Origin of the sequence: Rothia sp. 27098_8_161 (assembly GCF_041432905.1) — a bacterium.
GTDB lineage: Bacteria > Actinomycetota > Actinomycetes > Actinomycetales > Micrococcaceae > Rothia.
In genome coordinates, this window is sequence record NZ_JAPWAL010000004.1 from 57,672 (window position 1) to 115,342 (window position 57,671).

The following is a 57,671-nucleotide window of genomic DNA, read 5'->3' on the forward strand; positions in this document are numbered from 1 at the left end:
GCGCTGGCGAACCACGTGCTTGGTCAGGGCAGCAAATGCTACGGAGACCTCGTTGGAGCGCTCTTCGAATTCCTTGCCTTCGCCGGTGAGAGCTTCCATGAGCTCTTCCTGCAGCTCGGCGGCGGCTGCTTCGCGTTCCTGCTTGCCAGCGATGGAGTACACCTCTGCCAGGCGGTCTGCTGCGAATGCCTCAACTGCTGCGTCGACGTCCTCACCGTGGCCGCCGAAGAAGGGCAGTTCAAGGGCGGGCTTACCTGCGCGAGCCACCAGGTCAGCCTGTGCCTTGCACAGTGCTGCGATGAAGGGCTTAGCTGCTTCCAGACCCTCTGCCACGATCTCTTCGGTGGGGGCGGTCTGGCCGTCTTCCTTGATGAGCTTCCAGGAGTTGTCGGTTGCTTCCGCCTCAACCATCATGATTGCGACGTCTTCGGTACCGTCAGCCTTGGTGACGATACGGCCTGCAACAGCCATGTCGAAGACAGCGTTTTCCAGCTGGGAGTACTTGGGGAAGCAGACCCACTGACCGTCAATCAGTGCCATGCGCACGCCACCGATGGGGCCGTTGAACGGCGCACCGGACAGGGAGGTCGATGCGGATGCAGCGTTAATTGCGAAAGTGTTGTAGATTTCGTCCGGCTCATAGGTCAGGACAGTAACAACAACCTGCACCTCGTTGCGGATGCCCTTAGTGAAGGCGGGGCGCAGCGGGCGGTCAATCAGGCGTGCAGCCAGGATTGCTTCGGTGCTGGGGCGGCCTTCGCGGCGGAAGTACGATGCGGGGATCTTGCCGCCTGCATACATGCGCTCTTCCACGTCCACGGTCAGCGGGAAGAAGTCGAAGCCCTCACGGGGAGACTTGCCGATTGCGGTTGCGGAGAGCAGGGTGGTCTCGTCATCGATGGTGACGAGGACAGAACCAGCAGCCTGCTTTGCGAGGCGGCCAGTTTCAAAGCGCACGTGGCGCTTACCGTGAATGCCGTTGTCGATTTCGACTTCAGCAAACTTGATTTCGGGACCTTCCACGGTTCCTTCTTTCTTCTTGGCAGGCCGTACGGTGCACGAGTCGGCCTTCGATAGGAAACCACGGCACCTCTCCCCTACCTTTTCGTGTGCGCGACGCGTGTCAGCAAGGTTGTGGGGTGGTGTTGTTCCGTAATTCGCTACCGAGGACCGCGGCGTGTGTGCCGGCACGGCCTTCTGTTCTTTCTTTCAGGTGGGACAGCATCTTCTCACGATTACTCGCTGTGGATTCTAGCATTGGAATCTAACACTGAAATCTAGCGAGTAGAAGATGCGCCCCTCAACGCGGCAGTACGGACGCGCTGGCGCTACCCGCCTCCGTGATGGAGGGTTGGTAGTGCTGACAGCACGTCCGCACACACCGCCTCAAGGCGATTAATCACCACAAAAGCGTCAAGACGCTCCTGTTTTATCGGCGCAGACCCAGGCGCTCGATCAGCGAACGGTAACGCTCGATGTCGACGCTCTTCAGGTAGCCGAGCATGTTGCGGCGACGACCAACGAGGATCATCAGGCCACGACGGGAGTGGTGATCGTGCTTGTGGAACTTCAGGTGCTCGGTCAGGTCGGCGATACGACGAGACAGAACTGCAATCTGAACCTCGGGCGAACCGGTGTCGCCCTCGTGGGTTGCGTATTCCTTGATGATTGCCTGCTTGACAGCGGGATCCAGTGCCACTTTTAACTCCTAGAGTTAGTACCGCATACGTCCCGTACGGACGGTTGCCGCCGGGTGGTGGGCTTACGCCCTGTACTACACGTCGTCTACTGCGGACTGCAGACGCGTTCTTCCCATTCTACGCTACCGGGGCACTTTCGTGGAAGGGTGAGCAGAAGCCCGGCGGCAGGTAGCTCATCACACTACCAGTCGCCGGGCTTCACAGCCTGGTTCTCACGCAGGGTTCGTGTACCGGGCTTGACGTTGAGAATTCAGTGTTTATGCTTCTGCTCTTTGTGCTTCTCTTCTCTACGCTTCAGCGCGAGCGCGGACCACCACGAGGCGATAGTAGCCCAGCAGGAACAGGCACCAGATTGCGCCCATCACCAGCGCCAGCTGGGTATCGGCGAAGCAGCCGAAGAGCACCACGATAAAGATCATGAACGCCAACGTCAGGTAGCTCAGCCACAGAGGCTGGCGTACCGGCTGCACCTTGGTATCAGCACCACTGCGCTTGAACGCGATGTGCGCCAGCAAAATCATAACCCACACGAATACGGTCGCGAAGGTTGCCAGGGAGGCGACCACCTCGAACGCATTCTCGAAGAGCACGTTCACGATCACACCGACCGCCATGACCAGCACCATGATGATGGTGGTCATCCAGGGCGCACCATTTTTGGTGACCTTCGCGAAGGAGGCCGGTGCCAGGTTCTGCTTCGCCAAACCGTACATCATGCGGCCGGCACCGTACACGTCCGCGTTCAGCGCAGAGATTGCGGCGGTAATGATGACCACGTTCAGAATCGAAGCAGCAGCCGGAATACCCAGTCCCTCAAAGATCTGCACGAACGGCGAGTTTGCCTTCGTCACTGAGTACCAGGGGTACAGGGACATGATGACCGACAGGGTCAGAATGTAGAAGATGAGGATGCGGAACGGCACCGTGCGAATCGCCTTGGGAATTGAGGTGCCCGGGTCCTTCGCCTCACCGGCGGCAATACCGATGTTCTCAATACCGCCGAAAGCAAACATCACCACGGTAAAGCAGGCAAGGAAGCCGGTAAATCCGTTCGCGAAAAAGCCACCCTCAAGCGACCAGAGGTTCGTGACCGATGGTGCCACCGAATCATGCACCTGCACGCCGACGAAAAGTAGGGCGATACCGCCAACAATCATGGCGATAATGGCGGTGACTTTCACGAGGGTGAACCAGAATTCGGTCTCGCCGAATGCCTTGACCTTCGCCAGGTTAATGGCGAGCAGAATCAGCAGGACAGAGACAATCCAAATCCAGGAGGGGCTGTTCGGGAACCAGAACTTCATGTACACGGCAAAGGCGGTGACGTCCGCAATGGCGACCAGCGCCATTTCCAGGGCGTAGGTCCAGCCGGTCACGAAACCAGCCCAGCGTCCGAGGTATCGGGTGGCGTATTCGGAGAATGCTCCGGAGACCGGGTGCGCCAGGGCAAGTTCGCCCATTGCGCGCATCACCATGAACACTGCCGCGCCGCCAATAACGTAGGCAAGCAGCACGGAGGGGCCCGCCAGCTGAATGGCGGATGCCGAGCCGTAGAACAGGCCGGTGCCGATGGCGGAGCCGAGGGCGATGAACATGATATGGCGCAGGGAGAGTCCACGCGCTAACTGCGGGCTCTCGGGGGCTACTGCTCCCTGCTGTACCGGGGATGAGTCCGGAGTGGTATTCATCTTCTTCTTTTCCTTTACCTCGTGGGGTGTACCCGCTTATGGCGGGGAAACGTATCGGGCGGTGCTGAGCTTGCCTGTGCTATAGCAGTTCGCAGGTGGTCTAGCGCGGCACCGACTGGTTCACTCCCCATCGAGTGATGGGGCGTTGCCAGAAGGTGTTGTCTTCGCGCGTCGCCCCGACGCATCCGCTCCCAGCCTGCACGGCGGGAGGGAACGCAAAAGACGGCGGGAAGGCAACGTTGCCTTTCCGCCGTCTTTTTTGTCAAAGACTACTTCTGTCGCTTACGTCCAATGACGATAGAACACAGAGCGGTTACAGCAGTCACAGTGTAGACTGCAGGCCACGCGCCAAGCTTCTTGGCGAGCGGATGAGCGGCGCCGAACGCTCCGAGGTAGAGAGCGGTGAGGAAGGTGGCACGGCCTGCGCCAGCCTTACGCTTCCAATTCTTGTAAGCCACGGCACCACACAGTGCCAGGACAGCGCCACCGAGCGGGCGGACGCCAGTGCTAGATGCAACCTTGTAGCCACCGAGCAGACCGGTGACGGAGGCGAGAGTCGGGCAGAACTTCACGACGGACTCCTCTGTGAGATCGGATAGTTTCCACATTCATAGTACTCCACGACACACAGAATGTATATTCACCACGATTAATATTTCTGCATTTATCACGGATTGGGTGCATCAAAGAGCCGGGCAACAGAAAGACTGAGGTAAAAAAGACCGGGGCGCAAACCCATTAGGCTCACGCCCCGGCACTTCTCAATGCGAGCTCACATCCCGACGCATACTCTAAAAGATTTAGAGTTTTAGTTTCAGAGATTTAGCTTTAGAGAGCCAGATCCAGCGCCTCCAGCTGCGCTTCGGTCCACAGCTCAGCAGCCAGCTGCAGAGCGTAACGAGCCGAACGAGGAGCCACGACATCCACGGAGAGGTGGAAGTCCTGGTCAGCCTCCGGGCCGCACAGATCAGACACGCAACGCACACCGATAAACGGAATCTCGTAGTTGTGGCAGACCTGCGCAATAGCGGTGGTCTCCATGTCGGTGCTGATGGCACCCTCGAATGCTTCGCGGGTGTCTTTCACGTTGTGGGCGGTCACGAAGGAGTTACCCGCCAGCATCTGGCCGCGGCGTACCTCCCACGCGCTCTCAGACTGCTCACGCACCGGCTCCAGTGCGGCGAGCGCATGCTCCAGAGCATCCTGCCACTCGTCCGCCTGACCGTCGTAGCTTTCGGGCATGCCGGGAACCTGGCCGCGTGCGTAACCGAACGCAGTCGCGTCGGCATCAGTATAAGTGTAGTTCTCGCCAATCAGCACATCGCCCACGTTAATGCCGCGAGCCAAACCGCCGGCGGTACCTGCGCTAATGACGCCCAGGCAATTCGAGGAGTAGCTGATTGCCTCGGTGACGGCACTCGCCGCGTTCACCAGACCAATCTTGGAGCGAACCAGCAGCAGCGGAACCTGGTCCTCGCCCACCTGCAGGTAGCGCGGGTGGAATACCGCCGCGCCCTCGGTGAAGGAGGGCTGCAGCTCCTCGGTCATCTTCAGGAAAGGCGCGAGCTCCTCATCCATAGCCACCTGAATAATAATGGCGTTGGACATGCCGTCCATCAGCTCAAACATGCTGTTGAACGCCTCAGCCGGGTCGAAAGCATTCGGATCAAAGTCCACCGGGTTGAAGGCGGATGCGAAAGCGTCGGGAATCTGTGCACTCATTACGCCATCACCTGCGCCCACTCATCGCGTGCCGCGAGAAACTCTCGAGCCGCAACTTGCGCACCTTCGAGGGTGTGGTTGGCGCCCCAACCGCACTGCACCTCGTTCGCTGCCGGAACCTCGGTCGCATTGAGGATATCGTTGAGGGTTGCTTCCAGGATGGGGAAGAACTCCTCGGGCTCCAGGCCCAGGGTCAGCGCGTAGAAACCGGTCTGGCAACCCATCGGGGAGAAGTCAATCAGACGGTCGGTGTGGTTGCGCATATGTTCGGCACTCAGGTGCTCGATGGAGTGTACGGTGGGCATTTCCAGGTGCGCGGTGTTCGGCTGGGTGAAGCGGATATCGTACTTGATGAGGGTGTCGCCACCGGGCAGGACCTTGCGGTCTGCGATACGCACGTAGGGTGCTGCTACCGCGCGGTGGTCGAGGTTGAAGGATTCGACGTTCATTTTTTCCATGACTCTATCTTCTCTTAAAACCGGGGCGACTAAAACAGGGATACCTCGCGGGCGACACAGGACGTAAAGGCTGACAACGCAGGATGTTTCACGGGCGGCGCAGCAGGTCAGGCGCGGAAAGATACCCAGTCCGGTGCACAAAAGCCCCGGCGCCAGATCCAAAAATCTGCCGCCGGGGCTACAAGCTGTTATCGCAGGGGCATGAGCGCAGGACGCCGCTCATAGATGAGCAGTGGGGCTACTTTACTTCCGCCTGCACCGGGCACTCCGGCGGGCAGTAACTTCTAACGTCCTCAGCCAGCACCTCGCGGGTCTGCACCACATCATCATTAATCTGCTCAATCAGCGCCTCAACACCGGTGTACGCCACCATGGGGCGCAGACGCTTCACGAACTCAATCAGCACATGCTGACCGTACAGGTTGAAATCCTCCACGCGTTCCTCGGGGCGGTCAATCACGTGCGCCTCAACCTGGCGGTGCTCAATACCGTCAAAGGTCGGGTTTGTACCCACCGAAATAGCGGAGGGGTGACGGTTACCCGCCTCATCCACCAGCCAGCCGGCGTACACGCCATCGGCGGGAATCAATCCGCGCGCCTCAAACTCAAGGTTCGCAGTCGGGAAACCCAACTCGCGGCCGCGCGCCAGACCGTGCACGACCTCGCCAGCCATCATATGGTGCCGGCCCAACAGCTCGGTGGCAGCAGGCATATCGCCCTCCAGCAGTAGCTGACGAATGCGGGTCGAAGAGCAGCGGGTGTTCTCATCCACCATCAGATCCTCAACGACAACCACCTCAAAGCCGTACTTCTCGCCCAACTCACGCATGGTGTTCAGGTCGCCCGAGTTGTTGTTACCAAAGCGCACGTCGTCACCGATGACCACGAAACGCGCATTCAGCGCATCCACGAAGGTGGACTTCACGAACTCTTCGGGGGTCTGCGAAGCGAACTCCAAATTGTAGTTCAACAGCAGGTAGTCGTTCAGACCCAGCAGGCACATAAAGTAGCGGCGCGAGCCCTGGCCCATAATGTCGTGGTGGGTTACCTCGGGACGGTGCACCTGCATCGGGTGCGGGTCAAAAGAGACCGCGATAGAGCTCAAACCCTGCTCTTCAGCAAGGGAGACCACGCGCGAAATCACGCGGGCATGTCCACGGTGCACGCCGTCAAAATTGCCGATGGTCACGACCGAGGGGCCGTAGCCGGCGGGGACCTCGCTCAAAGCGGTGTAGAGGGTCACGGGCTCTCCTGAAAAAGATAAATGTACCTAACCATCCTAGACCACAGGCGGCAGGATGCAGAATTTAAAACGGGAATCAACAGGGAATGGAACGGCACCCCTCTCCCCTAGCGTGCCGGGTGCAGCGGCGTATCTGACAGGCAGCAGCAGAACCACACCTACAAGCCAAGCCCCGCCCGCAGAAAACCCAGCCCATAAGAAAAGCCCGGGCAGGCACCCCACCGTGCGGCAGGAACCTTCCCGGGCGTTACGACTACTTACGAGCCTGGCTACGAGAAGCCTTCAGCATCTCCTCGCGAATCTTATTGGACTTGTTGATCCAGCTATACCACACCAGCAGGCACGGAGGAATCACAAGCTCAGTCACCATCAGCACGATCAGCGACCAGTGCGGGGTACCAAAGAACACCCACGCCAGGATACGACCCACGCCGCCCAGGAAAACCACCAGGCAGGAGAACGCGAGCATGTTCACCCACTTGAACTTCAGGGCAATGAACACGAATGACAGGCCCACACCCACATAGGTTGCCGCGAAGAACACGTAGTTCGACTGCACCGAGGGGTTCGTAAAATCTGCAGGCGCATCCGGAATGACGCGGATACCACCCAGAACCTGCCATACACCGTACGCAATCATGAACAGACCGTACAGCGCCACCGCCGCACGAAACGCCGCACGATTCTGAGGTTTAGCCGCTTCCTCAATGCTCTTGGGGCGGACAAACGCCTCGCGGGTTGCCTTCTTCTCCGCCTTCTGCGACGCCTTATCGCCGGACGCCGGTGCGGCCACGCGAACACCCTCGGGTGCCTTCACCGCAGAAATAGGCTCAGCAGTCTTAGCACCGGCAACCTTCGCGGCACCGCTCTGAGCAGCAGCCCTGGATGCGGTAGCTTCAGCCTGTGCAAACTCTACGCGGGGTACCGGCGCAGTACGAGGCTCACTCGCCTTATTAGCGGAGCTCTGGTTCTCGCTCATTTTTTCTCCTTCAGCAGGGCCGGGCGGCACCCGCACGAGTAGTCATGTGTGTTCGGGGGTTGTATTACGTTAGCGTGTTGAATGAAAAAGGGCTCACGTTCAACAAGCGCTGAATCAATCAGGCTTGAGGAATCAGCTTTGGGTAGGTGCAAACACCGAACCCTCTTCGCCCATCATAATGCCTCAACGCCTAGTTGAAGGAACGATTCGCCTCAAAAACCAGTACCGGGGCAGCCTGAACCTTTCCGCGCTGTTTCTTATTCTCCAGGAGGGCAACCAGAGTGCCGTCCGGGGCAAAGCCCGCCACAATACCCTCAACGCTGGCATGCTGCACCGCACCAGACTCATCCGCACTCGCGTGCACGGAACGTTTCACCACGAAACCATCACCGCTGGGGCTAATACGGCGTCCGTAGGAAATATCGCTTGCCTCCGCAGCAGAGAGCTCACGCGCACCAAAGATGCGGCGTGCCGCCTCCTCCAGGGGAAGCAACGGCAAATCTTCCAGCGGTGCCTCCGACTCTTCACGGCGCTGCTTCAAGTGCGCCAAGTCGGCGGCGTCCTCAAGCACCACGGCACCCACACGGGTACGGCGAAGGGCCGTCAGGTGGCCACCGGTGCCCAGAATCTTGCCCAAATCACGCGCCAGGGCACGAATGTAGGTGCCCGAAGAGCACGAAACCGTCACATCGCAGTCAATCACGGGAACCGAGGTTGCCGTGTGCTCACCCTCATTCTCGGGGTCCTCAATCACGTACTCGGCAAAGCCGACAGTCACAGAATGCACCGTGAACTCACTAATCGTCACCGGACGCGCCGCCAATTCAACCTGTTCACCGCTACGCACACGCGCATACGAGCGAACACCGTTGATCTTGATAGCAGACACCGCAGAAGGAACCTGCAGAATGTCGCCACTCAGCCGCGCCACAGCCTCCAGGATGTGCGCACGCATCTGCTCAGTGTCCATACCGGTCAGCGCCTCAACAGCATCCGGATGTGCGGCAGTGTGCTCCCCCTCGGCGTCCTCAGTCAGCGTCTCAATGCCCAGGCGAATCGTCGCATCATAGGTTTTATCCTGACCAACCAGGTAAGTCAGCAACTTGGTCGCCTTATTAATGCCCAGAATCAGTACGCCGGTCGCGGCAGGATCCAGCGTACCGGCATGACCAACCCGCCGGGTGCCAGCAATACGACGCATCTGAGAGACTGCGTCGTGACTGCTCATCCCAGCGGGCTTGTCAATGACCATCAGGCCGGACGGGCCCTGAGGTTGATTCTTCGCCACTTAGGCGTCCTCACCCTCGGCAGGCTCATCCTTCTTGTAAGGGTCGGCCTCGCCAGCGTACTGCGCGCCCTCGGCTGCAGCAGCCAGGGCGGCGTCGCGCTCGCGAGTCTCACGCAGAAGCGCCTCGATGTGGAAGGCATTCTCAGGAACCTCGTCAGCGACGAAAGTCAGGGTGGGAGTCAGGCGGGCAGTAATGTTCTTGCCCACCTCGGAGCGCAGAATACCCTTAGCGGATTCCAACGCCTTCTTGGTGTTTTCGGCGTCCTCTTCGGAGCCGAACACGGTGTAGTAGAGGGTTGCGTGCTGCAGGTCGTTGGTCACGCGGGCATCGGTAATGGTCACAAAACCGAGGCGAGGATCCTTAACACGACGCTCCAGCGCCTTCGCCACAATTACCTTGATGCGGTCGGCAAGTCGTGCCGCGCGGGCTGCATCAGCCATGTGTTTCTCCTTGAAATGTCGTGGTGAAATGTTGTGGCGCTTCCGTGGGCACTCGAGGTGCTTTGGAAGCGTTCCAGGTAATACGGAAGCGCCCGCCCCGCCGGCGCCCGCCCCGCAAGCTCCAGTTTTAGAAGCCTGTGGGTACGGGAACACTAGCGGGCGACGGGCGCATCAGCATGTGAGTCTTAGACACGCGGCTTTTCGCGCATCTCCCAAGTCTCGATAATGTCGCCTTCCTTGATGTCGTTGAAGGAACCAAGGCCAATACCACACTCGAAACCTTCGCGAACCTCGGTAGCGTCGTCCTTGAAACGACGCAGCGACTCGATGGTGAGGTTGTCTGCCACTACGGAACCGTCGCGCACCAGACGTGCCTTGGCGTTGCGCTTGATGATGCCGTTCTTGACGATCGAACCTGCGATGTTGCCCCACTTGGAAGAGCGGAAGACCTCGCGGATCTCTGCGGAGCCGAGCTCCACTTCCTCGTACTCGGGCTTGAGCATACCCTTGACGGCCTGCTCAATTTCCTCAATCGCACGGTAGATGACCGAGTAGAACTTCATCTCGACGCCTTCGCGGTCGGCAAGTTCTGCAACGCGCTCTGCCGGGCGGACGTTGAAGCCGATGATGACCGCGTTGTCCACGGTAGCCAGGTTCACGTCGTTCTGGGTAATAGCACCCACACCGCGGTGGATGACGCGCAACTGAACCTCGTCGCCACCGGCATCGATCTTCATCAGGGACTCCTCCAGTGCTTCCACAGCACCGGAGACGTCACCCTTAATAATCAGGTTCAGGGTGTCCATCTTGCCCTCAGCCACAGCGGCGTCGAAGGACTCGAGGGTCACACGCTTACGACGCTTAGCCAGCTGAGCGTTACGATCAGCAGCCTCACGCTTCTCAGCGATCTGACGTGCGGTACGCTCTTCCTCGGTGGAGAGGAAGGTGTCGCCTGCACGAGGAACGGTGGACAGACCCAGCACCTGAACGGGGCGGGACGGGCCAGCTTCCTTCACAGCCTGACCGTTCTCATCGAACATTGCACGAACACGACCGTGAGCAACACCGGCAACGATAGCGTCACCGACGTGCAGGGTACCGGACTGAACCAAGACGGTGGAAACCGCACCGCGGCCCTTGTCCAGGTTTGCCTCAATAGCAACGCCGCGTGCTTCCTTGTTCGGGTTAGCGGTCAGTTCGAGCACGTCAGCGGTCAGGGTGACGGCCTCAAGCAGCTCGTCGATGTTGGTACCGTTGCGAGCAGAGACGTCCACGAACATGGTGTCGCCACCGTACTCTTCGGGGATCAGACCGTACTCGGTGAGCTGGCCACGAATCTTGTCCGGGGACGCACCTTCCTTATCGATCTTGTTCACTGCCACCACGATCGGTACGTTAGCTGCCTGGGCGTGGTTCAGTGCCTCAACGGTCTGAGGCATAACGCCGTCATCCGCTGCGACCACGAGGATTGCCACGTCGGTGACCTTCGCACCACGGGCACGCATAGCGGTGAACGCCTCGTGACCGGGGGTATCGATGAAGGTAATCGCGCGGTCTTCACCTTCGACGGTGGTGTGGACCTGGTATGCACCGATGTGCTGGGTAATGCCGCCGGCCTCACCCTCAATGACATTGGTGTTACGGATAGCGTCCAGCAGGCGGGTTTTACCGTGGTCAACGTGACCCATGACGGTAACGACCGGGGGACGAGCCTCCAGAACATCCTCGCCCTCAGCTTCTGCTTCGGCTTCAAGGTTGATGTCGAAGGACTCGAGCAGCTCACGCTCCTCATCCTCCGGGGAAACGATCTTAATCGAGTAGCCCAGTTCGGCACCCAGCAGCTCGAAGGTCTCCTCATCCAGGGACTGAGTCTGGGTAGCCATCTCACCCAGGTGGAAGAGAACCGTAATCAGCGATGCCGGGTTTGCGCCAATCTTCTCAGCGAAGTCCATGATGGACGCGCCTCGGCGTAGACGAATCTCGGTCGAGCCGTCGCCGCGAGGAACAACCACGCCACCGGGTGCCGGTACGTTCAGCTGCTCTTGCTCATGACGGCGAGCTGCCTTGGACTTGCGACCCTTACGCTTGGAGCCACCGCGACCGAATGCACCCTGTGCATTACCGCGACCGCCGGGGCCGGGACGACCCGGACCGCGGTTGAAGCCGCCGGAACCGCCACCGCGACGTGCGCCGCCGCCGTTACCGCCGCCGTTGTTGGAACCAGACGCGCCGCCACCAACGTTGGAAACCTTGGGCATCATCGAGGGGTTCGGGCGCGCGCCACCGCCGGACGGACGGGGTGCACCGGGACGTGCGCCAGCTGCCGGACGGGGGCCACCGTTACCGCCGGGACGTGCGCCACCTGCGGGGCGGGGACCACCGTTACCGCCGGGACGTGCGCCACCGTTGCCACCGGGACGACCGTTACGTGCCGGACGGGGACCGCCGGAACGCTGGGAGTCACCGCCGCCACGCTTCATACCCTGCTGGGATGCGAAGGGGTTGTTACCGGGGCGAGGACCGGGCTTGGGGCCGGGCTTAGGTGCGGCAGGCTTGGGTGCTGCCGGCTTCGGTGCAGCCTCGGGGCGTGCCATGCCCTGCTGGGATGCAAAGGGGTTGTTACCCGGGCGGGGACCGCCGGGCTTGGGTGCTGCTGCTGCCGGCTTTGCGGCGGGCTTAGCTGCGGGCCTGGGTGCCGGCTTAACAGCAGGCTTTGCCGCTGCGGGCTTAGGTGCCGGCTTAGCTGCCGACTCCGCGGGTGCTGCCTTTGCGGCAGGCTTAGCGGCTGCGGCAGGGAATTCCGCGCGCAGCTTCTTCAGAACCATGGGGTTCAGGGTGGAAGAGGAGCTCTTAACGAACTCGCCCATATCCTTGAGCTTGGCGATAACTTCCTTAGAAGGAACGCCTACCTCTTTAGCAAACTCGTGTACTCGAGGCTGAGCCAAATTTTCTCCATTCCCGGTCCGCACCGGGAATGGTGCGGACACTAATGTTTACGGGGTGCACGCCCGAAGGCGCGCCAATTCGTGAAATTGCCGGTGGGTGAGCACGAAAGGGCACTCATTTCGCGGCACTCATTAGATATCCATCAGTTTTCTGACTCGCTTTCAGATAAGAAGTCGTCAAACTCGTTGACTTATAGAGGGCATATACCCGAAAAGCATCTATGAGGGGGTCGAGCCCGCTATCACGGCTCGAATCTGCTCACAGCACGCCTGCATCTGGGCTGCAGGGACCGCTTTTTTGAAGGCGCGCGCCAGACCGTTCTTTTTCTGTAGAGCGGCTACGCACTTTTCGTTCGGATGAATCCAAGCGCCTCGTCCGGGCATAGTTCCCGCCACATCGGGCTGATAGGGCGGGGTGTCCGCCTGCTCTGTAGCAGACGTGACGGGTGTGCGGGCGATGCGTAGCAGCTTGCGCTGTTCATCGCGGGCACGGCATCCGATGCAGGTGCGGATCGGTCCTTCAAACGCTTCGGAGGTTGCGGTGAGGTCGTGATCGCCCATAGTCCTCTCCCCTCTCTAGCGTGTGTAGAACCGCGTTCGCGGTACATTCGTGATGGTCTATCCGGTGTGTGAGGGCACGTTAAAGCGCCCGGTTACACACCGGCACATCTTAATAGTGTATCCCGTTTTTAAGAATCATGGGCAAAACTGTGACGCAGGCGCAAAAACACCCGGCACCTTACTGCCCAATATCCTACGCCTGCATCAAAGGGATACACCCCTCACCGGGGCTAATACTTATTCAGCGTCCTGTGCGTACTCTGCTGCTTCTTCAGCCAGGCTACGAGCCACGCGTGCTGCCACCTCTTCCTCAGCACGAACCTGAGCGTACTTGGACTCGGAGAGAATATCGATACGCCAGCCAGTCAGCTTTGCTGCAAGACGTGCATTCTGACCCTCACGGCCGATAGCCAGGGACAGCTGATCATCCGGAACCACCGCACGAGCGGAGTACTCACGCGGGTTCTCGATAATGACCTCGGTGACCTTCGCCGGGGACAGTGCCGCAGCGATGAAGGTGGCCGGATCGGTCGAGTAGTCGACAATGTCAATCTTCTCATCGTTCAGCTCGGCAGCAACCGCACGCACGCGGGCACCCATATCGCCGATGCACGCACCCTTAGCGTTAATGGTCGGGTTCTTCGCGGACACAGCAATCTTAGAGCGGTGGCCAGCTTCACGTGCGATGGAGTTAATAGACACCAAGCCCTCAGAGATTTCGGGAACCTCGTGCTCGAACAGACGCAGAACCAGGTTCGGGTGCGAACGAGAAACCACAATCGAGGGACCCTTGGGGCCGCGGCGAGCCTCAACCAGGTAGGCGCGCAGGCGGGAGCCGTGCGGGTATTTCTCGCCCGGAACCTGCTCATTGCTAGGCAGAACAGCTTCAACGGTGCCCAGGTCAACCTGAACCATACGCGGGTTATTGCCCTGCTGAATCACGCCAGACACCAGGGTGCCCTCACGGTCCTTGAACTCGCCCAGAACAGATGCGTCCTCAGCGTCACGCAGACGCTGCGAAAGCACCTGACGGACGGTTGCGGCAGCGATACGGCCAAAGTTGTTCGGGGTATCGTCAAACTCGTCAATCTTCTGGTTGTCCTCATCAAGCTCAGGAGCCAGAATGACGAACTCACCGGTGGTGTGGTCGATGACGGCACGAGAGCCCTTAATAGCGCCAGGCTGCTTCATGTACGCAAGCAGCAGGGCGTTCTCAACCAGGGTGAAGAGCTCCTCCATGACGAGAGAGCGCTGCTTCGCCAATGCGCGCAGTGCGCCCAGGTCAATAGTTTTAATATCCTCCACGCTTTTCAGCCTTTCCCAGTTAGCACGGCGCCGGGACGCTGAATGCGCCCCGGCTCCCGAACGGTATCTACCTGGCACGGAGAACCCCGTGCCTGAAGCTTTAATAACTCTATTCTACCGGCTCAGCAGACGAATTGAAGTCAATCTCGACGTGAGCAGAAGCAATATTTTCCCACGGAAGCAAGCTCGGCTCGTGGTAGGACTCCTTTTGACCCTTCTTCGTGTTCTTCTTACGAGCCAGCACCGGACCCTCGTCTTGCACCTCGTGCAGACGCGCCAGGTACTCGGTGCCGTCGGGTGCGGTGACCGCAATCAGGCGGGTACGGGCACGTTCCCAGTGGCGACGCTCGGTCAGGGAGCGGGTAGCACCGGGCGAGGACACCTCCAGCTCGTAGGGGAAGAACTCATCGTTTTCATCCGCACGGTCCAGGGCGCTCGAAATCGCACCGGAAATCTCCGCCAGAGAATCCAGCGACAGCGAATCGGTACGCTCAGTGGTGTAGTCCACCGTAATCTTCACGGTACGGTTCGCCGCCGGGCCCGAAATCTTCAGGTCCTCCAGCACCAGCGAGAACTCGGAGATAACCGGAGCAATCGCCTCGGCAACCTCTTCCTCACGGATCGCACGGGTACCCACGCGAACCGGTGCCTCCACCACGGGCTCGCTCTCAGCGCGAGTACGGGAAGTGTTCACACCATTCGCTACGCGGGATGCGGCACGGCGAGCGCGCGCATTCGGGGCGCTCTTCTTAGAGCCAGAACGCTTCGGCTTATACGCCACGGCTACTCCCCCTTGACCTCAGCGATGACCTCAGCCACCGCATTCTCGACGGACACCTCGCGAGCCTCACCGCTGCGGCGGTCCTTGAGCTCCAGCACGCCGTCCTTGAAGCCGCGACCAATCACCAGGATGGTGGGCACACCCAGCAGCTCGGCGTCGCCGAACTTCACTCCGGGGCTGGTCTTCGGACGGTCATCGAGCATGACCTGCAGGCCGGCGGATTCCAGGGATGCGCTGAGCTCTTCAGCGTACTCGTGGGATGCTGCATCCTTGCCGGTGATGACAATATGCACGTCTGCCGGTGCCAGGTTACGCGGCCAGATCAGGCCCTTCTCGTCGTGGTTGCCCTCGGCGATGGCGGCCAGTGCGCGGGTCACGCCGACACCGTAGGAGCCCATGGTCACGGTCTGCAGCTTGCCGTTCTGGTCCAGGACCTTCAGGCCCAGTGCCTCAGCGTACTTGCGTCCCAGAGCGAAGATGTGGCCCATTTCGATGCCGCGGGCTGCCACCAGGTCGCCGGAGCCGTCCGGTGCCGGGTCGCCTTCGCGTACCTCGCACGCCTCGATCACGCCGTCGGCGCTGAAGTCGCGGCCGAAGACCAGGTTAGCCACGTGCTTGCCCTCTTCGTTCGCGCCGGTCACCCAGCGGGTACCGCGCACCACGCGGGGGTCAACGAAGAAGGGAATGCCGGTTGCGGAAGCCACCGCATCCTCGTCCTCGGTATGCGCGCCGAGCAGAGGCGCATCCAGGCTCAGGCCGGGGCCAATGTAGCCCTTAACCAGCTGCGGGAATGCCTTCAGGTCCTCTTCGTTGGCTGCCTCAACCTCAACCTCGCCGCCGATGCCCAGCAGGGTGCCGATGTTGACCTCAACGCGGCCCAGGTCCACGGCACGATCGCCGGGAACGCCCACGGCGAAGACCTTACGCTCGCCAGAGGGGGTGATGACGGCGCCCAGGAAGCACTTGAGGGTCTGCGAAGCATCCAGAGTGCCGCCGGTAACCTCGGAGTACAGTTCGTTCATGCGCTCCACCAGGGTCTCAATGGTGACGGAGTCGGGGGTGTCCAGAACGATTGCGGCCGGGGTGCCCTCGGTAATCTCGATTTCCTCGGGAACCACGGTGGTCACGGCCTCAACATTAGCCGCGTAGCCGCCCGCGGAACGCACGAAAGTATCCTCACCAATGGGGGTCGGGTGCAGGAACTCTTCACTGCGGGAGCCACCCATCGCACCGGACTGTGCGGTCACAATGACAATCTCCAGACCCAGGCGCTCGAAAATGCGCTGGTAGGCGGCACGGTGCGCCATGTACGCCTCGTTCAGGCCCTCATCATCAATGTTGAAGGAGTAGGAGTCCTTCATGACGAACTCACGGCCGCGCAGCAGACCCGCGCGGGGGCGCGCTTCATCGCGGTACTTGGTCTGAATCTGGTACAGGGACAGCGGCAGGTCCTTATAGGAGGAGTACAGGTCCTTCACCAGCAGGGTGAACATTTCCTCGTGGGTGGGTGCCAGCAACATGTCTGCGCCCTTACGGTCCTTGAGGCGGAAGAGGTTATCGCCGTACTCATCCCAGCGGTTGGTTGCCTCGTAGGGTTCGCGGGGCAGCAGTGCGGGGAAGTGGACTTCCTGCGCGCCGATGGCGTCCATCTCTTCGCGGATGATGTTCTCGACCTTGCGCAGTACCTTCAGGCCCAGAGGCAGCCAGGTGTACACGCCGGGGGCTGCGCGGCGGATGTAACCGGCGCGGACCAGCAGCTTGTGGCTGGCGACCTCAGCGTCTACGGGATCCTCGCGCAGAGTGCGCACGAAGAGGTTGGAAAGGCGAAGTACCACGATTCTCCTTGAAAGGTCGATAGGTTTAGGTAGGGTGCCCATTGCTCACCAGGTAAGCCGAGAAAAGGCACAATCGTCTTTAATTTTATAGCGTTTTAGGGTTCGGCGTGTTTAGCGCTCAAAAATGATGGTCGAGAACTGCCCAATCTGTTCCCAACCGGTCCCCCGGTATATGGCAAGAGCGCGGGCATTGTAGTCGTTCACGTACAGGCTCAAGTGCGGGTATCGGTGCTGCAGAAGCTGCACGGCGGCAGCAAAGAACGGCTTAGCCAGGCCGTAGCCGCGGTAGTCCGGGTGCAGCCATACACCCTGCACCTGCGCGACATCCAGATTCACGATGCCCGCATCCGCTTTGAAGATGATGCGCCCGTTCACATCGGTGACAATGGCGCTGCGCTGACCGGCAATGAGCATACGCAGGCGCGCCGCGTAACGGTCTCCGTAGCGGGCAATCGGGTCGAAGCCGACCTCCTCGGTGAACATGGCGGCTGCAGCAGGTAGAAGCTCCCCCAGATCCGCGGAGGTGGCGAGGCGCGCATACCCGGCAGCCTCACCGCTGAGCTGGAAAGCACCGGCGAGGCTCTCCCCCGGTTTGAGGGGCGCGGGCAGGTGCGCCGGCAGCTCAGGAAGCTCCACAGTGTAGAAGCGGGCCAGGTCCTTCTCCGGTGGCAGATACAGCAGCGGCTGATTGGGGCGCTCCGACAGAACCCACGCACGGTGATCGCAACCGTCACGCAGGCTCAGCTGCCGCATCGGCAGTAGCGGACTCTTACCGCCCCGAGTCTGCTCGCACAGCTCCTGCATACGCGTCCACAAGGGCATCACGAAGGCGCTCTCACCGAACATGGATTCCAGGCGAGAACCCACCTGTAGCAGTAGCTGAGCCAGCGCGTCACGATGCGCAAGCGCCGTCGCGTCCAGGGTGGGAGTGTCCAAGGAGGGGGCATCCGGCACTTCAGCGCCATGAGAATCCGCATCATGTCCAATGTGTTCAACTGCGGCACCGCACAATCGCACCGGCACCACATTCGAACCCAACAGCAGCACACAGCACAACTGCCCATCGCGCTCACAACCCACAAAACCCTGATAGTAGTGCAGCGGAATACGCGGGACCCTCACTGGAAGAGGGCACGCCAAATAATGCTCAATAGAGTACAGATTCGGGACCGAGTCACTGAACAGGGCCTCCTCCAACTCATCGCACCACCGAGCATCCAGAGCAAAAACGTGTTCCTTAACGCGATCAGGCATAGGGGAAGAATCCATCGACGAAACAGTAGCACGCCGGGCCCGATCAGCTTTACGGCGGCGAGAAAAAAGAGTGAACATGACGTGTTGAGTGGTTGAGTGATAGAGAACGAGTGATAAAAATTGAGTGAAAATACGGGGACATGTGATCCCTAAAAGGTAGCCGGATCATGCGGCCACAACCAGCAGCGGCAATCACCGAGCCTGCCACCACCATAACCGGAAAAGCGCGGAGGCGCCCTCACCAGGGCGCCTCCGCGCACAAAAGCTAACTAGCTCACCGAAACAGCCGGAGAACCCTCAGGAACATACTCGCCCGAAGCCTCCATCTCAGCAGCAATACGGGTAGCCTCTTCAATCAGAGTCTCAACAATCTGATCCTCAGGCACGGTCTTAATGACCTCACCCTTCACGAAAATCTGGCCCTTACCGTTACCGGACGCCACACCCAGGTCAGCCTCACGAGCCTCACCCGGACCGTTCACCACACAACCCATCACGGCAACACGCAGCGGAACCTTCATATGCTCCAGGCCCTTCGTCACATTCTCAGCAAGCTCCCATACGTTCACCTGCGCACGACCACACGACGGACAAGAAACGATATCCAGCTTGCGGGGGCGAAGGTTCAGTGACTCCAGAATCTTGGTGCCCACCTTCACCTCCTCAACCGGAGGAGCAGACAGCGACACGCGAATAGTGTCACCAATACCCTGAGACAGCAAAGTACCGAAGGCCACCGAGCTCTTAATGGTGCCCTGGAACGCCGGACCAGCCTCAGTCACACCCAGGTGCAGGGGCCAGTCACCGCGTTCAGCCAGCTGACGGTACGCCTCCACCATCACCACAGGGTCATTGTGCTTCACAGAAATCTTGAAATCACGGAAACCGTGCTCCTCAAAGAGCGACGCCTCCCACACAGCAGACTCAACCAAAGCCTCCGGAGTAGCCTTACCGTACTTCTCCAGCAGACGCTTATCCAGCGAACCAGCATTCACACCAATACGCAGAGAAACGCCGTGGTCCGAAGCCATCTGCGCAATTTCCTTCACCTGGTCGTCAAACTTACGGATATTACCCGGGTTCACACGCACAGCACCGCAACCAGCCTGAATAGCCGCATACACGTACTTCGGCTGGAAGTGAATATCAGCAATCACCGGAATACGGGACTGTTTGGCAATAATGGGCAGAGCCTCCGCATCCTTATCAGTCGGGCATGCCACACGCACAATATCGCAACCGGCAGCGGTCAACTCAGCAATCTGCTGCAGAGTCGCACCAATGTCATGGGTCTTAGTCGTCGTCATCGACTGTACCGAAATCGGAGATTCAGAACCAACACCGACAGAACCCACCTTGAACTGGCGGGTCTTACGACGCGGGGACAGAACCGCGGGAGCGGGCTTCGGCATACCAAGGCTGACCGACAAGGTTTTCCTCCATACATGGGTTGTGAAGGACGTACGACGCATCCTTCGTTCAACTTTTTATTGTGCCACTGACGCGAAAGAAAGCACTAATACGGGTACCCTTACCGCGTGCAACAACACACTAAAACAGGGTGATGGGCTTAACAATATCCGCCACAATCAGAATGATAGACATCACAATGAACGCGCCCGCCACCACATACGTCAACGGCAACAACTTCACCGGATCAAACGGACCCGGATCCTTACGCCCAGTCAAACGTGCAAAGAAGCGACGCACGCCCTCCCAAACAGCGCCCAACACATGGCCACCGTCCAGAGGCAGAAGCGGAATCAAATTGAATGCAAAAAGCATCAAATTCATATTCGCCACCAGCGAGACCAACATCGCAGCCTTCGCCTTCACATCAATACGGTCAGTAGCCGTCACCTCACCGGCAATACGGCTCACACCAACCACAGACACCGGCGACTCGGCACTACGCTCACCACCAGTCACCAAAGTCACCGTCAACTCCCACACACGCTGCGGCAACGAAAGCATCGACGAACCCACACGAGAGAGCGTATCGCCCACCATCGTAGGCACCTCAGTAATAGAACCAGGCACCAACTCACTCGACGGCGAAACACCCACAAAACCGCCACGAGTCGTCGCAATCGAACCATCCGCAGCACGCGCATACTGGCCCTTACCATCAGAAACCGGGCGAATCATCTCAACCGGAGTTACCGACAAATCCAGACGCTGACCATTACGCTCCACCGTCAAGGTGCTCGGGTGAGAACCCGCCGCACGAATCGCCGAAGACACAGCCTCCCACGAACCCGTCGATGCACCATTCACAGCAACCACACGGTCACCCACCTGCACACCAGCAGCCTTCGCAGGCGACGGAGTGGACTTATCCGTACACTCACCATAGCTAATCGAATCATGAGTGACATTCACGCTCGGCACGCACTCAGACACCGCCGAAACCTTATTCGTCACCTGCGCCGTACCAAAACCACAAATCAGCACAGCAGTACACACCACACCAATCAGCAGGTTCATGGTCGGGCCACCCAGCATAATCACCATGCGCTTGAGCACAGGCAACTTATAGAACAGGCGGTCCTCATCACCGGGCATCATACGCTCAGCATCCGCCGCACGCGCCTCCTCAGCCAAAGACGCAAACGGGCTAGTACTACCCGAATGGCCCTCCTCATGGTGCTCCTTCACCTCAGCAGGGCTCGGCGGGTACATACCAATCATCGAAATGTAACCACCCAACGGGATCGCCTTGAAACCGTACTCAGTCTCGCCGCGACGGAAAGAGAACACGGTCTTACCGAAGCCAATCATGTACTGCGGAACACGCACATTGAACAGCTTTGCGGGCACCAGATGCCCCACCTCGTGCAGGGCGATCGAGACGGCAATAGCGATTGCCATGAGGATAATGCCCACAGCGTACAGCAGGATTTCCACGCTTTTTCTCGTTTCGGTTCGGGGATACGAAGCTTCTAGGATACTCGCTTAGCCTGTGAAAGCGCCCTCCCCCGCTTTCTGGAGGGGCTGGATGGGGGACGATAAGAGGGGCAGTGTTCGTCCTCGTTCCTACAGGGGCACCCGCCCTCGCTTCGCTTCGAGCACCCTGATGTCACTTCGGACGATACCGCCCCTCAACACCTAGCCAACGCGACTAGCCTGCCGCCAAGGTCTGCGCCGGATCAATACGCGAAGCCTTCGCCGCCGGATACAGACCAGCCAACACGCCAACCAGCGCACCAGCGCCCAAACCCAGCAGGATAGTGTCAACACTAATAATTGGCGTCCAGCGGTTCATCAAAGACACAATCGAGATGCCGTTAACCGCCAGCACAATACCAGCCACAGCGCCCAGGATGCCGGTCAGCAGCGCCTCCGCCGAGAACTGCAACAGAATACCCGAAGGGCGCATACCAATAGCCAGACGCAAACCAACCTCACGGCGACGCTCCATCACCGCAACCAGGAACGTATTCATAATGCCCATCGCGCCAATCACGAGGGTAATAACACTCATGGATATAAGCATGGTGCGTTGCTGCTGGTCGACAGCCTCACGAAGAGTTTTCGGCTCCGGCGGGACACTCACGCTATACAGGGCGGGACGTTCCGGCGAGAGCGCGTACGGTGCTTCCTCCGCAATCTGGTTTGCGGCACCGGCAACAGTACTCACCACAATCTGAGTGGAACGCTTACCGGTCTGCGCCGCAGCCGCGCCACCACCGGCAGCGGGCTGCGCTTCTTCCGCATCGGCACCAGGCTTCGCGCCCAGAGGCAGGTAGACCGAACCGTACGACAGAGTCAGCGAAGGGTTCTCCCGCACCACACCAATAACGGTGTACGGCTCATCGTGAATATAGACCGTAACTCCGAGGCTATAGGGCAGCGCAAGCTGGCGCATCACGCTTTCGCTGAGCACCACAACCTTATCGTTCCGCTCCACGTGCCCCTCGTCGAAGGTACGACCCCACACCAGCTCGTGACCCTGCACGCTAAAGATGCTGGGGGTTGCCGCAAGGACGGCAGCCGTCACGTTAGCGCCGCGCTCGCCAAAGTTGTCTGGGCCGCGCTGAATATCGGCGGATTCATCCAGCTGATCCACTAGCGCGGTACCGGTCACTCCGTTCAGTTGGCTAACACGCCGGTAGTTCTCACTAGCCGCCAGGCTCAATAGTTCAGCCCGGCTCAGGGGTTCGGTTCGAGTGGAGCTTATCGTCAGGTACTTAGCCCTAAAAATGTCGAAGCTGTCAGCCAGCTGCCCAGAAATGGTGGCGGTCAGACCAACGGTCAGCACAAGCGAAGCAATACCCAGCACCACGCCAAGCATGGTGAAGATATTGCGCCTCACCCGGTGAACGGTAGCGTCCCAGGCTTCTTTGAGGGACGCGAGCACCCAAGGTGCACGACCGCTCCCCTGCGGTTTAGATGCTTGTTCCTCAGCAAAGCTAAGCTGATTCAGAAACGCACGAACAGCCGTTTCTTCGTGCCGCGGTGCCTTCTGCTCGATGAGCTGCCCCTCATGCATACGTAGCACCCGGTCGCAGTGCTCCGCCACGAGCGGGTCGTGAGTAATCACAATCGTGCTTTGCTGCTCCCCTGTACATTCACGAAGCAGGTCAATCACTTCACGGGTGAGCTCTTCATCCAGCGAGCCGGTCGGCTCATCACAGAGCAGCAACGCTGGTTCCCCAATGAGCGCACGAGCAATAGCCACACGTTGCTTTTCACCGCCGGAGAGAGTGGTGATGGGTGCATCCGTTCGGTGGCTCAGCCCCAGCAGGGCGAGAGTGTCCGTAACCCGTTGTGCTCGTTCCGCTTTGGGCACGCCACGGTAGATGAGCGGTAGCTCAACGTTGCGGTACACGTTCTTATGCTCGATGAGGTGGAACGCCTGGAAGACGAAACCGATGCTGTCCAGGCGCGCTTCAGCTCGCTGTGCTGCGTTGAAGGTTGCGGTGTCTGTACCGTCCAGCAGGTAGCTGCCGGAGGCGGGCGTGCTGAGCAAGCCGAGGATGTTCAGCAGGGTTGATTTGCCGCTGCCGGACGGTCCCAGGATTGCGACGACTTCTCCGTAGCGGACTTTCAGGTCAATATTTTTGAGCACGTCAATTTGAGTGTCACCCTGCATAAAGTGCTGGGACACTCCCTGAATATCGACGCTATAGGCTGGTGGGTGCGCGTGAGCGGCGCGGGAGTCAGTCATGGCTACTCCCTACTTTTTCTCGCGCATGATTTTGACGCTGTCGCCTTCGTGCAGGTCACCGGTGACGGCGTTCTTGCCGTTGGCGTTGCTGATGACGGTAACGGTTACCTCGCGTTCTTCGCGGGCCTTCGATCCGTTGGAACTTTCGGGGCCGAGCACGATGACTCGGGTCTGTCCGTCACGGGTGTAGAGCGCCGATGAGGGTACGACCAGGTGTGCTTCGGGGGTTTCTTCGAGGGTGAGTTCCGCGTTGACGGTGCCTCGGAGGCTGTCCGCCTTATCCCCTACGTCGAGGGTGAGGATGCGTTCCCCTTCGGTGTTTCCTGCCGCACCGGCTGCGCCATTGAGATTGGAGCCAGCCGCACCTTCTGCGCCATTAGCCTGGCGGCCAGCCTGGCTATTGCCTGCGGCACCGGCGGCTTCGGAGGTGTTCTTGTATCCAAGGGTTGCGACGTACTCAGTATCACCGAGGGAGGGCACGGTTACCTTCTGGCCGCTACGGGCTTCGGGGGTGAGCCTGCCGGTGGTTCCGGTGCAGCTGAGGGTCTTGCTACCTTCTGCGATGGTGGCTACGGGACCATCTGCGATGGCGCCGGTTGCGCGGGGGTTGCCGGTGACAACTCCGGCACGGTTGATGATGAGGAAGTAACGGGAGGGAATGGGCTGGTCAGTCTTGACGTGCGCGTAGCCGAGGCTGTCGAGGAGGTTGTTGAGAGCCTCGTAGGTGTCTTCGGTGATGCGCGCGGGCTGCGGGCCCTGACGCCCCATGGCGGTCAGTGCCTCGTTGAGGAGTGCGGCGTCGGGGCCGCTATCGTCGAGTTTGAGGTCGCGGTAGAGTGCGAAACCACCGGTGAGGGTGATGAGAGGTTCACCGTTGACTTCTGCGATGAGGGTGCCGTTGCCGACGGTGTCACCGTGTTTGATAGTGATTGCGGTGTACTGCCCTTCACCGCTGTAACGCAACGGGGTTGAGGTAGCGTAGTTCGCGGTGCAGGTCAGGGGCACGGTGGTGCGCAGTTTTTCGCGGGTGACCGTGGCGGTGATGGTGGAGGGGTCCGGGGGTGCCGCTTCCGCATCTTTTTGGGCGGTGGTTTTGATGTTTTGGGCGCTGATGAGCGTACCCACGGTGATGATGAGGAGCAGGGCGATAATGCCGTAGAGCCAGAGGGTTTTCTTCTGACGGTTGGGGGTGGCGCTCATGGGGTCCCTTCTTTGGGTGCGCGTACGGGAACGCTATTGTCTGTGCCGTTTGGGCTTAGGCGGCGGTGCCGTGTGGGGTTAGTTTGTGCCCGGCACGGGGATACGTGCCGGGCACAATACGCTGTGACGAGGTGTAGCTGTTGCAGCTACTCTGTACGCCTGTTCTGGATAGTCCGCAGGATTAGCTCAGAATCTTTCGGGCATTCTCTTCAGCAGTTTTCTTGATCGTGGTCACCTGCTCGATGAGACCCTGCTCCTTTTCGAGGAAGGAACTCAGGTAAGCGATAGCCATCTTTCGCTGTTCTGCATCCAGCCCGGTTGCTTCGCGGCAGGTCGCATCGTTGATCGCCAGTTCATGGGTGTCCTGGTTGTTCTGGCGGTACTGTAGGCGAGCCATATCCGGAGACGTGTAGTCGCCTCCGAAGCGTTCCTTCATGCACTGTGCCCACTTCTCGGTGGCGGGCCCAAGGTCTTTGAAGATTGCGTCGTTGTTGAGGTAGTGAACCGCAGTGACGTAGACCTTTTTTATGGTCGCACGGGATTCTTCTGAACCGAAGACTGCGCGGGTGGCTTCTTGTTGGCAACCGCCCTTTCCTTCGGTGCCGTTTAGAGCCTGCATTTCGGCTTCGCTCATAGTAGGGCTCTGCTCTTCCAGTGCTGTAGTAGCCAAAGAGTAGCGCTCTTCGTATCCGCGAGCGCGGGCATCCGCAACGGTGAGAGGTTCAAGATCAGCCTGCAGAAGCAGCGGGATTTCAGTTTCTCCTGCAGGAACCTTGTAGTTCGGGAATCCTCGTTCAGCCATGCACTGGCTCAGGGAACGCTGGTAGGCACGAACAACGTTGTCAGAAAGTGAGGCGAGGTTCTCTACTTTTTCGATAGCTTGACTATCGGGGCTCGTGGAGGCGCTATACGCTTTCTCAGCGTTAGCGGACGCCGAGGAGTCGGCACTGGGCTGCCCGGATGCGCAGGAGCTAAGCAGCAGGGTTAGTGGGAGTAGAGCCCCGGCGAGGGTTCGTAGGGTGTTCTGTCGACGCATAGGTGGGCACTTCCTCGTGAAATATAGCTGCATCTTTGTCCGCTCGTTCAGGGGCTCTTCGTTGTTTGCCCTTGAGAGAAGAGTATTTGAACACTAGCCTACTATGCGCCGGGGGGGAGGCAAGAGGGACCGGTATCCGTCCTCTCGCCTTATGCAGTGTCGGGGATAGCACGCCGCATGTTTCTCCATCTGGATGTGACTGGAGGGACGGTATTCGTCCTCGTTCCTACAGGGGCACCCGCCCTCGCTTCGCTTCGAGCACCCTGATGTCACTTCGGACGATACCGCCCCTCCACGCGCACCAACCACTGCCAGATCAAGCCGGTGCACCTTCCGGAAGCGACATCAGGGTACCCTCTCGGGTGCTCTCCGCCGCGAAGCAAGGAAGAGCGGAGCGCCCGAGAGGGTGGGTTCCCCTGTAGGAGCGTAGGAAGGTCTGCACCGGCCGCATCCGTAGAGATGCAAGTACCGCCCCAAGAACCGGTTAGTTGCCTGTCATACCCAGCAGCTCATTCGCGCGAACGCGAGCCCAACGCTCCGCGTTCAGCACCGCCTCCAGCGTCAAATCAGCGTCAGAGACAGCCTCAGCGCTGCCGGTGTGCTCTTCCAGTACACGTGCGACCGAATCGACAATGTCGGTAAAGCGAATCGCGCCTGCATGGAATGCTGCGACGGCTTCCTCGTTGGCGGCGTTGAACACTGCCGGGTGGGTGCCGCCGACCTTGCCAGCCTCCTTGATCATGCGCACGGCGGGGAATGCTTCCTCGTCCAGCGGCTCAAAAGTCCAGGATGTCGCCTTCGACCAGTCACATGCGGGCACAGCACCGGGGATGCGGTGCGGCCAGGTCAGACCCAGTGCGATGGGCAGAACCATGCTCGGCGGGGACGCCTGCGCAATGGTCGAGCCGTCCACGAACTGCACCATGGAATGCACGATGGACTGCGGGTGAACCGCCACGTCAATACGATCCAGGCCCACACCGAACAGGTGGTGTGCCTCAAGCACTTCGAGTGCCTTGTTGACCATGGTTGCCGAATTGGTGGTGACGACCAGGCCCATGTCCCAGGTGGGGTGTGCGAGCGCCTGTGCGGGGGTCACATCGTGCAACTGTTCTCGCTTGTAGCCGCGGAAGGGGCCGCCGGATGCGGTGAGAATCAGTCGGTCGATTTCTGCGTCGGTTCCGGAGGCGAGTGCCTGGGCGAGGGCGGAGTGTTCGGAGTCGACGGGCACCATGGGGGTGTCCAGGGGCGATGCATCGACGGCGGCGCATACGAGTGGGCCACCTGCAATGAGGGATTCCTTGTTAGCCAGTGCCACGCGGTAACCACTGTTGAGCGCGGTGAGGGTCGGTTCCAGGCCGATGGAGCCGGCGATGCCGTTCAGCACGGTGTCTGCCGGGCATGCTGCCGCCTGTACGGATGCTTCGGCGCCGTGGGCGATCTGCGGGGTGTAGCCGGTGATGCCGGCTTCGGAGGCTGCCACTTCGATAAGTTCACGGAGGCGCTGCGCGTCTTCTGCGGTGCCGCTGGTGGCGACCAGTTCAGCGCGCACATGCACTGCCTGGCCTGCGAGCAGTTCGAGGGAGCGGGAGCCTGCAGAGAGGGCGACAACCTTCAGCGGTGCGTCGGCGGCGGAGGCGCTGGTACCCTTGAGCGCGGCGAGGTGGTCGATGACTTCCATGGCTTGGGTGCCGATGGAGCCGGTTGAGCCGAGGAGGGTGACGCGCTGCGGTGCGCGGGTGAGTTCTGTGAGGGCGTCGGTGAGGCGGTCGCGGTTCCCGCCGACGCGTGCTGAGGATCCAAACTTCATGGTTCTAGTGTCTCATGAGCTCGCGGCTTTGCAGGGGCACGCTGATTCGCCGCTACGTAGATGGACTCAGTATAGAAGACATCAGGGCAGAACGCTCCAGCACAGAAAAATCCCCCACCCTGGTACGGGGCGGGGGGATTCAACGCATACGTTTTAGAGCAGATCTTGCAGCAGCTCAATGCAGCGGTCTAGGAAAGCATCCACCTGTGATTCCTCGTAACTGACGGTTCCCGAGGCGGGGCTGAACTTTGCGTGGCGCACCACGGAGGGGTCCAGCGGCTCTTCGCTGTTGAGCTGGGCGTACACACGGTCGCAGATGGCGTCCACATCGCCGACGAAGTAGCCCATGTGTCGGCGCTTGCTGGGGCGGCGGAAACGCTCACCGGCGGGGCGTTCCAGGCGGCCTGCAAGCAACTCGCCGGTTTCTACGAGGGAGCGTTCCCAGTTCTCCAGGCCGTACGCCTCAATGTAGCGGCTGCGTTCGAGCTTGGCGAAGCGTTCCTCAATCTTTTCAAGGGCGCGGTCGACCACATCCAGCTGGTAGCCGCCAGGTTCTTCACGGAAGACGACCTGGCGGATTCGTCGGGAGGTGTAGAGGTCTTCGGGCAGTTCGGGGGCTCCGCTGAGCTTTTCGTAGTCCTCGGCAAGGCGGGTGAACAGGCGGTCGACTTCACTGCGCTTGTAGCCGGGTTCGGTTTCTGCTGCACGGGCAAATCCGCCTCCGCGGGTGGTGCTTGCCAAGGTGGCTCCTCTCGACGATTGAACTTTAAGAATACCAATGCGCAGGCTACCTGACGCAAGGTTGGCGGGCGGTGTCGTAAATATAGTCCCTTACGCCCCCGATGCACCGGGTACAGTAAATGGGTCCAGCAAAGGCGGGGCGTCCCTCCCCATTCATGGGAAGAAACGCCCCGCCTTTCATGAGCAACCAAAGCTTCAGGCTTTAGAGCGGCATAATAAACCGGAAAATCAGGCAACCAGCCGCCGCAGCGAAAAGAATCGAGTCCAGACGATCCATCATACCGCCGTGACCGGGCAGAATATTCGACATATCCTTCACACCCATACGGCGCTTGAACACGGACTCCACCAGGTCACCGGCAGTCGAAGCGATCACCATGACCGCCGCCAGCGGAATAGCCCAGTACCAGGGCGAATCCATGACCGCCAAGGCGATAGCACCAACAACCGCCGAGCCGATGAAGGAACCGGCCAGGCCCTCCCAGCTTTTCTTCGGGGAAATCTTCGGCACCATCGGGTGCTTACCCCAATTCACGCCGGCAATAAAGCCGAATGTGTCATTGCAGATGGCCATCAGCAGAATCATGAGGATGCCGCGCTCGCCGTGTTTCGTCTGGAAGTAGACCATGGCGATACCCAGCATCAGCGGCACCCACAGCAGAGCCAGAGCGCTACCGCTCAAAGACTTACCCAGTGAGACCTGACGGTCAGTACGCACAAGAGCAGAAGAGAGCAGCAACACCAGCAGGCTCACCGCCAGGGCGATGCCCAGCCCGGTAAAACCGAACAGGAAGGCCACCACCACAATTGCGCCCGACAGGCCACCCAGCAGGTACTCCGGGATGCCGTAGCCGCGGCGGGTATTGAGCACATGTCCAATCTCCCAGGCGCCCAAAGCCGCCGAGACGGTAGCGACCGCAACAAAAATCGGCTGGTAAATCAAGCCCAGCACCAACAGCACACCGAAACCAACGCCCACACCAATGGCAGCGGGCAGGTTACGGCCAGCTTTGGCGCTACGCGACTTCACCAGTGTTGCAGCAGTCTGCGGGCTCGGCTGTGGAGCAGGCGGCTCGCTTCTCTCTTCTTTCGCATCTTTGCGTGCACTCATTAGGGTTTAGACCTCAAGCAGTTCAGCTTCCTTGTGCTTGTACAGTGCGTCGACCTGGTCGATGTGCTTCTTGGTCTGTGCGTCCAGTTCCTTCTCAGCACGTGCGCCTTCGTCTTCACCGATTTCACTGTCCTTGACCAGCTTGTCAATAGCGGTCTTAGCATGGCGGCGAACATTACGGATGGAGATACGAGCCTCTTCAGCCTTGTGGTTGACGAGCTTGGTATATTCCTTACGGCGCTCAGCGGTCATTTCGGGCATAACAACGCGGATAGCTGCACCGTCATTGCTGGGGTTAACACCCAGGTCGGAGTCACGCAGAGCCTTCTCGATAGCTGCCAGTGCGGTCACGTCGAAGGGAACGATCTTGACGGTACGTGCGTCCTCAACGTTGAAGGACACCAGCTGCTGCAGCGGGATCGGTGCACCGTAGTAGTCGGCGGTCAGGCCGCTGAAGATTGCGGGGTTCACACGACCGGTGCGGACCTTAGCGAACTCAGTCTTAGTTGCTTCGATGGTCTTTTCCATCTTCTCGCCGGCTTCGGCAAGGATTTCTTCGATCACGAAAGGATCTCCTTTGTCGGAATTCTGGGGGACCAGAATTGTCGGTGGGTGCGCGTTCAGCCCTCATGATTTCTCACCGGTTCGCGGCGCATCCGAGGCGAAAACCTTAGAAATAACGCGAAGTCGACGGGAAAGAGGCAGAACATCTTGTTTGATATAAGTCTAGACGGTGCCGCCGGGCATAAGCGAGTTTTAGCGCTTACCCGCGCGGTACCGTCCAGAATAAGTCCGCGCTATCGAGCACGGTCACAGTGTGAGGGGGCGTTCCATACGCCCCACCCTAAAAATTTAGGTGTTAGCGAGTAACGAGGGTACCCATCTTCTCGCCCAGAATTGCGCGGGTCACATTACCTTCACCCTGCATGCCGAACACGCGCATGGTCACGTTGTTGTCACGGCACAGGGAGAACGCGGTCTGGTCCAGCACGCGGATGTTACGCTGCATTGCCTCATCGTAGGTGAGGTTGTACAGGCGCTCAGCGTTGGGGTCCTTGTTCGGGTCAGCAGTGTAGATGCCATCCACGCCGTTCTTAGCGACCAGAACCTCATCTGCGTGGATTTCCAGGGCGCGCTGAGCAGCCACAGTGTCGGTGGAGAAGTAGGGCAGACCCGCACCAGCACCGAAGATCACGACGCGGTCCTTCTGCATGTGACGGATCGCGCGGCGAGGAATGTAAGTCTCAGCAACCTGCGGCATGGTGATTGCGGACTGAACGCGGGTGTCAATGCCCTCCTGCTCCAGGAAGTCCTGCAGAGCCAGGGAGTTCATCACGGTGCCGAGCATACCCATGTAGTCTGCACGGGAACGGTCCATACCTGCCTGGGAGAGTTCAGCGCCGCGGAAGAAGTTGCCGCCACCAATCACGATGGAGGTCTCAACTTCACCAACGGTTGCGGCGATCTGCTTAGCGATGCTGCGCACGACCTCGGTCGAAATACCAACTTCACCGCCGCCAAAAACCTCACCGGAAAGCTTGAGCAGAACGCGGCGACGGCCGGTCTCGTCATGGTGAATCGGGTGCGAAATAGCTTCGGTCATGGTTCCTCCAGTGGCTTACCTAGGGGTTGTTATAGGTGATCGGGGCGGGCTCCTGCCGCCTAGTCCTTATCAAGGATACAGCAAAGCCGGGTAGCCACCACTGGTGACTACCCGGCTTCAGGTTATAACCCCAACGTCATACTATTTCCCTTACCGGGAACCTGCAATACGGGAGGGCAGAACTGCTGCGAGTCCTTATGCACCCACGCGGAAACGTGCGAATGCGGTTGCGGTTGCGCCAGCCTCGGACAGAACCTGTGCAACAGACTTCTTTGCGTCCTTTGCGAAGTCCTGGTCGAGCAGGGTGTTCTCCTTAAAGAAGCCCTTCAGTCGACCCTCAACGATCTTGTCCAGAATCTTCTCGGGCTTGCCCTCAGCGATTGCGGTCTCGCGAGCAACGCGCTTCTCGGTCTCAACCTGGTCTGCGGGGATGGACTCGGAATCCAGGTACTTGGGGCTCATTGCAGCAATGTGGACTGCAACGTCGTGTGCAATCTCCTCGGTGTTCTCACCGGAGACAGCCAGCAGAACGCCAACCTGTGCGGGCAGGTCCTTGGAGGTCTTGTGCAGGTACACTGCAACGTGCTCACCCTCAACGCGTGCAATACGGCGGACAACGATCTTCTCGCCCAGCAGTGCACCAGCGTCGGTGGTCAGCTCCTCAACGGTCTTGCCCTCGTAGGATGCAGCCTGCAACTCTTCCAGGGTGGAAGCGTCAGCAGCAATAGCAGCCTCGAGCACGTTCTGGCCGAAAGCGATGAAGGGGTCGGACTTTGCCACGAAGTCGGTCTCGGAGTTGACCTCAACCATGTAGCCAACGCCGTTCTCAACGCGTGCAGCCACCAGACCCTCAGCGGTTGCGCGACCCTCGCGCTTGGTGATGCCCTTCAGACCCTTAACGCGGATGATCTCGGCAGCCTTCTGCTGGTCGCCGTTAGCCTCGTCCAGAGCCTTCTTGACGTCGAGCATACCTGCGCCGGTCTTCTCGCGCAGTGCCTTGATGTCTGCTGCGGTGTAGTTCGCCATTGTGAACTCCTTGTGTTGCTGTAATAAATCGGGATGACATCCCGGTGGTACAAATGGCGGACGGCGCCGCGCCCAGGTCAGGGCGGGCGCCGTCCGAACGTGGTCCCCGCGGGCGGGGGCCACAAAGCATAAAGCTTAGTGGGCTAAGGAAGCTTACTTAGCTGCCTCTTCAGCCTGTGCAGCCTCGTGCTGCTCCAGGAGCTCGCGCTCCCAAGCTGCCATGGGCTCTTCAGCTGCTTCAGCCTTGCCGTTCTTCTTAGCGTTGCGCTCGATCAGGCCGGCTGCCACTGCGTCAGCAATCACGCGGGTGAGCAGGTTGACGGAGCGGATAGCGTCGTCGTTACCGGGGATCGGGAAAGCAACCTCGTCGGGGTCGCAGTTGGTGTCGAGGATAGCAACAACGGGGATGCCCAGCTTCTGAGCCTCGTTAACTGCCAGGTGCTCCTTCTTGGTGTCAACAACCCACAGGAGGGAGGGAACCTTGGACAGGTTGCGGATACCACCGAGGGTCTTCTCGAGCTTCTCGAACTCGCGACGCATAAGGAGCAGCTCCTTCTTGGTGTAGCGAGAACCTGCTACATCGTCGAAGTCAATCTGCTCGAGTTCCTTCATGCGCTCAATGCTCTTGGAGATGGTGCTGAAGTTGGTCAGCATACCACCGAGCCAGCGGTGGTTCACGTAGGGCATGTTCACGCGGGTTGCCTGCTCAGCGATAACTTCCTGAGCCTGCTTCTTGGTACCCACGAACAGGATGTTGCCACCGTGTGCGACGGTCGACTTAACAGCCTCGTATGCCTTGTCGATGAAGGCGAGGGACTGCTGCAGGTCGATGATGTAGATGCCGTTGCGCTCGGTCAGGATGAAACGCTTCATCTTGGGGTTCCAACGGCGGGTCTGGTGACCGAAGTGAACGCCGGAGTCCAGCATTTCACGCATAGTTACGACGGGCATGTCGTCTCCTTTGTGGTGCCGCGCGGACCTCCCATTCGGGCTAGCCCAACGCGCGCATAGTAGTTATCAGTTTTTCCTGGCGGCGATTAGCGTTCACGGTTACCCGTTTTGCTCAGGCCCTAACCACCCTGTGTGGGTGGACCGAAGGTCCCTTATCGACTCCCCGTCTGAGGATGCCGCTCACGCCGCGCGTCGTCAGTGATGCTGTGCAAATCCCCTCGAAGAGGGAGAATACCGGCGCAGGCACACTGCAATACGACATTATACCGTATATTCCGCGATTAATCCGCCGGATTAGGGTTAAAGCCTGTGAAGGCGGGCCGGGTGTGTGCAGGGGCACTGTGGATAAAGGATTTTAAGGCGGCAACGGCGGGGTTATCCACAATTTTTCGTGAGGCACTGCGGGGCGGGGCAATTCGTGATGTGCTCAGAAGATGAAGCAGAACATGAAGACATTAGAGGGAAAGCTACGGCACACGATCTTGGTGGTGTGCTGTCTGCTGGGTGCACTTCTGAGTGCGGGTGAGCAGGGCTACGCGGGTAGTCAGGGTTATTTGAGCTGGATCAGTTCTACAGACGGGGATGGTTTCACAGAGAGTGGCACCTCAAGTGTGCACGTTCCCAGTAGTGCGCGAGCTCCCAGCGCCGTTGAACTCACCGCGAGCCGACTACGCTACCGCTCCCCCACCGCCGAATCCAGACCGCGGGTAATCCGCCCCTTTGAGAAGCCCGCCCAACGCTGGAGCGCCGGGCACCGCGGCATAGACCTTGCCGTACCTGAGAACGACCGGCGCATCTACGCACCGGCGGCGGGGAAAGTGGTTTTCAGCGGCACGGTCGTCAACCGAAAAGTACTGGTCCTTGCACATCCGGACGGGCGACGCAGCACCTTCGAACCTATGGACGAAACATTACCGGTCGGCACCATGGTTGCAGCCGGTGAGGTAATCGGCACCGTCGCTGTCACGGCGGACGGCACCAGCGAGCGCCCCTACCGGCGATGCTCCACCCCGTGCCTGTACTGGGGCGTACGTGAGGGAGGCGCCCGCAGGGACGGCAGCGGCAAGACCGCCGAGTACATCAACCCCATGAGCCTGCTAGGGTCGAAGGAGCCGAGCATTTTACTTCCCGTACCGGGCGGATATTAGGCACGGGTACTTGTGCCGAGCATGAGCTGAACCAAATACAGCTGTGGTCCGTCACCTCCGGGAAGGAGGTAACGGGCCACAGGAGCCAGTCTAAGTTGTGCTCACTAGTCTAGGCGCTAGAGGCAGATATTTACTGGAGGATGTCACCGTCATCAGCACCGAACTGGTTCAGCTGTACCGACTGGTTGGGCTGTGCAGGCTGCTGAGCAGTCTGACCGGGCTGAACCGGCTGCGCTGCATGTGCTGCGTGCGCATCGTACGCGGGCATTGCCTTGGTCGGTTCAGTCTCACCGTAGTTTAAGCCCTGCTGCGGAGTGAACACCTGAGTCGGCGAGTCATCACCCACAGTATAGGCAGTGTTCTGCGCAGGGTAACCGGGCTGACCAGCGTAGCCACCCTGTGCCGGATAGCCGTTCTGTACATCAGCCTGGGTTGCACCGTAACCGGTCGCAACACCCGCCGCAGCACCAAGGGCTGCCGCCGAAGCGGCACAACGCTCACGGCCCTTCGCACGAGCCGCCGCAATCTTCTTGCGGAAGACGAAGAGCAGAACCAAGATGAGCAGCAGCAGACCCACAATGATTGCATCCACAATCACGTCAATCATGCTCAGACCGGACGCCGGAACAGTCAGACCGGAGGTGCTACTGACACCGCGGTCAGTCTTGACGCTCAGCTCGCCACCATTCACGGTGAGCTGCACATGCTGAGAGTTCTTCGCGATGCTGTTCGCGGCATCTACCTTCTGCTGGTCCAGCGAGGAGAAGGTCGGTGCCTTGAAGGTGAACTCGAAGGGAGCCGAGTAGTAGCTACCCAGCTTCGAAGAGAGCTTAATCTCAGGGGTCACAATGTAGTCGGAGCCGAAGGGGTGGTAGCCAGCGGGGCGGGTGACGGTCACCTTCGAATCGGGCAGGTACCCGTTCAAACGCTGGTTGAACTCGTTCTGGTCCTTACCGCGAACCTTCACGCTCACGATGGTGGCGCCACCGTCCTGACGGACCTCGGTCTCGTCATTGCTACCGCCTGCGAAAACGTCCTTGAGCTTCTGCTCAGCGCCCGAAACATCCTCGGTCGGGAATGCGTAGAGGAAACGCGCTTCCATGGAACCGTCCAGGCCCAGGGAAGTAACCACCTTCATACTCTTCATCTCAATCTGGCGCGAAGAAACAAGGTTAACCGCGAGAATCCTATTGTTCGAGCTGGAAGAGTTACTATCGCGTCGGCTGTAGTTAGGCTCGTAGCGGCGGTCCTCGCTCTCCTTCATCGTAAGGGTCATACCCTGACCCTCCGGGGAGCACAGCAGGGAGCAATCCAGAGTACCCGAGATGGTCTTCTCAACCTTGAAAGATCCGTCCTTCTCGGTTACTTCACGGCTAAAGGACAAATCAGAGCTGCTTGCACCAAAAATCTTCTTGAGCTTATCGCTCAGGTCCTGCGAAGAGGAAGCCTGGAAGATCAGGGTGCGACCAATTTCTTCCTTAGCAGCGTTGGTTGATGCGGAAGGAGCGTAACCCCTCGCTTCAGAAGAATCCAGCCCCTTCTTCAGCTCAGCGCCTTCAGGCTTGACCTGATTCAGGTAGGCATCCACTGCAGAGGAAGTTTCGCTATTCATAATTTCCTTGGCCGAGAAGGAAACCATAACAGAGTAACCGCCATCCTTCTCGTTGATATCCATGAATACAGCCTTGAAGCCGCGGTCCTGGACGTCCTTCGCAGAAATGGTGGAGCCGCCGGAGTTCTTCACTTTCTTCTCGCCAAACTTCACAGTGGTTTCGCTGCCGCTGCTGTTGAACACACTGTTCTTCTGGGAGGAATCAATCACACCATCAACAACAAGAGCTTCCGGGAGCCAGTCCAGCAAGTCTTTCGAGCTGAAGTTTTCCTTCACCTGAATACCCTGTACCAGACCCTGGTCAGAGTTGACGATGCTAATCTGCGGGGTAGCACTGGAACCAGCAGCCTTCAGGATAGAAGCGACCTTGGTACGGTACTCGTCCACAGAGGAGAAGGGAATGGTGAAGGTCGCACGTGCCTTGCCACCCTCAGACTGAATACCACCGTACTCCAGGCCCTCAGGCAGGTGTTTACGCACGGACGCATCCAGCGCCTGGGCGCCACCTTTAATCTTGTCCTTGTTGTCCTTCATATCGAAAGAAACCAGCATGGTGCGTGTACCCTTCTCAGCATTCTCAAGACCAAGCTGGGTCTCAATCTTAGCACCGCAGGCGCTCAGGATCAGGGCGGCAATGGTCAGCAGAACCGCCAAGAACATCCAACGCTGGTGACTGTCAGGTTTCACAGAGTAATTCAAAGTCTGCACGTATATCTCCCTAACTCACCAGTCGGTAGCTGATGAAGTACACAAGCATGACGGCAAGTACCCATGCTGTGCTCAGCGTCGCGTGCATGATAATCGGGGACTTCACGAAACGACCCAGACGATTCAAACCAAGGTAGACGAGGGCCTCACCAGAGAAAACAGCGAAAGCTAGCAACAGCCCCAGCAGTACGAAGATAAAACCGAACCCTTCGTTGCTACTGATTCCACGCATGAAGAGAGCTACAAGGCTCAATACAATATACGTAGGGGCTACAGTCAGAGTCGACACCGCTACTACTTGCATCGAGGAAGCAAATGTAACCGGAACCTTGCCTGTGCGAGCAGTCAGCATAATCTGTACTCCACGCAGAATCAACACTACAGCTGAGATTACGAGGAGTCCCAGAAAAACGAGGAAGAGCTGACCGAAGGTAATCTTAGCGGTCATAAAGCTGTAAGCATCGCGGAACATAAATTTGAGGAATCCCAGCAGAAGCTGGGTAAGGAAGAAGGCAGCAACGATGGCTTGCAGAAAGACAGGAATTACCCAGCCCCATAGACCGGAAGCCTCCAAACGGGCGTGAGCCGGGCCAGGCTTACCAGCAAAGACATCCTGAAAAGCGTCCCATGTAGCACTCAAAGCTTTCATAAAAGGATCCGGCCCGGTAGCAGCATATACCGGTTGTGCAGGCTGACCAGGCTGTGCGGGGGCTGTCTGAGCCTCAGCACTCGGCTGTGCATTAGCATTTACCTGAGCGGGGTGAGGTACCTGCTGCGGATGGACGGGCTGCTGAGGTGCTAGCGGCACGGCAGGCTGAGTAGCATTACCCTGCTGGCTCACCTGAGCTGCCTTACCCGGCTGAGCAGGCAGCGAAGCGTCCTGCGCGGGACGCACGCCGGGATCATAGCCGTAACCACCGACTGCAGATGCACCCTGCGACGGGTTGTTGGGAGTGTTCTCCGACATTGAGATCCTCTCGTATGGTGTGTGGAAGCAATATCGCCGGCAGAATTAGCTTACCTGCGGTATCTCCCTGTCTTTCGTGACAAGACTTTTCAACCCTACCGTATTGAACGCTATGATGCGTCTTCGTTCGTCATTTACCCATTTTCATCACCATTGATGCACTCCATGCATGAAAGTAGGCCTGAGAGCACGACAAAAGCGCGAAAAGAGGGTGCGAAAAAGCCCCGCCCGCCGACAAGTGGGTGAAGTCGACGGGCGGGGCAGTAGGGAGTGCGGGGCTCGAACCCGCGACCAAGGGATTATGAGTCCCCTGCTCTAACCGGCTGAGCTAACTCCCCATCCGGTGCAGTGATGGCGCACAATGGGCGCCAGCACCATCCTCTAGAATACCTGAACAGCGACTGAGAACGAAAAATACTCAATCCGCCGCTCAAGGGCTAGAGAAGCTTAGCGTCGCGAGTCCAGGTAACGCTGGTACGGAGCGTCCCTCACGTACAGCTCCTCGAAGGTGCGCCAGGTGTTCTCAGCGCTGTGGAAGCCCACGATGCGGTGGGACTCACGACCCATCTGCTCACGCTCAGCGGCGGGCAGGGAGAGCACAGCCTCCAGCTTCTTGGCCAAATCCTGAGCGTTATTGGGTTCGAAGAGGTAGCCGTTCACACCATCCTCCACCAGATGCGGCAGAGCCAGCGCATTCGCGAGCACCACGGGGGTGGAGGCGCTCATCGCTTCCAGGGAAACCAGGGACTGCAGTTCGGCGGTACCGGGCTGGCAGAACACATCAGCCATCTGGTACACCTCGGGCAGACGCTCATCCGGAACGAAGCCGCGGAAAATCACGCGGTCGAACACGCCGCAATCGTGCGCCTTCTGTTCGAGAGCCTCACGCAGCTCGCCGCCACCGGCGATATCCAGCACGACGTGCTCGAGAGTATCCGGCAGCAGGGAGAGCGCCTCGATCAGCACGTCCACATTCTTCTCTTCAGCCAGGCGACCCACGAAGGCGATACGCAGCTCACCCGGAACCTTGCCAGCGTCAGCGCCCTCAGCCAGCTCGTAGTCGCTAATCTCAATACCGTTAGAAACGGGCATAACGGGGCGATTAAAATGGCCCAGGTCGCGCATCGCATCCGCACCAATCTGGGTGGGGGTGGTAACGACGGCGGTCTGGGAGAAGCAGAAACGCATGTCCCTCCAGGTGATCTTCTCAATCACACGCTTCACTGCGGAGGGGAAGGGCAGGAACGGGTCAAGGTTCGCCGGCATGAAGTGGTTCGTGGAGATGACGCGGATACCGCGACGCTTCGCCTGAAAGATAAGGGCACGACCAATAATGTAGTGGCACTGCACGTGCACCACATCCGGGCGGACCTCATCGAGGATTGCGCCGACCTCGGACCAAATCTCCCAGGGCAGGCAGATGCGGTTCGTCTCGTGGGTCGGGGGCAGATGCGAGCGCAGGCGGTGCTCAACGATACCGCCCTCTACTTCGGTGCGGTAGCTGGGGCCGGGGATAGGGCTGGCTGCGACTACGTGTACGGAGTGGCCGCGCTTGAGCATGGAGGTGGCGAGGCGGTGACCGAATTGTGCTGCACCGTTAATGTCCGGCGGGTAGGTTTCTGCGCCAATCAGAATCGTCTTTGCCTGTTCCATGACGGGGCTCCTCATCGGGGTGTAGCGTGTCGGTGACTTTGGGGTTTCGGGTGCGACGGTGCGCCGCTTCTACCTCTGCCTGTCGCGTGAACCGGGTGGGTCCAGTACGTATAGCACTTGTCTATTCTACCTGTGAGCTGCGTCCTTCTCCGATTCATGGAGGGAGGGTTTGGCTGGGAGTTGCCTCTAAACCTCCCGTCCGGCCAGGTGCCCTCAATTTACCCAAGACGCGCAAACGCCCCGATGTACTCATCGGGGCGTTTGGACGCTTGGCATTAAACCTATGCCGGTTTGAGCGGCAAACGGTCTTTATTAGCGGCGAACCAGGCGGTTCAGGAAGTGCAGGACGGTTGCAATGGATGCACCCAGTACTGCGAAAGACTTCCAGCGTGCCTGCAAAACCTCGGGCTTGCGCACGTTCTCTGCCAGGCCACGACCGGTAGCTGCTGCACCTGCAGCAACCTCGGAGGGGACTGCCTTGAGAGCATCCAGAGCCTGCTCGGTGTTGTTCTGAACGTCGCCGGTGTAGGACTGCAGGTCGTCGCGCAAGGCTGCCAGGTGCTGGCGACGCTCTGCGGTGCGCTGCTTGAGCTCTTCGAAGGTCGGCGGCTTGGGCTCTTCCTCACCGCGTGCCTTACGCTCTTCAGCTTCCTGACGTGCGCGTTCTGCTGCTTCTTCAGCTTCCTTAGCCTTCTGCTCTGCACGCTCTGCCTGTTCCTTCTTCAGGCGCTCAGCGGACATGGCGGTACCTTCCTTGAGTACGCCGAGGTCGAAGAGCAGACCGAAGATTGCGGATTCGGGCTTGAACGGCAGCTGCGCCTTGACCTTCTTCAGACCGACCAGGGCACAGATTGCCAGGACGATGAGGAAGATGAGGGCGAAGACCAGCGCGGATGCCCAGTAGGGCATGACGGTGCCGAGACCGAGGATTGCTGCAGCAACCAGGGCAATGATCAGGAACAGACCGAAGACTGCTGCTACACCGAAGAAGGCCGCACCCTTACCAACGGCGATACCCTTGGTCTTCAGCTCGTGTTTTGCAATCTGGATTTCGTCCTTAACCTGGCTGGGTCCAAGGGTCTTGAAGGTTTTGCCAGCGTCGATGATGTTCGCGACGCCGGACTTAATCCCGCTGATGCCAGCAAAGAAACCCTTAGGTGCCTTAGGATTAGTAGTAGTGGTCATGACCACCTCTCCGTGACGTGTTTTTGGAGGCTTCTTTTTCGCACTCCACCTCCTATAGTTTAGCCCCTTATTCCATCTCTGGATGACCGTTTGAGTGCGGTTTTATACTATCTCTTCAGGTATTTTCGACTTTCTGGAGATTGTGTTGAGCTACAGGCGTAGCTTTCTGGGTTTGGTTGCGTTGCGGATTTGCTCTGGAGCAGGCGCAAGAGGATGCTGACCGACCACTCCCCCGCTACGCGCTGGGTGGATGCGTGGCGTGTAAGTGGGGAACTTTTCTATGCGTTAGACTTCACATTTTTGCAGGGTGAAGCATCGTTGCCTCGCCGAGTGGTTCTCGCCGAGTGGTTACTGCGCTGGAGTCCCGTCGGGAAAATGGAAAAGCCTCAGAACTTTATTCTGAGGCTTTCACTATTTGCTCCCCCGACTGGACTCGAACCAGTAACCCTTCGATTAACAGTCGAATGCTCTGCCAATTGAGCTACGGGGGATTATTTTGCTTTTCGTTGCCGGTTTCCCTTGCAACGAGTAATAACTATACCGGGACTGTTTGGGCTCCGCAACTTTAAATACCGTGAAGTGCGTCACTCTTTGGGCTGTCTGATGAGATTGGGCGGTACGGCTCCTGCTGATTGGCGGTGCTCCCCCAGCTACCTGTGGAACGTAGAGGTTCTACAGCTAGCCGGGGTATTCACAAGGAACCGTGCTTAGCCGCGCTGTGTGCTGAGCTGGCGGCGGCGCATTTCCAGTTCGAGGAGCTGACGCTGTACCGCTTCAAACTCTTCGTCGTCGGGGTTGGCGCTGAGCTGTTCCAGGCGCATCATCAGGTCAGATTTTTGGCGGGCGATCTGCTGTTCGAATAGGGCGTTGAGTGCGCCGGTAACGAAGTTGGGCAGGTACTCGTCGCTACTGACCGGTAGCGGTGAGACAGCAAGCTCCGCGATAGCGGGGTGTACGCCTTCCACGGCGCCGGAGCGCACACAGTTAATCCATTCGATTCCAGGGGTAGGTGCCATGACGGTTGCCGCATGAATAATGCCGGCCGCTACCTCGCGGTGGGTGCGGTAGCGGAACTGCACGATGGCGAGATTACGCCACTGTTCCACGCTGATGAGCTCGGGGTACTGCAGGGCAATCTCGAGCGCCGCCTTTTCGAGGCGGGCAACCGGGTCGCGCGGGTCGGGGGTGAGGAATTCCTCGACGGCGGGGGCGGTCGCCTCCGGCTGGGGTACAGCGGGTTGAATACTGCTCGGTGGGTGCGCGGCAGCGTTCTGCCCGGCGTAGGCGCTGGGTGCGACGTGGTCTTCCGGGGGCGGTGCATCGTAGGCGGGGTCGTAGGGCGCGTCCGCATGAACTGCCCCCTGAATACCTGCATACCCTGGCGCGCCGGGCACACCCTGCGGACCTTCATTCAGACGCTCGTACCGCGGCGCGGCGGTAGCCTCCGCTTGCTGGATGCGCGAAAGCTTCGGGTGGTTCTGTGCGTACGCCACGGCACGCTGAATCTCGTCGAGTTCCAGACCGAGCTGACCAGACACCTTACGCATGTAGGCGGGGCGCAGATCGCGGTCCTTGATGCCGGCAATAATCGGGGCGATAGCGCGCATCGCCAGCACGCGACCTTCAAGGGTCGCCAAATCGTACTTGACGAGGGTCGAATCAATCGCAAACTCGAAGAGCGGTCGGCGCGAAGCAATCAGAGAGCGCACGGCGGCGTCGCCCTTATGCAGGCGCAGGTCGCAGGGGTCCATACCATTCTCGGCTACCGCCACAAAGGTCTGTGCGACGAAGCGCTGATCCTCCTGGAAGGCGGCCATGGCGGCTTTCTGTCCTGCGGCATCACCATCGAAGGTGAAGATGATTTCGCCACCGGAGCCGTCGTCGGTAATCATACGGCGCACCATCTTGATGTGCCCGGGACCGAACGCGGTGCCGCAGGTCGCAACGGCGGTGGTGATTCCGGCGAGGTGTGCCGCCATGACGTCCGTATAGCCTTCCACAATGACAACCTGCTTAGTCTTGGTCATATCGCGTTTTGCCAGGTCAATGCCGTAGAGCACCTGGGATTTCTTGTACAGTTGCGTCTCGGGAGTGTTCAGGTATTTGGGACCCTGGTCATCGTCAAAAAGGCGGCGAGCACCGAAGCCGATGGTTTCACCGGCGATGGTACGAATCGGCCAGATGATGCGGCCACGGAAGCGGTCATACAGGCCACGGTTACCCTCCGAGAACATGCCGGTAGCCTTCAGTTCCTCATCGGTGAACCCCTGGGAGCGAAGGTGCTTGAGCAGGTGGTCCCAGCCGCGCGGGGCGTAGCCGACACCGAACTTGCGGGTTGCGGCGGGGTCGAAACCGCGGGCGCCGAGGAAGCGTTGTGCCTCCTGCGCATCCGGTGAGTAGAGGTTGCGTTCAAAGAACTCAGTGGCAATCTTGTGCGCATCGAGCAAGCGGCGGCGCATGCCCGCCTCGTAGCGGTCGCCCGGCTTACCGCCCTCATAATGCAGAGTGTAGCCGATGCGCGCGGCAAGGCGCTCCACCGTCTCCACGAAGCTGGTGTGTTCCATCGCCATGACGAAGGAGTACACATCACCGGATTCACCGCAGCCAAAGCAGTGGTACGAGCCAACCTGCGGGCGCACATTGAAGGAGGGCGTGCGCTCGTCGTGGAACGGGCACAGCCCCTTGAAGGTGCCTATACCGGCACTTTTGAGGCTCACATAGCCTTCAATGATTTCGCGGATATCGGTACGAGCGCGGACTTCGTCAATATCTTCTTTGCGGATTAATCCAGCCATAAACTCAATTCTACGGTGAGGGTCAACAGGTAGCGCCTACAGGCGTTGCAGGAGCGGGAGATAGCGCGCAAACAGGCTCGCAAAAAAGGATGCGCCGCGACGCGCAAACAGCACGCCGCGGCACACAAGTACAGGTGTTTAGCCGCCGGAAATATCCAGCTCAGCCTCGACCAGGCCCAGACGCTCAGCATCCCCCAGGATGCGCGAATCCAGCCAGCCATCGGGCAGGTGCGGCTGCTTGGGGCTGCCGGCGCGACCGCGCGAACCCTCCACGGCGGCACCCGGGTAACCAATCGAGTGGTCCAGCTGAGCAATCAGTTCACGGAACGTCACCAGATCGGGCACCTGAGCCATCTTCGCACGTAGCTCGCCACCGACCGGGTAACCCTTGAAGTACCACGCCACATGCTTGCGGATCTCACGCAGGCCTCGGGTCTCATCGCCGAAGGTTTCCACCAGCAGTTCTGCATGGCGGTAAATCATGTCCGACACCTCAGTCAGGGTCGGGCGGATACGCTCCGACGAACCATCAAACGCATTCTGCAGGTCACCAAACAGCCACGGGCGACCCTGGCAGCCGCGACCAATCACCACGCCGTCCACGCCGGTCTGCTCAACCATACGCACCGCATCCTCAGCGGAGAAAATATCGCCATTACCCAGAATCGGCACATCCGGAATCAGCTCACGCAGCTGCGCAATCGAATCCCAGTCAGCCTTACCCGAATAATGCTGAGCCGCAGTACGACCATGCAGGGCAATCGCTGCAACACCGGTATCACGAGCAATCTTGGCGGACTCCAAGAACGTAATGTGGTCATCGTCGATACCCTTACGCATCTTAATGGTCAGCGGAATATCGTTACGGGACGCCTCCTTCACCGCGGTCTGCACGATCGCAGTGAACAGGTCAGTCTTCCAGGGCAGGGCGGCACCGCCACCGCGGCGAGTCACCTTAGGAGCCGGGCAACCAAAGTTCAAGTCAAGGTGGTCGGCTCGGTCCTCTTCAACGACCATGCGCACAGCCTTACCGACATTGACCGCGTCCACACCGTAAATCTGGATGGAGCGGATCTTCTCGTCCGGGTCATGTTCAATAATGCGCATGGACTCGGGCTTACGCTCCACCAGGGCACGCGCAGTCACCATTTCGGTAACGTACAGGCCGCCGCCATATTCACTGCAGAGGCGGCGGAAAGCCTTATTGGTCACGCCAGCCATCGGGGCGAGAACCACGGGAGTATCAACGGTCAGTTTGCCCAGTTTCAGGGGCGGAAGGGTAAGACGGGGTGCTTCAGAATTCACCCCTATATTGTGGCATACGGGGGCAAATTGAGAACCGGACTCAGCTGAGGGGGTACAGCGGCGCGACACAACAGCACAACACAGCACAGCGGCATGGCGCAGGCACAGCAACCGCCAGGAGGCGCAGGTACGCACAAGGGGCGGGGAAGCACTCCACTCCCCCGCCCCTCTCAGCAAGAATCAGCCAGCAGGCCCGGTACCGAAAACCTACTCGGTCACGTAAATATAGGTCGGATCACCCTCCACTGAAGCAGTACCGGCGCGCAGCAACACATCGGTTACCTGAACCAGCGCCTCCATAGAGTCATCAACCTCAACCAGCACAGGATACTTAGCGCTCAGCAGGGACAGTACCTGCATAATCGCCTCCACGGCGCCCTCATTATCAAAGTCGTAGCCCAGCAGCAGTTCGGTGGCGGTGTTCTCATCCACCAGGGCCGCCTCCGGGTCAGTCTCGAACGGGTGGTAGCTCACCGCAAATGCAACAATCGGGCCCTTCTTACCCTCGGCGGCAGCCTCACGAATATGATCGCGAAGCACCACCGCTCCAAAAGCACGCGACTCATCGGAAAGGAAATAACGGTTCACCGTGCCCAACCCCACCTCGGCGGGAACATCCCACTCGTGGGCTCGACGGTAGAACTCCCACAGCGCGGCGGTCAGCTCCACCGAACCGGTCGCCAAATCCTCAATAGCCTGAGTCTCGTTACCGTCAGCATCCTCACGCAACGACACCGGAGGAATCGCACCCGGCTCCACACGCACCATACGGGAACGCTGAATCAGCTTCATACCAGCCGCCTGTGCGAACTCCTCACCGTCACTAAACGGCGCCAACTTCACGCGCAGAGCAGTGGTCTGACCGTGCGCCGCCGCAATCTCACGCAACGCATCCAGCAGGGCGGTACCAATACCCTGACGGCGGTGATCAGCCGCGACCTCCACATACGACCACAAACGCGTCGGATGCAGCAGCGAAGCCACCACAGTACCCGCAGCCACCGGCACGCCAGAAACAGTCACCACCAGGGTGCGGCTAAACGGCGCGTCCGTATCCGGGCCGAAAAGGCCACGCTGGCGCTCCTCATTCTCATTGCGGGCAGAGTTCCAAATCTCAAGCAGGGCAAGGTCATCACCCTCCTGCCAAGGGCGAATCTCAAATTTTTCGCTGAGGCGTTTAGCCATGTTCGTGCACCTTTCCTTCGCTCGCATCAATCGTGCCAATCAGTCTAACCAGGGTAGCCCAAATACACGACGGCGGGTAGCCTCTTTCACTCTAAGAAGCTACCCGCCGACCATGTTATGAATTATTTTTAGCCTGCCAGGCGTGCAGCCAGGTAAGACTTCACCTGATCCAGAGCCACACGCTCCTGGTTCATGGTGTCGCGCTCGCGGATGGTCACAGCCTGATCCTCGAGAGTGTCAAAGTCCACGGTGATGCAGAACGGGGTACCGATCTCATCCTGGCGGCGGTAACGGCGGCCAATAGCGCCCGCTTCGTCGTAGTCCACGTTCCACAGGCCACGCAGCTCATTCGCCAGCTTGGTTGCCGGCTCAGACAGTTCAGCCTTCTTCGACAGCGGCAGGACAGCAGCCTTGACCGGCGCCAGGCGCGGGTCGAGCTTCAGCACGACGCGCTTATCCACGCCGCCCTTAGTGTTGGGTGCCTCATCCTCGACGTATGCGTCAACAAGGAACGCCATCATGGAGCGGGTCAGACCGAAGGACGGCTCAATCACGTACGGCACGTAACGCTCACCGGTAGCCTGGTCGAAGTATTCAAGCTTCGCATTGGAGTGCTCGTTGTGCACACCCAGGTCGTAGTCGGTGCGGTTCGCAACACCCATCAGCTCGCCCCACTCGGAACCCTGGAAGCCGAAGCGGTACTCAACGTCAATAGTGCCAGCCGAGTAGTGTGCACGTTCATCCTGAGGAACGTCGAAGCGGCGCATGTTCTCCGGGTTAATACCCAGGTCAATGAACCAGTTCCAGCAATCCTCAACCCACTCGTTGAAGTACTTATCAGCGTCATCCGGGTGCACGAAGTACTCGATTTCCATCTGCTCGAATTCACGAGTACGGAAAATGAAGTTACCGGGAGTGATCTCGTTACGGAACGACTTACCGATCTGGCCAATACCGAACGGCGGGCGCTTACGAGAAGCAGTCACCACATTGTTGAAGTTCACGAAAATACCCTGAGCGGTCTCCGGGCGCAGGAAGTGCAGACCCTCCTCATTATCAACCGGGCCCAGGTAAGTCTTCATCAGACCGGAGAAGTTCTGCGGCTCAGTCCACTCACCACGAGTACCACAGTTCGGGCAAGCAATCTCATCCATGCCCTCAGCCGCGCGACCCTTCTTCGCCTCAAAGTTCTCCAACAGGTGATCCTGACGCAGACGCTTGTGGCACGACAGGCACTCAACCAGCGGGTCGGTGAAGGTCGCCACGTGACCGGACGCCTCCCACACCGCACGAGGCAGAATAACGGAAGAATCCAGGCCAACCATATCCGCACGAGAGCGGACGAAACGCTGCCACCACTGCTGACGGATGTTTTCCTTCAGCTCTGCACCGAGGGGGCCATAGTCCCATGCGGAGCGGGAACCGCCGTAAATTTCACCGGCCTGAAAAACAAAGCCGCGGCGCTTCGCGAGCGCAATAACGTTATCGAGGGTGGACTTTTCAGCCATAGTTACTCCTTCTGCCCCGCCACCGGCTGTGACGTGCGTGAGTTCGGGTTCATAAGGGACACCGCCCAGAACGGGGCGCCCGTATTCGCGCTCATCGGCGCAATATGCACACTTTTTGATGCAAGACACTAGGGTACCATCACCGCCCCACCCCTGGGTATGCCTGCCCCGGCCCACCACTCCCCCTTTTTTTGCCGGACGCCAGGATGCACCCGGCGGGATAAACTAGAGAGCATGGAAGAAATTTTTATTCGCGACGACATGATTCGTCTGGGCCAGTTTTTGAAGCTAGCTAACCTTGTCGAGGACGGCGCGCAGGCACGCGAGGTCATTCAGCACGGCCTGGTAAAGGTCAACGGCGACATTGAGGAAGCACGCGGCAAGCAGCTGCACCCCGGCGATACGGTGACCTTCAACAGCGTGACCGTGAAGGTTGCGCACGAGGGCTAGCCTCTCTCTGCTTGGTTAGGGCTACATGCGAGGGACGGTGCTCGTCCTCGTTCCTACAGGGAACCCGCCCTCGCTTCGCTTCGGGCACCCTGATGTCACTACGGACGACACCGCCCCTCCGCGCGCACCTCACCAGAGCCGAGGGTAGCTATACCCTCCGGAAGCGACATCAGGGTGCCCACCCGGGCGCTCTCCGCCGCGGAGCAAGGAAGAGCGGAGCGTCCGGGTGCGGCGGGTGCCCCTGCAGGAGCGGAGGAAGGGTATAGCGTCCACCCACCCAGCCCCTGTAGGAACGAGGACGATAACCGCCTTTCCAAGCGGAACCACACGTAAGCCCCCGAGTCGTCATGACCCGGGGGCTTTCCATATAGTCGATTTAGGCGTCAGAGCCTTCCGCGGTGGCGGTCGCCTCCGCAACCTTCTGCTCACGAATACGCGGCTCCTGACCCTGCACCTTCACCTCCAGGAACTCGCCCACGTGACGAATCTCCATGGCGCTCACGCCGTGATCCATTCCACCCATCTCGTCCATGGTCCCCATATGACCCTGAAAGGGTGCGCTTCATGGTGGAGCCTTTCAGGGTCATATGGGGCAGTGGAGAGAAGTGGTGAATCAGTGGACGGCGGTGGATGCCGGAGTAGGCGTGGTGTGTTCTTCCTTCGGACTGGTGGGAGCCAGGTGGGCCGGGTCCAGATCAATCCGGCGCAGCAACTGAGCGTTAAGCGCCACCACAATCGTCGACAGCGACATCAACACCGCAGCAGCAGCCGGGGGAAGCAGAATGCCGCTAGAGGCGAGCACGCCGGCGGCCAGGGGCACGGACAAGATGTTGTAACCGGACGCCCAGATGAGGTTCTGGATCATCTTACGGTAGCTGGCCTGCGAGAGCTCAATCATCGACAATATTGCCCGGGGATCGTCACTGGCCAGGACCACTCCGGCGGATTCCATTGCCACATCCGTGCCGGCTCCGATGGCGATGCCGACCTCGGCGCGGGCCAGGGCCGGGGCGTCGTTGACACCGTCGCCGACCATGGCCACGCTCAGGCCACGCTCCTGTAACTGGGTGACCTTGGTGTCCTTGTCCTGGGGCAGAACCTCGGCGAAGACCTCATCAATCCCCAGGTCCTGGCCAACCGCATGGGCCACCTGCTGCGCGTCACCGGTAATCATCGCGACCTTCACCCCGCGGTCCTGCAGGGCTTTCACAGCGGCGCGGGATTCGGGGCGGATCTTGTCCTCGACGGCCACCGCACCGATAATCTGACCGTCGCGGACAATATGGAGTACACCGGCCCCACGCCCGGTCCAGGCGCTGGTGGCGTCGGTGAGCTCGGCCGGGGTGGTGAGGTTGAACTCGCGCAGCATGTTCGGCCCGCCCACGAAGATCTCAGCGCCATCGACAGTGGCCCGGACCCCCCTGCCGGAGGCGGCGCTGAAACCAGTTGCACGGATTTGCCGACGAGAGGCCTCGGGATGGGTGGCCGCGGCCGCCACGATGGCGCGGGCCACGGGATGCTCGCTGTCGGCCTCCGCGGCGGCGGCCAGGGCCAGCAGCTCGCCCTCAGTGACGCCGACAGTTGCCGCGACACCGGTGACCGCGTGCGCGCCCTCGGTCAGGGTACCGGTTTTATCGAAGAGCACCACGTCGATGGTGCGCATCCGCTCGAGCGCCATCCGGTCCTTGATGAGCACCCCGGATTTCGCGGCCCGCTCGGTGGAGATCGCAATGACCAGCGGAATCGCCAGGCCCAAGGCGTGCGGGCAGGCGATGACCAGCACCGTGACCGTGCGCACCACGGCATCGTCCGGGCTGCCGATGGTGGTCCACACCACCGCGGTGATCAGAGCAGAGATCAGCGCGAACCAGAACAACAACGCCGCCGCCCGATCCGCCAGGGCCTGGGCCCGGGAGGAGGACTCCTGTGCGTCGGCAACCATGCGTTGGATTCCGGCCAAGGCGGTGTCCCCGCCGGTAGCCTCCACCCGGACGCGGACGGTGTTGTCGGTGGCCACGGTACCGGCGACCACCTTGTCACCGGTGTCGCGGAAGACGGGACGGGATTCGCCGGTGATCATCCCCTCATCGAATTCGGCGGCTCCGTCGATGATGGTTCCGTCGGCCGGCACCCGGGCACCGGCCCTCACCAGTACGACGTCGCCGACGACCAGCTCGGAGATGTCCACGGTGCGGGTGGTCCCATCGATGACTTTCTCGGCCTCATCCGGCAATAGGGCAGCCAGCGCGTCAAGCGCGGAGGACGCACCCCCGAGAGCGCGCATCTCCAGCCAGTGTCCCAGCAGCATGATGGTCACCAGCAGGGCCAACTCCCACCAGAAGTCCAGGTCAAAACCGCCCAGCCCCAGAGTGGTGACCCAGGAGGCGACAAACGCCACGGTGATGGCCATGGCAATCAGGAGCATCATCCCGGGTTGGCGGGATTTCAGTTCCTTCCATCCGCCCTTGAGGAAAGGCGTTCCGCCGTAGACGAAGATGATCGTGTCCAGTATCGGGGGAATCCAGGTGGATCCGGGGAATTCCGGGAGGGGGTAGCCGAGCAGGTGGGCGACCATGGGGCTGAAAATAACGACGGGAATGGACAGAATCAGTGACCACCAGAAGCGTTCCCGAAACATTGCGGTACTGTGCCCGGCGTGTTCGCCGTGACCATGAACCTGGTGGTCTTCGTCCAGGACAGAGTGCGGGTGACCGTGGGACATCGCCTGGCCGTGAGTGTCGGCATCTGCATGGTGTTCGTGGCTGGCATGATCCGGGTGGTGGGTGTGGTCTGTTTCTGGAGCGGGGTGATCACCATGGTGATCGCCGGAATGGTGGGGAGTGTTCATGACGTTCCTTTCGCTCAACCCGGTCGGGGTCGAGATGATGGGTAAATCGATCAGGATAAGACGGTGTAGCCGGTCGCCTCGATAGCCCGGCGAACCGTCTCCGGAGGTACGACACCGGTGACCGTGACGGTGGAAACACCACCAGCAGCGAGATCAACCTGGACGTCGTCGACTTGGGGGAGGGTCTGAAGGGCCTGGTTCACGCTTTTCGCGCAGTGCCCGCAGGTAAGGCCGGTGACCTGATAGCTAGAGGAGGACCCTCCTGCTGACGAGTCGCTGGCGGCAGGGTTGGAGACGGTGTCGGCACGTGAGGCAGGTCCGCAACAGCTGCAGCCGTGGGAGGCCATCGGCAAGAGGCGGGGCGGGGCGGTGATCATGGGAAAGCTCCTACGGGTCGGTGGGATGCGGCGATGCCACTTCTCTAGCATATACCCCCCAGGGGTATATTTTCAAGAGGTGGAGGACACACCCCGGCCGGCAGGCAGGTCCGGATTAGCGTCCACCGACAGGGGGTGTCCACCGCGCTCATCCACATCGCCGATGACGGCGAGGGCATCCCACCTGGCCAGCCCGGACACATCTTCGAACGCTTCTACCCGGGGGGGGGCGCCCGCAGTCGGGACAATGGCGGGGCCGGTATCGGTCTGACCATCTCCAAGGCATAGATTGAGGCCCACGGCGGCACTCTCACCGCCACCTCCCCCGGGCCCGGTCGCAGAGCAGTGTTTACCCTCCGCCTCCCACTGTCCCCTCCCAATAGTGAGGAGGCTACTCGGTGACCACGCCCTGCCCCGCGCGAGAGCCATACCCTACCCCCTTGAAAATATACCCCAGGGGGGTATATGCTAGAGAAGTGGCATCACCGCATCCCACCGACTCGTAGGAGCTTTCCCGTGATCACCGCCCCGCCTCTTGCCGATGGCCTCCCACGACTGCTTCTACCACAGCCTCACGACCTGCCTGGGGGAACTCGACAATGAGGATATCCAGGTCACAATCACCGATGATGCCATCGGCCTGATTGAGGTCAGCTACCAGGGGCGTACCGGCACCACGGAGTTTTCCACCACCGACGACGGTGCCATCTGTGTCACAGACCTGCGCCTGACGTGATGGCTCAGCAGAGTCCTCACCTGCGCCTGTCTCCCATATCACTGAAATCTTGTACCAAGAAAGGTTAAATCATGACGAACGCGTTTCCCCGACGACAGTTTCTGCTCGGCGGGCTCGCCCTCGCCGGCACCGGGGCCTTGGCCGCCTGCACCAGCAACCCAGGACCCGCTGCCTCGACACCAGGTCCCTCCCTTCGCCCCACTCCCACCCCCACTGCGCTCGGTGAGCCGACGGTGCGCCGGACGCTGACCGCCCGGCCCCTCTCCCTGGATATCGGCGGCATCGAAGCCAAGACGTGGGGATACGTCTCTAACACCGGGGATGCGGCCATTGAGACCACCGTCGGCGACGTCCTCCAGGTCGATATCACCAATGAACTGCCTGAGAGCACCTCCATCCACTGGCATGGCATCGCACTCCAAAACGCAGCCGACGGTGTGCCCGGCATGACCCAGGACCCCATTGAACCTGGCAAGTCTTTCTCCTATGTTTTTAAAGTCCCCCACGGTGGCACCTACTTCTACCATTCCCACGCCGGCCTGCAGCTTGATCGCGGCCTCCACGCCCCACTGATCATCCGTGATCCGCAAGACGCTGAGGACCATGACGTTGAGTGGACCATCGTGCTCGACGACTGGGTCGATGGCATTCAGGGCACTCCCGACGATGAGCTCGACAAGCTCACCGGAATGGGTTCGGACGACCATCACGGGAAGATGGGAATGGAAAATCATCACGGCACCCCGGATCGGGTACTGGGCGGGGATGCCGGCGATGTGATGTATCCGCACTACCTCATCAACGGACGTATCCCCCGTGCTCACCGGACCTTCGAGGCTCGCCCGGGCAACAAGGCCCGCCTGCGGTTTATCAACTCCGGCGGTGACACCATCTTCAAGTTGGCCCTCGGGGGTCATCGCATGACCGTTACCCACACCGACGGCTTCCCTGTCCAGCCCTTGGAGACCGAATCGATCTACCTGTCGATGGGCGAGCGTGTCGACGTCGAGGTCATCCTCGGCGACGGCGTCTTCCCGCTCACGGCTTTGGCGGTGGGTAAGAACGACCGCGCCTTCGCCGTCATCCGCACCGCCGGCGGCCAGGCCCCCAGCCCCGATGTCGACTTCCCCGAGTTGTCGTCCACCGGGCTGCTTCTGTCCTCCCTGAAGCCAGCAGACCGTGCACTCCTGCCCGAGGGCACACCAGACCGAGAAGTCAGCATCGACCTGGACGGGCAGATGATGCCGTATAAATGGAGCATTCTCACCGACGGCCAATCCTCCTCCGCGACCGTGCAGGAGGGCCAGCGCCTGCGGATGGTCATGCGCAACAGGACCATGATGCCCCACCCCATGCACATCCACGGCCACACGTGGTCGCTGCCCGGCAGCGGCGGGCTACGCAAGGACACCGTCCTTCTCCGCGGCGGCGAAACCATAATCGCCGACCTGATCGCTGAGAACCCCGGTGAGTGGGCATTTCACTGCCATAACGCCTATCACATGGAAACCGGGATGTTCAGCTCGCTTCGCTACACGTAACCCCCACAGCAGGATTGAGTGCCGAGGTGGGCAGAGTCGCTACAGACCACCCACCGGGCAGCACGATGATCTTCCTCGGTGTTGTGGTCTTCCGGGACAGCCAGAACACCGCCTTCTTTCCCACCGCCCCGGAATAAGAAGATCTAATCCGTGCCGAGCACACCCCGCAGAGCCGCCATCGTGGTTGCCGCGGTGCTCCCCTTCGTTCCTCCCCTCACTAATCAGGGGCGGGGCGCCGCATATTTCCTCCGCGCCTACGCAGGGGCACCCGTCACCCGGACGCTCCGCCCTCTCCTCGCTCCGCATCGGAGAGCGTCCGGGCTGACACCCTGAGGGCGCATCCGGAAAACGCGGCCGCACCCGCACAGCTCTACAGGCAGGCCTGCTAACTCCAGCGCGAAAAGGCGATATCGTCCGAACGTGACATCAGGGTGCCCGAAGCGAAGCGAAGGCGGGTTCCCTGTAGGAACGAGGACGATAACCGCCTTTCCAAGCGGAACCGGGCATCCCAAGCAGAAGCAAAAGCTCAACGTAAGCCCCCGAGTCGTCATGACCCGAGGGCTTTCCATATAGTCGATTTAGGCGTCAGAGCCTTCCGCGGCGCCGGTCGCCTCCGCAACCTTCTGCGCACGAATACGCGGCTCCTGACCCTGCACCTTCACCTCCAGAAACTCGCCCACATGGCGAATCTCCATGGGGCCAACGCCGTGGCCGATACCGGCGTACAGCACCTTGATGCCGTCGGTGTACTTGCGGATCCAGTCGTAGGTGTAGTTCACTATCTCCTGCGGGATGACGGGGTCTTCCTGATCGCGACCAAAGAACACCGGCAGTTCGGTCTTCTTCAGCTCATCATCCTTGAAGTACGGCGAATCCGAGTCCACCGCGTAGCCGGACAGACCCACCACCGCAGCGAACTCGCCGGGGGCATGACGCACCATCGAAGTTGCGACACCCATGCCCTGCGAGAAGCCCAGCAGGGTCACCGAAGCGTACGGTGCACGGTTCTCGCGCACCCATTCCAGCACGTAGTCGCTCGCCTGTTCGATGGCGCGCTGGTTAGATTCGAGCTGCTGGTTCAGCGGGTACCACTGGTAGCCGATAGCATCTGCGGCAATGTAAGCGCCGGTCGAGTCCGCGGAGAACTGGGTACCGACCGGCTGCGGCGCACGCATGGAGGCGTAGGTGAAGCCCTCCTGCGGAAGGTGCGCCGCCAGGGACAGCAAATCGTGCTCCTGGGAGCCGTAGCCGTGCAGCATGAGCACCAGGTGGGTGCCTGCTCGTTCGTTCTCGGGGCGGGTGTATTCGACGACGTATTTGTTTTCGCTCATGCACCCATCTTAGCGAGGACTGCCGCGCAAACCTGCACCGCAGGTTCCGCCGCTAGCTTGACCCTCACCTAACGTGAGGTTTTAGAGTGAAACCATGGATGCGAACATAACACCACCTGACGGGCAGCACAAATACACCGTAGGAGAAGCGGCATCATTGCACGGGCTCACAGTGCGCACGCTTCACCACTGGGAGCAGCGAGGCTTACTCAACCCGGCACATGATACGTTCAACGGGTACCGGTACTACACCGATACAGACCTTGAACGAATCACCGTCATCCTGGGGTACCGCGCCATCGGCATGGGCCTTGACGCTATTCGCAACATACTGCAGGACCAGGAGAACAGCACCGAGCATCTGCTCGCTCAGCGGGATATGCTTCAACGCAAAATCACCGCCCACCGGCGCATGCTTGAAACCATCGAACGCCTTTTGGAGGACACTATGGCACCTAAAAATGAGCAGCTCAGCGCTGCCGAAAAAGCAGAGATTATGGGTGAAGGGTTCAGCCTCGCCCACCAGCAGGAAGCGCAGGAGCGTTACGAGAAAACTGACGACTGGGCTGAATACCAGCGCCGTACTGCCTCAATGGACCGTGCCGACTGGCAGAACGGCAAACAGCAGATTGACGAGGTAGAACGAGCCCTCGTCGAGGCGTTCAACCACGGCGTGCAGCCGGGCAGCGAGGAGGCGAATGCGCTCGCCGAACGGCACCGCGCCTCCCTGTTCTTCTTTGAGGTCACCCCCGCTAAGCACGCTATTCTAGCCCGCGGTTACGTTGAGGATGCCCGCTTCAAGGCGTATTACGAGAAGCTCGTGACCGGGCTTGCGGAGTGGTTGCGGGAAGTCATCTATGAGAATGCTCGTGCACACGGTGTTGACCCGCTGGAAGCTACCTGGAGCTAAAGCTAGATGCTGAAAATACCCAGCAGCTTAGCATGAGTAACCAAGCATACTCAGCTGAATATGAAAAGATGCCCGGTATTCCCTACATCACATCGGGTCTACCGGGTGTTACATGCTGTTTGTGCATTAAAACTAGATGGTTATCGAGCGGGTGCTGTCGAGGTGATGGCGGTGCTCCTGAATACGGCGATCCAGGTTTTCAAGGTTCTGTTGCAGCCCGACAATCTCGTTTTCAATCTTTCGGCGGGCGCGCTCCATCACGTCGATGGAGAGTGCGTGGTTATCCAGATTATCCAAAATTGTGCGATTGTCGGCAAGACTCATTCCGGTCTGACGGCAGGTAGCAATAAACCGTACCAAGGAGATGAATTCCTCGTCAAAAGCGCGAGTTCCAAGAAACGCCGGGCACTCACGCTATACGAGCACCCGGCGTCCCATAACCCAACCGTTAAGGTGAACGTTAATTCTCAACGGGCGGAAAGACAGTTGAGAATACCCAGCCATTCCCTCACAATCCCACACCCACTGTTTGGAGAAAACAACATTCAGCGGGATGCGCGTAACGCGCCCGGGTGCCGGTTGCCTTAGCGAGTAACAGCGCCGTACAGTCGAGTCATCGACTCCAGAGCTTCACGTTCACGCTGCGCCTCACTCTGGGTGGCAGATTCATCTTCAACGCCGAGGGCACGCGCCAAAATCTTCTCCACCTGCTTCGACTCAATGAGGAAGCCATCATGGCCGTGGTTCGACTCGATAATGTCCACGGGCACCGGAGTGGATAGCGCCTCCGCCAGGCGGTGCGACTCATGCGGGAAGAACAGGCGGTCCGTGTTCACCGCCGCAATCGTCCACTCACAATCGGTGTGCACCAGCGCCTGCGCCAGGGTGCCGCGGCCACGCGCCACGTCGTGCGAAATCAGTGCCTCATTAACCGCCAGGTAGCTGTTCGCGTCAAAACGCTCAACCAGCTTGGCGCCGTGATGGTCCAGGTAGCTTTCGATAGCGTAGCGGCCACGCGGCTCACCCAGCGAGCCACCCACGATGCTTTCGCCACGGTTCTCTTCACGGCCGAAGCGGTGCTCCAGCTCGGCGGGGCTGCGGTAGGTGGTGTGCGCGATACGGCGAGCTAAGGCAAGTCCTGCGGTCGGCGCGGGACCGGCATAGTAGTCACCGCCGGCAAAGTTCGCATCCGAACGAATCGCAATATTCTGGGTGTGAGCCCATGAAATCTGCTCCGCCGTTGCTGAAGGGCCGGAGGCAATCACCGCGCATCCACGTACCAGCTCAGGGTTAGTTGCCGCCCATTCCAGGGCACGAGCGCCGCCGAGAGAACCACCAATCACGTAGCGGAAGCTGGTCACCCCCAGGGCCCGGGCCAGGTACGCCTCAGCACGCACAGAATCACGGATGGTTACCTGCGGGAAGCGGGAACCCCAGTATTCACCGGCACCCGGGTAACCTTCGGGAATGATGCTTGCCGGTCCAGTCGACCCATAGCAACCACCCAGAATATTGGGGGCAATCACAAAATAACGGTTAGTGTCTACGACCGAGCCGGGCCCCACGATGCCTTCCCACCAGCCATCCGATTCAATAGCCCGAATCAGCGGGGCGGGCATGTCGGGGGTGGGTACGCCCCGAGAGACATGCGTATCGCCAGTGAGTGCATGCAAAATCAGGATGGCATTGTCGCCAGCCTCATTGAGCGTACCCCAGGTTTCGTAGCCGATAGTGACCTGCGGAAGAATCACGCCGGATACGAGCTCCAAGTCGCCGATGTTCAGCTGACGCAGATAGCCTTGTGCTTCGGGGTGTTCGCGCTGGGTACCTGCCACGGGGATGGGCGCGGTAACAGGCTGGGTGGTACCGGACTGGTTAGTGCTCTGGGTAGTCATGGGGGTCCCTTCACTGGGTTTGGCCGGCAAGGTAGTGCCGGGTGTGAGCGGGGTACTCGTCTATGGGTAGAAGGAGCAACGGGTGGGGCGGCATCAGCGCCGCGCAGTGACAAAACGCTCCGTAACGGGGAATCCGCAGGTGGACCGAAAAGCCATAGCTTACCGGTCCACCTGCGGATTACATCACCGTTTAGGAGAGGGTGTCAAAGCCCAGCTGCAGGTCGGCGAGAATATCATCAATGTTCTCAATGCCTACTGCCAGGCGCACAAAGTTCGGGTACACGCCGATCTTCTCCAGCTCCTCAGCGGAAAGCTGGGAGTGGGTGGTGGAGGCGGGGTGAATTACGAGCGAGCGCACGTCACCGATGTTCGCCACATTGGAGTGCAGCTTCAGGGCATCTACGAAGTCGCGGGTCTGCTCCAGGGTTGCGTCTTTGAGGGTGAAGCCGAGAACCGCGCCGGGGCCCTTGGGCAGGTACTTCTGTGCACGCTCGTACCAGGGGGAGGATTCCACGCCAGCCCAGATGACCTTCTCGACCTGCGGGTTCGCTTCGAGCCAGTGGGCAACCTTGGTAGCGTTTTCAATGTGGCGTTCGATGCGCAGAGAGAGAGTTTCCAGACCGATACCGATGTTGAAGGCGTTGGTCGGGGAGATGGCGGCACCGGTGT

48 protein-coding genes, 2 tRNA genes and 1 pseudogene (2 of these 51 cut by a window edge) are annotated in these 57,671 nt (G+C 59.9%); 6 read left to right on the forward strand and 45 right to left on the reverse strand.

Annotated elements, in window-relative coordinates; all coding sequences use genetic code 11:
* The 28 genes from O3648_RS02510 to rpsB form a co-directional block, all read right to left on the reverse strand.
* On the reverse strand, positions 1 to 1,023 hold the 5' end (the start) of the coding sequence (locus O3648_RS02510) for a polyribonucleotide nucleotidyltransferase (RefSeq protein ID WP_279742056.1). The gene continues 1,197 nt to the left of window position 1, outside the view; 1,023 of the gene's 2,220 nt are visible here — the first part of the coding sequence; it begins with the start codon at positions 1,021 to 1,023; the stop codon falls past the left edge of the window.
* A 406-nt stretch (positions 1,024 to 1,429) separates the two neighbouring features.
* Complete coding sequence (gene rpsO / locus O3648_RS02515; protein ID WP_005507098.1) at positions 1,430 to 1,699, reverse strand: 30S ribosomal protein S15; 270 nt, start codon at positions 1,697 to 1,699, stop codon at positions 1,430 to 1,432.
* Between the two features lie 288 nt (positions 1,700 to 1,987).
* Complete coding sequence (locus O3648_RS02520) at positions 1,988 to 3,388, reverse strand: amino acid permease (protein ID WP_371568226.1); 1,401 nt, start codon at positions 3,386 to 3,388, stop codon at positions 1,988 to 1,990.
* Positions 3,389 to 3,657: 269 nt separating this feature from the next.
* Entirely contained in the window at positions 3,658 to 3,996 is a 339-nt protein-coding gene (locus tag O3648_RS02525; protein WP_279742053.1) for a hypothetical protein, read from the reverse strand.
* Between the two features lie 220 nt (positions 3,997 to 4,216).
* On the reverse strand, positions 4,217 to 5,110 hold the full coding sequence (gene mtnN, locus O3648_RS02530) for a 5'-methylthioadenosine/S-adenosylhomocysteine nucleosidase (RefSeq protein WP_279742052.1): 894 nt from the start codon (positions 5,108 to 5,110) through the stop codon (positions 4,217 to 4,219).
* Positions 5,110 to 5,568 carry an S-ribosylhomocysteine lyase gene (locus O3648_RS02535; RefSeq protein ID WP_279754378.1) on the reverse strand — a complete coding sequence of 153 codons (459 nt, stop codon included), beginning with the start codon at positions 5,566 to 5,568 and terminating at the stop codon, positions 5,110 to 5,112. Before O3648_RS02535 ends, mtnN begins: the two co-directional genes overlap by 1 nt.
* A 238-nt stretch (positions 5,569 to 5,806) precedes the next feature.
* The gene (locus O3648_RS02540; protein ID WP_279742049.1) at positions 5,807 to 6,811 is read right to left on the reverse strand and encodes a bifunctional riboflavin kinase/FAD synthetase; all 1,005 of its coding nucleotides are present in this window, start codon (positions 6,809 to 6,811) and stop codon (positions 5,807 to 5,809) included.
* 253 nt (positions 6,812 to 7,064) lie between these two features.
* A complete protein-coding gene (locus O3648_RS02545; protein WP_279742047.1) occupies positions 7,065 to 7,790 on the reverse strand; it encodes a DUF4345 domain-containing protein in 726 nt (241 codons plus the stop codon).
* Positions 7,791 to 7,980: 190 nt separating this feature from the next.
* The gene (gene truB / locus O3648_RS02550; RefSeq protein ID WP_279789194.1) at positions 7,981 to 9,078 is read right to left on the reverse strand and encodes a tRNA pseudouridine(55) synthase TruB; all 1,098 of its coding nucleotides are present in this window, start codon (positions 9,076 to 9,078) and stop codon (positions 7,981 to 7,983) included.
* Complete coding sequence (gene rbfA, locus O3648_RS02555; protein WP_279754375.1) at positions 9,079 to 9,519, reverse strand: 30S ribosome-binding factor RbfA; 441 nt, start codon at positions 9,517 to 9,519, stop codon at positions 9,079 to 9,081. It abuts the gene before it with no gap.
* A 185-nt stretch (positions 9,520 to 9,704) separates the two neighbouring features.
* Complete coding sequence (infB, locus tag O3648_RS02560) at positions 9,705 to 12,464, reverse strand: translation initiation factor IF-2 (RefSeq protein ID WP_279789190.1); 2,760 nt, start codon at positions 12,462 to 12,464, stop codon at positions 9,705 to 9,707.
* A 219-nt stretch (positions 12,465 to 12,683) separates the two neighbouring features.
* Positions 12,684 to 13,025 carry a YlxR family protein gene (locus O3648_RS02565; RefSeq protein ID WP_371568230.1) on the reverse strand — a complete coding sequence of 114 codons (342 nt, stop codon included), beginning with the start codon at positions 13,023 to 13,025 and terminating at the stop codon, positions 12,684 to 12,686.
* Positions 13,026 to 13,262: 237 nt separating this feature from the next.
* Positions 13,263 to 14,330, reverse strand: coding sequence for a transcription termination factor NusA (nusA, locus tag O3648_RS02570; protein WP_279789188.1), 1,068 nt, complete (start codon positions 14,328 to 14,330; stop codon positions 13,263 to 13,265).
* Between the two features lie 109 nt (positions 14,331 to 14,439).
* The gene (gene rimP, locus O3648_RS02575) at positions 14,440 to 15,111 is read right to left on the reverse strand and encodes a ribosome maturation factor RimP (RefSeq protein WP_279754372.1); all 672 of its coding nucleotides are present in this window, start codon (positions 15,109 to 15,111) and stop codon (positions 14,440 to 14,442) included.
* Positions 15,112 to 15,113: 2 nt separating this feature from the next.
* Entirely contained in the window at positions 15,114 to 16,946 is a 1,833-nt protein-coding gene (locus O3648_RS02580; RefSeq protein WP_279742040.1) for a proline--tRNA ligase, read from the reverse strand.
* Positions 16,947 to 17,057: 111 nt separating this feature from the next.
* Positions 17,058 to 18,200 carry a GNAT family N-acetyltransferase gene (locus O3648_RS02585; protein ID WP_371568234.1) on the reverse strand — a complete coding sequence of 381 codons (1,143 nt, stop codon included), beginning with the start codon at positions 18,198 to 18,200 and terminating at the stop codon, positions 17,058 to 17,060.
* A gap of 269 nt (positions 18,201 to 18,469) precedes the next feature.
* A complete protein-coding gene (gene ispG, locus O3648_RS02590) occupies positions 18,470 to 19,612 on the reverse strand; it encodes a flavodoxin-dependent (E)-4-hydroxy-3-methylbut-2-enyl-diphosphate synthase (RefSeq protein ID WP_044142245.1) in 1,143 nt (380 codons plus the stop codon).
* Between the two features lie 139 nt (positions 19,613 to 19,751).
* On the reverse strand, positions 19,752 to 21,107 hold the full coding sequence (locus tag O3648_RS02595) for an RIP metalloprotease (RefSeq protein ID WP_279742037.1): 1,356 nt from the start codon (positions 21,105 to 21,107) through the stop codon (positions 19,752 to 19,754).
* 214 nt (positions 21,108 to 21,321) lie between these two features.
* A complete protein-coding gene (locus O3648_RS02600; RefSeq protein ID WP_371568238.1) occupies positions 21,322 to 23,370 on the reverse strand; it encodes an ATP-binding cassette domain-containing protein in 2,049 nt (682 codons plus the stop codon).
* 9 nt (positions 23,371 to 23,379) lie between these two features.
* Positions 23,380 to 24,570 (reverse strand): secretion protein HlyD, encoded by a 1,191-nt coding sequence (locus O3648_RS02605; protein WP_371568240.1) that lies wholly within the window; start codon positions 24,568 to 24,570, stop codon positions 23,380 to 23,382.
* 181 nt (positions 24,571 to 24,751) lie between these two features.
* Complete coding sequence (locus tag O3648_RS02610) at positions 24,752 to 25,606, reverse strand: chromosome partitioning protein ParA (protein WP_371568242.1); 855 nt, start codon at positions 25,604 to 25,606, stop codon at positions 24,752 to 24,754.
* Positions 25,607 to 26,090: 484 nt separating this feature from the next.
* Positions 26,091 to 27,416 carry a 1-deoxy-D-xylulose-5-phosphate reductoisomerase gene (gene dxr, locus O3648_RS02615; protein ID WP_371568243.1) on the reverse strand — a complete coding sequence of 442 codons (1,326 nt, stop codon included), beginning with the start codon at positions 27,414 to 27,416 and terminating at the stop codon, positions 26,091 to 26,093.
* A 153-nt stretch (positions 27,417 to 27,569) separates the two neighbouring features.
* Positions 27,570 to 28,157: a cell division protein DivIVA gene (locus O3648_RS02620; RefSeq protein WP_279742031.1), complete on the reverse strand. Its 588-nt coding sequence runs from the start codon at positions 28,155 to 28,157 to the stop codon at positions 27,570 to 27,572.
* 202 nt (positions 28,158 to 28,359) lie between these two features.
* Complete coding sequence (locus O3648_RS02625) at positions 28,360 to 29,268, reverse strand: phosphatidate cytidylyltransferase (protein WP_371568244.1); 909 nt, start codon at positions 29,266 to 29,268, stop codon at positions 28,360 to 28,362.
* Between the two features lie 6 nt (positions 29,269 to 29,274).
* The gene (frr, locus tag O3648_RS02630; RefSeq protein ID WP_371568246.1) at positions 29,275 to 29,832 is read right to left on the reverse strand and encodes a ribosome recycling factor; all 558 of its coding nucleotides are present in this window, start codon (positions 29,830 to 29,832) and stop codon (positions 29,275 to 29,277) included.
* A gap of 295 nt (positions 29,833 to 30,127) precedes the next feature.
* Positions 30,128 to 30,871 (reverse strand): UMP kinase, encoded by a 744-nt coding sequence (gene pyrH / locus O3648_RS02635; RefSeq protein ID WP_279754365.1) that lies wholly within the window; start codon positions 30,869 to 30,871, stop codon positions 30,128 to 30,130.
* Positions 30,872 to 31,066: 195 nt separating this feature from the next.
* Positions 31,067 to 31,897 (reverse strand): translation elongation factor Ts, encoded by an 831-nt coding sequence (tsf, locus tag O3648_RS02640; RefSeq protein ID WP_279742027.1) that lies wholly within the window; start codon positions 31,895 to 31,897, stop codon positions 31,067 to 31,069.
* Positions 31,898 to 32,050: 153 nt separating this feature from the next.
* Positions 32,051 to 32,848, reverse strand: coding sequence for a 30S ribosomal protein S2 (gene rpsB, locus O3648_RS02645; protein ID WP_005508818.1), 798 nt, complete (start codon positions 32,846 to 32,848; stop codon positions 32,051 to 32,053).
* A gap of 611 nt (positions 32,849 to 33,459) precedes the next feature.
* Between rpsB and O3648_RS02650 the strand changes: the two genes are divergently transcribed.
* On the forward strand, positions 33,460 to 33,996 hold the full coding sequence (locus O3648_RS02650) for a M23 family metallopeptidase (protein WP_371568249.1): 537 nt from the start codon (positions 33,460 to 33,462) through the stop codon (positions 33,994 to 33,996).
* A gap of 130 nt (positions 33,997 to 34,126) precedes the next feature.
* Here the strand turns inward: O3648_RS02650 and O3648_RS02655 are convergent, their stop codons facing one another.
* The 10 genes from O3648_RS02655 to O3648_RS02700 form a co-directional block, all read right to left on the reverse strand.
* The gene (locus O3648_RS02655; RefSeq protein ID WP_371568327.1) at positions 34,127 to 36,268 is read right to left on the reverse strand and encodes a flagellar motor protein; all 2,142 of its coding nucleotides are present in this window, start codon (positions 36,266 to 36,268) and stop codon (positions 34,127 to 34,129) included.
* A 58-nt stretch (positions 36,269 to 36,326) separates the two neighbouring features.
* Positions 36,327 to 37,283, reverse strand: coding sequence for a hypothetical protein (locus O3648_RS02660; RefSeq protein ID WP_279790928.1), 957 nt, complete (start codon positions 37,281 to 37,283; stop codon positions 36,327 to 36,329).
* Between the two features lie 264 nt (positions 37,284 to 37,547).
* Positions 37,548 to 37,621, reverse strand: a tRNA-Ile gene (locus O3648_RS02665).
* Between the two features lie 109 nt (positions 37,622 to 37,730).
* Entirely contained in the window at positions 37,731 to 38,936 is a 1,206-nt protein-coding gene (locus O3648_RS02670) for a glycosyltransferase (protein ID WP_279742022.1), read from the reverse strand.
* A gap of 312 nt (positions 38,937 to 39,248) precedes the next feature.
* The gene (locus O3648_RS02675; protein ID WP_279742021.1) at positions 39,249 to 40,121 is read right to left on the reverse strand and encodes a phage holin family protein; all 873 of its coding nucleotides are present in this window, start codon (positions 40,119 to 40,121) and stop codon (positions 39,249 to 39,251) included.
* Positions 40,122 to 40,539: 418 nt separating this feature from the next.
* Positions 40,540 to 40,612 (reverse strand) — tRNA-Asn (locus tag O3648_RS02680).
* A gap of 216 nt (positions 40,613 to 40,828) precedes the next feature.
* Positions 40,829 to 42,916 carry a DNA primase gene (dnaG, locus tag O3648_RS02685; RefSeq protein ID WP_371568252.1) on the reverse strand — a complete coding sequence of 696 codons (2,088 nt, stop codon included), beginning with the start codon at positions 42,914 to 42,916 and terminating at the stop codon, positions 40,829 to 40,831.
* Positions 42,917 to 43,054: 138 nt separating this feature from the next.
* The gene (gene dusB, locus O3648_RS02690) at positions 43,055 to 44,221 is read right to left on the reverse strand and encodes a tRNA dihydrouridine synthase DusB (protein ID WP_371568254.1); all 1,167 of its coding nucleotides are present in this window, start codon (positions 44,219 to 44,221) and stop codon (positions 43,055 to 43,057) included.
* 207 nt (positions 44,222 to 44,428) lie between these two features.
* Positions 44,429 to 45,406: an N-acetyltransferase family protein gene (locus tag O3648_RS02695; protein WP_371568256.1), complete on the reverse strand. Its 978-nt coding sequence runs from the start codon at positions 45,404 to 45,406 to the stop codon at positions 44,429 to 44,431.
* Positions 45,407 to 45,534: 128 nt separating this feature from the next.
* Positions 45,535 to 46,914, reverse strand: coding sequence for a glycine--tRNA ligase (locus O3648_RS02700; protein WP_279789165.1), 1,380 nt, complete (start codon positions 46,912 to 46,914; stop codon positions 45,535 to 45,537).
* A 234-nt stretch (positions 46,915 to 47,148) separates the two neighbouring features.
* Here O3648_RS02700 and O3648_RS02705 point away from each other — a divergent pair, with 234 nt between their 5' ends.
* Positions 47,149 to 47,364, forward strand: a complete 216-nt coding sequence (locus tag O3648_RS02705) for an RNA-binding S4 domain-containing protein (RefSeq protein WP_279754358.1) — start codon at positions 47,149 to 47,151, stop codon at positions 47,362 to 47,364.
* A 376-nt stretch (positions 47,365 to 47,740) separates the two neighbouring features.
* On the opposite strand, the gene O3648_RS02710 is transcribed toward O3648_RS02705, so the two are convergent.
* The 3 genes from O3648_RS02710 to O3648_RS02720 all read right to left on the reverse strand — a co-directional run bounded on the left by O3648_RS02710 (position 47,741) and on the right by O3648_RS02720 (position 50,589).
* A complete protein-coding gene (locus O3648_RS02710; RefSeq protein WP_371568259.1) occupies positions 47,741 to 47,905 on the reverse strand; it encodes a hypothetical protein in 165 nt (54 codons plus the stop codon).
* A 72-nt stretch (positions 47,906 to 47,977) separates the two neighbouring features.
* The gene (locus tag O3648_RS02715; RefSeq protein WP_371568330.1) at positions 47,978 to 50,002 is read right to left on the reverse strand and encodes a copper-translocating P-type ATPase; all 2,025 of its coding nucleotides are present in this window, start codon (positions 50,000 to 50,002) and stop codon (positions 47,978 to 47,980) included.
* Positions 50,003 to 50,262: 260 nt separating this feature from the next.
* Positions 50,263 to 50,589: a heavy-metal-associated domain-containing protein gene (locus tag O3648_RS02720; protein ID WP_279754356.1), complete on the reverse strand. Its 327-nt coding sequence runs from the start codon at positions 50,587 to 50,589 to the stop codon at positions 50,263 to 50,265.
* A gap of 87 nt (positions 50,590 to 50,676) precedes the next feature.
* Here O3648_RS02720 and O3648_RS02725 point away from each other — a divergent pair.
* The 3 genes and pseudogenes from O3648_RS02725 to O3648_RS02735 form a co-directional block, all read left to right on the forward strand.
* Positions 50,677 to 50,991: pseudogene (locus O3648_RS02725) on the forward strand (sensor histidine kinase); the annotation flags it as partial.
* 139 nt (positions 50,992 to 51,130) lie between these two features.
* Positions 51,131 to 51,325, forward strand: coding sequence for a hypothetical protein (locus O3648_RS02730; RefSeq protein ID WP_279789159.1), 195 nt, complete (start codon positions 51,131 to 51,133; stop codon positions 51,323 to 51,325).
* A gap of 71 nt (positions 51,326 to 51,396) precedes the next feature.
* Positions 51,397 to 52,866 (forward strand): multicopper oxidase family protein, encoded by a 1,470-nt coding sequence (locus tag O3648_RS02735; RefSeq protein WP_371568261.1) that lies wholly within the window; start codon positions 51,397 to 51,399, stop codon positions 52,864 to 52,866.
* Positions 52,867 to 53,444: 578 nt separating this feature from the next.
* On the opposite strand, the gene O3648_RS02740 is transcribed toward O3648_RS02735, so the two are convergent.
* Complete coding sequence (locus O3648_RS02740) at positions 53,445 to 54,197, reverse strand: alpha/beta hydrolase (RefSeq protein ID WP_371568263.1); 753 nt, start codon at positions 54,195 to 54,197, stop codon at positions 53,445 to 53,447.
* A 94-nt stretch (positions 54,198 to 54,291) separates the two neighbouring features.
* Between O3648_RS02740 and O3648_RS02745 the strand changes: the two genes are divergently transcribed.
* A complete protein-coding gene (locus O3648_RS02745) occupies positions 54,292 to 55,107 on the forward strand; it encodes a MerR family transcriptional regulator (RefSeq protein WP_371568266.1) in 816 nt (271 codons plus the stop codon).
* A 132-nt stretch (positions 55,108 to 55,239) separates the two neighbouring features.
* Here O3648_RS02745 and O3648_RS02750 read toward each other — a convergent pair whose 3' ends face one another.
* The 3 genes from O3648_RS02750 to O3648_RS02760 form a co-directional block, all read right to left on the reverse strand.
* Positions 55,240 to 55,404: a hypothetical protein gene (locus tag O3648_RS02750; RefSeq protein ID WP_371568269.1), complete on the reverse strand. Its 165-nt coding sequence runs from the start codon at positions 55,402 to 55,404 to the stop codon at positions 55,240 to 55,242.
* 287 nt (positions 55,405 to 55,691) lie between these two features.
* Complete coding sequence (locus tag O3648_RS02755) at positions 55,692 to 57,002, reverse strand: homoserine O-acetyltransferase (protein WP_371568271.1); 1,311 nt, start codon at positions 57,000 to 57,002, stop codon at positions 55,692 to 55,694.
* 190 nt (positions 57,003 to 57,192) lie between these two features.
* Positions 57,193 to 57,671, reverse strand: partial view of a bifunctional o-acetylhomoserine/o-acetylserine sulfhydrylase gene (locus O3648_RS02760; RefSeq protein WP_279742007.1) — the 3' end only. It continues 868 nt past the right edge of the window; the window shows 479 of its 1,347 coding nt (coding positions 869–1,347); its start codon lies off the right edge, out of view; the stop codon is at positions 57,193 to 57,195.

Bases quoted from the DNA above. Each gene is read 5' to 3' on its own strand.
- tsf (WP_279742027.1), bottom strand. From the start codon at position 31,897: ATGGCGAACTACACCGCAGCAGACATCAAGGCACTGCGCGAGAAGACC.
- O3648_RS02655 (WP_371568327.1), bottom strand. From the start codon at position 36,268: ATGTTCTTGGCGGTTCTGCTGACCATTGCCGCCCTGATCCTGAGCGCC.
- O3648_RS02565 (WP_371568230.1), bottom strand. From the start codon at position 13,025: ATGGGCGATCACGACCTCACCGCAACCTCCGAAGCGTTTGAAGGACCG.
- O3648_RS02605 (WP_371568240.1), bottom strand. From the start codon at position 24,570: ATGAGCGCCACCCCCAACCGTCAGAAGAAAACCCTCTGGCTCTACGGC.
- O3648_RS02625 (WP_371568244.1), bottom strand. From the start codon at position 29,268: ATGAGTGCACGCAAAGATGCGAAAGAAGAGAGAAGCGAGCCGCCTGCT.
- rbfA (WP_279754375.1), bottom strand. From the start codon at position 9,519: ATGGCTGATGCAGCCCGCGCGGCACGACTTGCCGACCGCATCAAGGTA.
- O3648_RS02535 (WP_279754378.1), bottom strand. From the start codon at position 5,568: ATGGAAAAAATGAACGTCGAATCCTTCAACCTCGACCACCGCGCGGTA.
- O3648_RS02525 (WP_279742053.1), bottom strand. From the start codon at position 3,996: ATGTGGAAACTATCCGATCTCACAGAGGAGTCCGTCGTGAAGTTCTGC.
- dxr (WP_371568243.1), bottom strand. From the start codon at position 27,416: ATGAAGTTTGGATCCTCAGCACGCGTCGGCGGGAACCGCGACCGCCTC.
- O3648_RS02600 (WP_371568238.1), bottom strand. From the start codon at position 23,370: ATGACTGACTCCCGCGCCGCTCACGCGCACCCACCAGCCTATAGCGTC.
- O3648_RS02670 (WP_279742022.1), bottom strand. From the start codon at position 38,936: ATGGAACAGGCAAAGACGATTCTGATTGGCGCAGAAACCTACCCGCCG.
- O3648_RS02675 (WP_279742021.1), bottom strand. From the start codon at position 40,121: ATGACCACTACTACTAATCCTAAGGCACCTAAGGGTTTCTTTGCTGGC.
- O3648_RS02755 (WP_371568271.1), bottom strand. From the start codon at position 57,002: ATGACTACCCAGAGCACTAACCAGTCCGGTACCACCCAGCCTGTTACC.
- O3648_RS02545 (WP_279742047.1), bottom strand. From the start codon at position 7,790: ATGAGCGAGAACCAGAGCTCCGCTAATAAGGCGAGTGAGCCTCGTACT.
- O3648_RS02745 (WP_371568266.1), top strand. From the start codon at position 54,292: ATGGATGCGAACATAACACCACCTGACGGGCAGCACAAATACACCGTA.
- O3648_RS02695 (WP_371568256.1), bottom strand. From the start codon at position 45,406: ATGGCTAAACGCCTCAGCGAAAAATTTGAGATTCGCCCTTGGCAGGAG.
- O3648_RS02710 (WP_371568259.1), bottom strand. From the start codon at position 47,905: ATGGGGACCATGGACGAGATGGGTGGAATGGATCACGGCGTGAGCGCC.
- O3648_RS02585 (WP_371568234.1), bottom strand. From the start codon at position 18,200: ATGCCTGATCGCGTTAAGGAACACGTTTTTGCTCTGGATGCTCGGTGG.
- rpsB (WP_005508818.1), bottom strand. From the start codon at position 32,848: ATGCCCGTCGTAACTATGCGTGAAATGCTGGACTCCGGCGTTCACTTC.
- O3648_RS02705 (WP_279754358.1), top strand. From the start codon at position 47,149: ATGGAAGAAATTTTTATTCGCGACGACATGATTCGTCTGGGCCAGTTT.
- pyrH (WP_279754365.1), bottom strand. From the start codon at position 30,871: ATGACCGAAGCTATTTCGCACCCGATTCACCATGACGAGACCGGCCGT.
- ispG (WP_044142245.1), bottom strand. From the start codon at position 19,612: ATGCCGAAGCCCGCTCCCGCGGTTCTGTCCCCGCGTCGTAAGACCCGC.
- O3648_RS02720 (WP_279754356.1), bottom strand. From the start codon at position 50,589: ATGATCACCGCCCCGCCCCGCCTCTTGCCGATGGCCTCCCACGGCTGC.
- dnaG (WP_371568252.1), bottom strand. From the start codon at position 42,916: ATGGCTGGATTAATCCGCAAAGAAGATATTGACGAAGTCCGCGCTCGT.
- O3648_RS02520 (WP_371568226.1), bottom strand. From the start codon at position 3,388: ATGAATACCACTCCGGACTCATCCCCGGTACAGCAGGGAGCAGTAGCC.
- O3648_RS02730 (WP_279789159.1), top strand. From the start codon at position 51,131: ATGGCCTCCCACGACTGCTTCTACCACAGCCTCACGACCTGCCTGGGG.
- O3648_RS02735 (WP_371568261.1), top strand. From the start codon at position 51,397: ATGACGAACGCGTTTCCCCGACGACAGTTTCTGCTCGGCGGGCTCGCC.
- mtnN (WP_279742052.1), bottom strand. From the start codon at position 5,110: ATGAGTGCACAGATTCCCGACGCTTTCGCATCCGCCTTCAACCCGGTG.
- O3648_RS02700 (WP_279789165.1), bottom strand. From the start codon at position 46,914: ATGGCTGAAAAGTCCACCCTCGATAACGTTATTGCGCTCGCGAAGCGC.
- O3648_RS02740 (WP_371568263.1), bottom strand. From the start codon at position 54,197: ATGAGCGAAAACAAATACGTCGTCGAATACACCCGCCCCGAGAACGAA.
- O3648_RS02715 (WP_371568330.1), bottom strand. From the start codon at position 50,002: ATGTTTCGGGAACGCTTCTGGTGGTCACTGATTCTGTCCATTCCCGTC.
- O3648_RS02660 (WP_279790928.1), bottom strand. From the start codon at position 37,283: ATGTCGGAGAACACTCCCAACAACCCGTCGCAGGGTGCATCTGCAGTC.
- O3648_RS02610 (WP_371568242.1), bottom strand. From the start codon at position 25,606: ATGCGTCGACAGAACACCCTACGAACCCTCGCCGGGGCTCTACTCCCA.